The following is a 57,671-nucleotide window of genomic DNA, read 5'->3' as shown; positions in this document are numbered from 1 at the left end:
TATACGTTAATGAACGGCCGGACGGGCGAATACACCTACTATACGGGCACGAAGGGCATGTCGGACGGCAAGGCCGCGATCGAGGCGGTCAACAATACGTTCTTGAAGGACGCATGGACCGGCACGAACTCCATTCTGTATAACATTTACGGCGAGGAAGCGTGGTACATTCCGGTCATCGATACGAAGGGCGTCCTGCGCAAAATCGCGATCGTCAATGCCCGCAATACGCAGATCGTCGCGTATGGCGACTCGAAGCTCAATGCGTTCAACAGCTACAAAGTGCGGATGGCCGCAAGCAAGAGCAATACGAACGATGCGCCTACGAATGCAGCCGATTCGAAGCAAATCACCGGCAAAGTGCTCCGGCTCGGCGAGATGACCGTAGAGAATATTACGCTCATCCAGATTCTGCTCGAAGGCAGCGATAAGATCTTCATGGCGAACCCGCAGGCTATTGTCTACGCACCGTTCATGAAAGAAGGCGATACCGTGCGGATCACGTACACCGATACGGAAGAACAGATCGTGTCGGTCGATCAGTTGTATAACGTAACGATCGGCAAGTAGCGGTAATATAGGTTTGAAGGCCCTGTCCAGCGGACAGGGCTTTTTTTCGGCGCGGATATTGCCTTGGCGGTAGACGTCCTCCTATACGTTCCTTGGCTGCGTTACATAAGATGAAGCAGTAGGTTCATAGGAGGGCGAGGAATGATAGCTGTCGTTACTGGCGGAGCAGGGTTCATCGGCTCACGGCTAGTGGAAGCTTTAGTGAAGCAAGATGCCGTGGTTCATGTCTTGGATAACGGTTCTACCGGGCGTATCGATGCGGTTCATCCGCTGGCGATCGTGCACCAGGTCGATATTCGCGATCCGGAGGCCAAGGCAATCGTGAACGCGATCAAACCGGATATGTTGTTCCATCTCGCGGCGCAAGCCGATGTGCAGCGGTCCATTCAGGATCCGGGCTTCGATGCGAGCGTCAATATCGCCGGCACGCTCAATATGCTGGATGCCTGCCGGGAAGCGGGAGTCCGCAAGTTTGTGTTTGCTTCGACGTCCGCCGTCTACGGGAGTCTGCAGAAGCGGAAGCTGTCCGTCACGGACCGTACGGAACCGATCTCCTATTATGGCTTATCCAAGCTGGTTGCCGAGCACTATATTCGACTCTATCATGCATTCTTCGGACTTCATTACACGATACTCCGCTATGGCAACGTCTACGGCCCGGGTCAGACCTCCAAGGGAGAGGGAGGCGTTATCGCGATCTTCATGGAGAAATTACAAGCGGATTTGCCGCTGCCGGTCAATGGCGACGGCGAACAGACGCGGGACTTCATCTATGTGGATGACGTAGCGCAGGCGAATATTGCGGCCATCGCGAACGGCGATCAAGGAACGTTCCATGTCAGCACGGGACGCCGCACTTCGGTCAACAAAGTGGTGCAGGTGCTGCAGCGTATCCGCAAGGATGAGATTATCGTTCAGTACCGGGAAGCAAGAGCAGGCGATATTCGCGATAGTTGTCTCGATAATCGACAATCGCAAGCTTCGCTCTCCTGGAAGCCGGTTACCAGTTTATCGGAAGGTTTGCGACTTACGCATCAATCCTGGCAGCAACGTTCAACTTAACTCCGGTACGAGAACAGCCTTGTTCGCAAAGACGGGAAGCCGTCTTAAGGAACAAGGCTGTTTTTATTGGGTATCTACGGTTACTTGCAGCGAGTAGGTACCCGAAATCAAGGCGCGTTCTTCCATCGAACGCACGGTCAGATAGAAGATTTTGCTTCCGCCTGCGGCGGTCAAAGTGACGGTCTCGATGAACCGCGCTTTGATCATACAGCTTTCCTGCGTCCAGTAGAGAACCGGTCCATCGACCGTATCCTCGCGCAGCAGGACTTCAAGTTCCGCCAGATCAAGATAAGCCGGCTTGGACCAGCCGATCTCAAGCTTCAGTTGGATCCGGTCGCCTGGAGCGCTATCCGGCACATGAATCCCGGTGAGCACAATCTCTTGCGGTCCGACCTGGAACGGCGTATAAGTTCCGGCCAAGGCTTCATTCTTGACTCTATATTTCATTGTCGACGGTCTCTCCTCTCATAGCGCATACAGCATCTGGATGAAACGGCTCGTATAGAGCGACGTGTGAAATTCTGTCTTGACATGATGTTGGGCCGTATTCCGCATTTGCTCGCGTCTCTGCGTGTTGACCATCAACTCCATCGCTTCGGCGACGGCCTGCGCAATATTGCCGAGCGGATAGAACTGGCCGGTTACGTTCGGAATGATCGAGCTGGTCACCCCATCGGAATTCGTGGCCAGTACCGGGCATCTGCAGCTCATGGCTTCGAGGATGCAGTAGGGGGCGCCTTCTACCTTGGACGTCGATATCAGCATACCGCCGGAATCTCCGATGATCGAGAACATCTCTTGCATCTTCGCGTTCGGCACGTTGGCATGAAGTTTCAAGCGGCCTGCCAGCGGCGGTTGTCCGATCATCTGTTCGAATTCCACTCGCTCATACGGATCCGCAAGGGACGGATCCTCGAACATCCACAGCTCGATATTCGGCACCAAAGCAGCCATATGGGAGCCGATCGCAATGAATTCGCGCCAGTTCTTGTTATCTTCGATGCGGCCGATCCAAGCGAGGATGGGATTGGGATTGTGCGGCAGGCTGTGGTAAGTGAAGTTATCGGAGTCGAAACAATTGTTGAAGTTGAATTGCGGAATATGCGGATAGATCGTCTGAAAAATCGTGCCGATATGCGGCGTGTTCGGCTGCAGCAACGCAGAGGCATGGCGGTTGATTACCGGAGCCGCATCGCTGAGCGCTTTCCAGGCGACATGCTGCGGTCCGTAGCCTTGAATTTCGAGGATGAATTTTCCCGTATAGCCGAGCATGCGGAATTTGGCGAACGTCTGATGGTCGGTCGTTACGACGATAACATCATATTGGCCGTGATCCAGTATCTGTTTGATCTCGATGTCGTTGTTCGTGATGAACACGGGCGTATCGTCCGCATTCTGAATTCCGGCCCCCCATTGATAATACAGAATATGCGCATTGAATCCGGCTTCCCGCAGCGCGCGGGCACGCTGGCGATTAAGTGTCTCCACGCCGCCGCTAGGGATATAGTAGACGAATAGTATATTCACCTCAGGACTCCTTTCAGCATGCTACTTCATCCGTTCGCATTCTTCTTGCGTGTAGACGGAAACGAGCTCTCCGGCTTTCTTGGCGATGACGATTAAGTTTGTCGTATGGATGGTATCCCGATTGGTAACGATCAGCAGCTGGAATGGTCCTGCTCCTGTCGGGAAGTCCTCTTGCGCCCACGTGGTGCCGGGGAGAATCTGAAACAAGCTGATGAACACAAGGGTGTCCGCAAGCTTCAACTCTACCAGCACGTCGAAAACTCTATCGCCGATATTCATGATCTTGAGATCGAATGCATCGATGGCATTGCTGTCGATGGTCACTTCCTGCGTTGTACTTAACTTGAACACGGACATCTCGTCTTTCCCTCCTAGAAGATGCATGAAGAGCAGCTACTGCTAGTTTATGTCCGTGCTAGTTAAACGTACGGGCATATTGCTTCGACTACATACCCAATATGCATCGCTATATGCGGAAGACCAAGCAGAAGGGAAGTTTCTAGCATTTGATAGTAGTAGATACGATCCGTTGATGGGAGAAAGGATGTGCGCGCAGTGAAACTGTCTGATTTGAGCGGCACGTATAATGCGGTCTACAGTCTCGGGCATCTCTGCCTGGCTGCGATTCAAATGGAGAAGAACGATTTAAGGCATTTTGCCGGACCGCTGGACTGGATGGCGTCGTATAGTTTGCCGCAGGTAACGCGTCTGCTCGCGAACCGTTTCTCCGGCTTTCTCGCTTATGACAATTTGCAGGTGAAGGGCATGGCGGGGGAGAAAATCTATTTGGTCCACGAGACGGAATACGATATTCTGTCGAACCACGATTTCTATATCCACAACAACTTCCCGCCTCATCTGGCGGCTTACCCCGAAATCAAAGCCAAATATGACCGGCGTATCGCGCGTTTTCTCGAGAAAGCGGCAACGAGCGGGAGAATCCTATTCATCCGAACGGAGGCTACCTATGAAGAGACGGTCCAGCTGCAAGCGGTGCTGTCCGGCCTCGTCGCCCACGACTACCGGCTGTTAGTCATCAACCATAAGAACGTGCAGGGCATTGTGGAGCAGGAATGGGGAATCGATAACGTCATTTCGCTAGAATTCCCGGACGAAGAAATTTGGGAAGGCAATGACGCGTTGTGGACGGCGATCTTCTCCGGCATCACCTTGGACGATCAGTAATTGTAATCGGACACGAAAAATGCTGTTTGCCGATCGGTTCGGCACAACAGCATTTTTGCTTCCGTTCATAACGAGCCTGGCAAACGAAATAGACTGATGGTTGACCCATCAGTCTATTCGTCAGCTTTTTTGCAGCAGAATGAGGACTTCCTCGTGATAACAGACGCGCGGATAGCTGGTAATCGCGATCGGGTTAAATGACGTTAGCGTCGTCATCACTTCATTCCAGTCGAAGAAATGGTTCATGTACCCGTCAAGCACTTCCTTCTGGTTGAACGTCGTCTTGCCCAGCCCATAGAAGAAGTTGACGAGCACGAAACGCTGGCTGACCCGGTACAGCTCCGAGAATCCGGCTGCCCAGTCGTCCAGATGGTTGAGCACATCCTTGCAATAGACGAATTCGAACGAGTTGTCGGCGAAGGGAATATGGTTGATATCGCCTTGCAGGAATCGGCCTTGCGGATAGTTCCGCATGCAGTGCTCGACCATCTGCTGCGTAATATCCATCCCGGTGTAATCGATGTTCGGATTCGTGTTGACCGCCCCAACGTGATCGACGCCCGGGCCGCAGCCGACCTCCAGCATCCGCTGCACGTTCAGCATCGACAACAAGCTGCGGTACAGCTGACGGATCGGTTTGTCGTAGCCTTCGCCGCCGGTCTGCAAGAATTCGTTCGGATTGACTCGGCTCCAATAGGAAGTTATGTCTCTTTCGATGATCGTTCACTCCTTAACTGAAATTATGTTTGCCAGTGCCGCCATGTCCGGAAGCTGATAGTCGGCGGGCAGTTCGGTAGTCAGCTTGTTCCATACCTCGTAATCGACCAGAAGCTCCGTATCGATCTTGTTGACCGCGAATATCCGATTGTACAAAATGCCTCGCACCTTCAAATCTGCATCCATATCCAGGAATCCTCCTCACCTAACTGTCGGTTGTACGGACGTGTAGACGTCCAACAGCCGGCTCATCATCAGCTCCATGGACCAATGCTGGCTGGCCCAAGCTTGCGCATTGGCACCGAGCTGCTTGCGGTTATGGTCGTTCTCGAGCAGAATCTTCAGCTGCTGATACAGCATGATTGCGTCGCCGACCGGCGAGATCAGGCCTGTCACGCCATGCTCCACCATTTCCGGCAAACCGCCGGCAGCGGAGACGATTACGGGCAGTCCCGCGAGCTGAGCCTCCATGACCGAGAAAGGCTGATTGTCCTGGTAACAGGAATGGACGAAGATGTCGGATTGCAGCAGCAGGGCAGGGACGTCATCACGCTGTCCCAGGAAGCGAACATCGTGCTGCAGCGAAGCGGCGAGCACCTGGTGTTCGAGCGCTCCTCTCAATTCGCCATCGCCGACGATCCAGCAGACCCAGTCCCGGCGAGCGGACTTCAGCAGAGCCAAGGCGTCGATGAGCACATTGATGCCTTTGACATAAGTGAGCCGGGCCGGGAAGATGATTACCTTCTTGCCGAATGGAGGGCGAATCGTAGTACCGGCGTGAGCCTTCTGCCAGAACGCGACGGCATCCAGCCCATATTGGAATACGGCCACCTGTTGCTGTGGTACGCCGAACTGCTCGGTCAGAATGTTCTTCTGCCATTGATTCGCGGTAATCGTCAGATCGGCGGAGGCGGCCCCGTAATGCTCCATCAGCGTAAAATATTGCCATTCTGGCGATTGTTCGCTTATGCCCATCTGTGGACTATTGCGGAAACTCGTATGGAGCTCTGTCGCTACAGAGCCGTGCACATGGGCGACCAACGGAACATGTTTCGGCTTCACGCGGCTTAAAGCACGGGCAGCGAAGATGTCCTGCGTATGAATAAGGTCATACTGATGGAGGCCGAAGTAGGCAGCAGATAGCTCCATGCAGTAACGGTCGAGCTCATACGAGCGGATCACATGTTGCGGATCATGCGCAAAGTAGGGGGATTCGGAGTCGAATAGCTGCCGGTCCAGCAGCGGCAGCAGCTTCTCTTTCTCGAGGGCGAGTCCGCGGTTGACGATGTGGAATTTGGTATAATCGGGACTGTTCCCTAAGAGATCGACCTCGTGGCCGAGTTCTTCGAGCTGTGCCTTAAGCTGATGCATGAATTGCCATACACCGCCGACGTGAGGGATTAGCCAATAGGTTGCCAGTAGTATTTTCATGTACGCTCGGTTGCCGATGTCCCTCCTTTCGCTTTATAGTCATACTATGAAGAAAGCAATAGATTGACAGGTCAAACGCATAGGAAAGCGAAAAATGAGAAAAAGGGATAAAAATGTACATGTCTATTGCTTTCGCCGTGAAGTTTATCTACAATGAAATCATGCTGTAATTGGTCAATCAATACGATCTTGCAATGATGAAAGAAGATGAGAAGAGATGGCAAGAAGCACGGGAACTTCGGCCAACCGCCGAATCGATATCGTAGCCGCCGCGATCGAAGTATTCGCCGAGATCGGCTATTATCGCGCCACTACGGCACAGGTTGCAGAGCGGGCAGCCATATCGCAGCCTTATGTGTACCGGTTCTTCACCAAAGAATCGCTGCTCGTCGAGGCGCTAGGCGTATCGTGGCAGCGGATTATCCAAGCTTTCCAGCACGTTATTGCGTCCTCGAAGCCTAAGCGGCTGGAGAGAGAACTGATCTCGGCCTATGAAGAGATCATGCATGCCCACCGGAGCGAAATTTTGTTGCAGCTGCAGGCGCAGACGATAACCGAACAGCCGATTCGAGAAGCGATGCAGCAAGGGATGGGCCAGGTGCAGAAGCTCGTTCAGGAAGCATTCGAGAAGGCGGGGATGGAGGACGCCGCGGCACGGACATCCGATTTTCTGGCAAGAGGGATGTTGTGCAACGTGGCGATGGCGATGGAGATGCCGAACTTGATGCACAAGAAATAGTTTTCAATTGCGCCGCCAGGTACGATTGCGGCGCTGAAGTTGCGCAAGTCGATCCGATTCGACATTCCTTGCCCAAACCAGTTGCTCGGCTTGCGGCCTGACGCTTATAATGGGTTGAGGAAAAAAGTCTAAAAGAAAAGGTGTCATGCATGAGCATATTAAATGTTGTCAAACTTAGCCACGGCTTTGGAGACCGCGCGATCTTCAATGACGTTTCCTTCCGCTTGCTGAAGGGAGAGCACATCGGACTGATCGGCGCGAACGGCGAAGGCAAGTCGACCTTCATGAACATTATTACGGGCAAGCTTCAGCCGGACGACGGCAAAGTCGAATGGTCCAAGCGGATGCGTGTCGGTTATCTCGACCAGCATGCCGTGCTGACGAAAGGGATGTCGATCCGCGACGTTCTGAAGAGCGCGTTCAAATATTTGTTCGATATGGAACAAGAGATGAATGATATGTACGGCCGGATGGGCGACGTGACGCCTGAGGAGCTCGAACAGCTGCTGGAGGATGTCGGTACCATTCAAGATACATTGACCAACCAAGATTTCTACATGATCGACGCCAAGGTCGATGAGACGGCGCGCGGTCTTGGCTTGACGGATATCGGCCTCGACAAAGACGTTCACGATCTGAGCGGCGGCCAACGTACCAAAGTATTGCTGGCGAAGCTGCTGCTCGAGAAGCCGGACGTTCTTCTCCTTGACGAGCCGACGAACTATCTCGACGAACAGCACATCGAGTGGTTGAAGCGTTACCTTCAGGAATACGAGAATGCCTTCATTCTCATCTCCCATGACATTCCGTTCCTGAACAGCGTCATCAACCTGATCTACCATATGGAGAATCAGGAGCTGAACCGTTATGTCGGCGACTATGATCACTTCCAGCAAGTGCACGAGATGAAGAAACAGCAGCTGGAATCCGCCTACAAGCGCCAGCAGCAAGAGATCGCCGATCTGAAGGACTTCGTGGCCCGCAACAAGGCAAGCGTGGCGACGCGCAACATGGCGATGTCCAGACAGAAGAAGCTCGACAAGATGGACGTCATCGAGCTGGCGAAGGAAAAGCCGAAGCCGCAGTTTAACTTCAAGGATGGCCGCACGAGCGGCAAGTTGATTTTCGAGACGAACGATCTGGTCATCGGTTACGACAGCCCATTGTCGCGTCCGCTTAACCTGCGGATGGAACGCGGCCAGAAGATCGCGCTCGTCGGCGCGAACGGAATCGGCAAGACGACGCTGCTGCGCAGTATCCTGGGCTTGATCCCGGCGATATCCGGCACGGTTAATCGCGGGGAGCACCAGCAGCTGGGTTACTTCGAGCAAGAGATCAAGGAAGCGAACAATAAAACTTGTATCGATGAGATCTGGAGCGAGTTCCCTTCATTATCGCAATTCGAAGTGCGCGCGGCGCTGGCCAGATGCGGCCTGACCACGAAGCATATCGAGAGCAAGATTCAAGTGCTCAGCGGCGGCGAGAAGGCGAAAGTCCGCCTCTGCAAACTGATCAACCACGAAACGAACCTGCTCGTGCTCGACGAGCCGACGAACCACTTGGACGTCGACGCGAAGGATGAGCTGAAGCGGGCGCTTAAGGCGTACAAAGGCAGCATTCTGCTGATCTCCCACGAACCGGAATTCTACCGTGAAGTCGTGAACCAGACTTGGAATTGCGAAGATTGGACAACGAAAGTATTCTAATTCATCGTTGCCCTAGCGCCTCAGAAACCTGTTAGACCCTTGGGTCTGACAGGTTTTTTTGTACTCCATTATCCTCTATTTCTCCGGAATGAAACTTATTACGCCGCCAGAGGACGGCGAAAGCCGTTTCACCTTGGTTCGCAACAAGCCGGACATCCCGGTTGACAGGTTGTCCGACCCCTGAGCGGGCAGGGGATCATTTTGTATGGCAGGGCTCTAATTGTCGCAGGATATGCACCCAAATGCTACGATATTCTCCCTGAATCTGGAGATATTTACCCCTCGATGGCAGATGGGAATGGTCTAAAATGGGTTCATACAGCAGGAGCAAGCAGAGCTCAATCGTCCAAATCCAGTGTCTTAAGGGGGATTATGCAACGTGATCAAAAGTTCAAAGGTACTTATCGCTTTATCGCTCGTAATGCTCATGATCTTGTCCGCTTGTGGCGGCAACAACAATGGCGGCAATAACGGCAACAATGGCAACACGGGCACGACCGAGACGACAACGGAACCGACAGAAACAACGACGGAGCCGGAACCGGAGCCCGTGAAGGAAGCAGAACCGGTGAAGCTTCGCGTCTTCTCCACATTCGGCGGCACGGACCCTGCGCGCGAAGCGTTCCAGAAGGTGCTTGACGAGTTCACGGCCGCGCATCCGAACGTAACGATCGACAATGAAGTGATGTCGGCGAACGATGACGGCTTCCGTACGAAAGTCAGCACGGACCTGAACAGCGGCAACGAGCCGGATATCCTGTTCTACTTCACCGGCGCTGACGCCGACGACATGATTAAAGCGGGCAAAGTCGTGCCGATGGATGACCTGCTCGCAGCTGACGCCGAGTGGAAAGGCGGCTTGATCCCTTCCGCGCTGGAAGCCGTTCGCCACACGGACGGCAAAATCTACGGCATCCCGCTCACAGGCTACTATGAAGGCCTCTTCGTCAACAAGGCGCTGTTCGAGAAATACAGCCTTGAGCTGCCGACGGACTGGGAGAAATTCAAAACCGCGGTCAAAACATTCGCGGACAACGGCGTCATCCCGCTGTCCGGTCCATTCGACCAATCGCATTACATTATCGAGCACTTTGTACTCGGCGCCGCAGGTTCCGCAGGTCAAGCCAAAGGGCTGATCGACGGCGTAGATCCGAACTGGGAAAAAGGCTATGCCGCGATGAAAGAAATCTACGATCTCGGCGGCTTCCCCAAAGACGCAGGCACGATTGACCTGACGATGGCCGGCAACTACTACTCGCAAGGTCTTGCAGCAATGGTCCTCGAAGGATCATGGGCGCTTGGCGGTTGGGATCAAAAGGTGAAAGACACGACAACCGTTTTTCCATTCCCGGCTATTCCAGGCGGCGCAGGCACGGGCAAAGACGTAGTAGGCGGCTTCGGTTCAGGCTTTTACCTCTCCAAAAAAGCGTTCGACGATGCAGCTAAGAAAGATACGGCGCTTGCGCTGCTGAAACATCTGACAACGCCAGCATCGATTCAAGCGATCGCGCAGGTGAATGGCGGCAGCCCGGCTGCTGACGTTGAGATTACAGGCCTTCCGCAAGCGGCGCTGGACGGCTTCAAGATGGTGGCTGAATCCACGTCCATCAACTCGCCGATCGACAGCAAGGTGCACAAAGAAACGTTCACGACGCTTCGCGCGAATGTAGCGAAAGTCGTCAAGGGCGACATTACGCCGGCAGAAGCGCTTGCAGAAGCCCAGAAAGTTGAAGTTACGAACAAGCAATAAGCGAAGCGTACGCCGCCCCTTTAAGTATCCCGGGCGGCGTACCCATTTCAGCAGGAAGGCTTGGAGCCTTGCTGGTCGATCAAATCCTATACGCCAAAGGTGATGGAATGAAGGGCGATAAGAAGTATATCGTATTGTTTTTGCTGCCGGCTGCACTCCTCATGTCAACATTCGTCTATTATCCCTTCTTGCGCAGCGTTTACTTAAGTCTATTCCGGACTTCGGGCTTCTTCTCCAAAACGTATGTAGGCTTCGATAACTATACGCGGATGTTCTCAGATGACATGATCCGGGCGGCTACGCTGCATACGCTGGAAATCATGCTGTACGTTATTGTGTTTCAAGTCGGTTTTGCCCTCATTCTCGCGGTCCTGGTGGATAACATCCGCTGGGGCAAAGGGTTCTACCGGACCGTCTTCTTCTTCCCGATCGTCATCTCGGGAGCGGCGATCTCGCTGCTGTTCGTCTTGATCTACAATTATCAATTCGGCATGCTCAACGGGGCATTGGCGAAATTCGGCTTCGAGAAAATACTATGGCTGAGCGAGACCGGTTCGCTGAAGGCGATCGCCGTGCCGACGGTATGGCATTACATCGGATTCTACTTCGTCCTGTTCCTGACGGCCATGTCCAAGATTCCTTCGGACTTCTACGAGGCGGCGAAGCTGGAAGGGATTACGGGATTCAAGAAGACGATCTATCTGACGATACCGCTTATCATAAGCGATATTAAGGTCGTTCTCATCCTGGCGATCACCGGTACGCTGAAGGTGTTCGACTTCGTCTGGATCTTGGCAAGGGGCCAGAACGGCACCGAGGTGCTCGGCACGTACATGTACAAGAAGGCGATCGTCGATCTCAACTTTGGTTACGGCTCCGCGATTGCCGTCTATATCGTCGTATTCGGCGTTCTGTTGTCGGTGATTACGAACCGTCTGCTGAAGAAGGAAGAAGTCACATACTAAGCCGTTATAGGGGTGTAGGGTTATGCAGCAAAGTCAAGCCGAGGCGCCGCTCAGCTATTCAGCGCCAAGGAGAAGAAGACGCGTCGAGACGGGTCAAGTGATCAGTTATGCCGTGCTTACGTTGTGGGCGCTTACGACCATCTATCCGCTCTTCTGGATCGTAAATAACTCGTTCAAGCTTTCCACGGATGTCATGAACAATTCCTTCAGTCTTGCTGCTTCCTTCGACATGACGAATTATATCAATGCATTCGACCGGATCAATATTCTGAAGAGCTACGGCAACAGCTTGATCATGTCCTTCGGGACGGTAGCGCTTGTCCTCATCTTCGGGGGGCTTGCCGCTTACATCATCGCCCGCTTTCACTTTCGCGGCAAATCGATCATCAACTCCATACTCGTCGCAACTTTGCTGATTCCGGCTTTCGCGACAGTCGTGCCGGTGTATGATCTCCTGATCCGTTGGAAGTTGGTCAATACGTATTGGGGTTTGATTCTGCCTCATACCGCGGGCAACCTGACTTTCGCGATTCTCGTAATTGCGGCCTACATGTCGACGATTCCGAAAGAAATGGAAGAGGCGGCTTTCATCGACGGCTGTAATCGATTCAATATGTTTACGCGCGTGTTCTTGCCGATGTCCAGACCCGTCTTCGCTTCCGCGAGCATCTTCGTCTTCTTGTGGTCCTACAACGATTTGTTCTCGGCGCTTATCTTCGTCAACAAAGACAGCGTTCGTCCGATCGTATCGCTCCTGAACGAGATCAGCTCGCAGTACGGAACAGATTTCGGGTTAATGGCGAGCGCCGTATCGCTGACCGTTATTCCGGTCCTGATCGTATACTTATTCATTCAGCGGTTCATCGAGAAGGGGATGACCGAAGGTGCGATTAAAGGTTAATCGATGCCTATACACTAGATTCAAGAAGCCGAAGGTATACACTTGCGGCTTCTTATTATTTTTAAAAGGTTGCAATGAATAAAAATACTTATATACTCATAATTATACATAATTTGCTGAGGGGGAACTGACGTTGAACGATCTTCAATGGACGACGCAAGAGCTGCTGGAGGAAGCCGGCAAGACGATTTTATTCACGGCGCATAGACCGGATGTGGTGATGGAACGCGGCGAAGGCATGTATTTATGGGATACCGAGGGCAAGAGCTACCTCGATTTTGTCGGGGGATGGGCTGTCACTTGTTTAGGACATTCGCCGGTCGTTCTGCAGGAAGCGTTGGCAGCGCAAGCCGCTCAGCTGGTCAATGCGAGCCCGTCCTTTCTCAATCGGCCGATGGTTGAGCTGGCCAGCCTGCTTGTTCAGGTCTCGTGCTTCGAGCGCGTGTTCTTCACGAGTACAGGTGCCGAGGCCAACGAAAGCGCCATTAAGCTGGCCAGAAAATATGGAAAGATCCGTCGTGACGGCGCTCATGAGATCATTACGATGACGAATGCTTTTCACGGCCGTACGCTTGCCGCCATGGCCGCAACGGGTAAACCGCAATGGGAAACGCTGTTCACGCCAAGAATGCCGGGGTTCAAGCATGTGCCATACAACGATTATGAGGCTTGTGCGGCGGCCGTCGATGAGAACACTTGCGCGATTATGCTGGAGCTGATCCAGGGCGAAGGCGGGGTTGTGGAAGCGGAGCTCGAGTATGTCCGCAAGCTGCGCAGTCTATGTGACGATAAGGGCATCCTGCTTATCGTGGATGAGATTCAGACCGGGCTTGGCCGCACCGGCAAGCTGTTCGCGTATGAGCATTACGGCATTGAGCCGGATATTATGACGTTGGCCAAAGGCATTGGCGGAGGTTTTCCGTTGTCGGCGATGCTGACGAAGGAAGCGTACAATATTTTTGAACCCGGGGATCAAGGCGGGACGTATACGGGGCAGCCTCTGGGGATGGCGGCTGGGCTAGCCGTTGTCCAGACCATCGTTTCCGGGGAGTTGTCCGCTCAAGCACAGCGTCTTGGTGACTACCTAATGGGCGAGTTAAGGTTGATCGCAGGCCGTTATGGACTTACGAAACTTCGCGGAAAGGGACTGTTGGTCGCCTTCGATCTGCCAGGCGAGTACGGGCCGGCGCTAGTCGATCACTGCCGCTCGATCGGGCTGCTGGTTAACGCGCCTAAGCCTGCTACGATACGGCTTATGCCTGCGCTCATCGTGGAAGAAGCGGATATCGATCGCATGGTGGAACTGCTGTGTTCCGCTTTGGATGAGCTGAAAACAGAGACGATACAGGATGACGGAAGGGCTGCTATAGCCAGGTAAAATTTGAGCTGGATGTTTGCGGGATATTGTACGCGAAACCAATAATTGGTATTGTAAAGGTAATTGAAACGCATAGGTGACTGGCGTACGCGGAGAACCGCGAGGGAGCCTGTGCTGCAGTTAGTGCCGTTCGCCTGGGCAAAGGTAAGGGATTAGACTCCCTTGCCTTTTTGCGTTTTTACGACCTATTAGGGAGGAAACGACGATGAAGGTGGCATTGGTGCTTTTTGACGGCGTAACGTTTTTGGATTTTGCGGGATTTTATGATGTCATTACGCGGCTGAAATATTTTGAACCGACCAAGGATACGACATGGGATATTTGCGGTCTGCAGGAGGAAATTACGGATGAGCTCGGCCTTAAAGTGAAGGTCAATAAGGTTGGACCGGATCTGGCTGAATATGACCTTGTATTCGTTCCAGGCGGCATGGGCACGAGGGCACTGCGATTCGACGAAGCATTCGTCCGTTGGTTGGAGGGGGCGCGGCAAGCGCGATATCTGGTGTCGGTATGCACGGGAGCTCTGCTGCTAGGGGCTGCCGGGATGCTGAAGGAGAAACGAGCGACAACCCATCCTTATGCGTACGATCTGCTTGAGCCCTATTGCCAGCAGGTGCTTCATTCGAGAATCGTACATGACGGACATGTGGTTACGGCAGGCGGCGTGTCGACCTCCATCGATCTAGGGTTATACGTAATCGGACTGTTCTTGGACGATAAGACCGTTCAGTCGATTCGGCGGCAGATGGACTACCCGTATGTGGTCCAAGGATTGGAGATTGTGTAAAGTAGAAAAAAATGGATAAAAATCATTCCCATTTCGAACGTGGTATGCTACTATGAGATAAGAACATTTGTTCTTAGTCGGTATACATATCATTGTCGCAATGGGAGGATGGCTGGGATGTTAACGAACCGCTATGAAGAGATAGACGAGGTGATCGCCTATATTCATCGACATCTCGACGAACCGCTCCCATTACAGCAATTGGCGAATCATGTTGCATACAGCCCGTTTCATTTTACGCGGATATTTAAGGAACGAATGGGGTTAACGCCGCACTATTATATTTCTTCCTTGCGCTTACAGAGGGCGAAGGAGCTGCTTATTCAGACGGATATGAGCGTACGTGATATCGGACTGGAGATCGGGCAGCAAAGTATGGGTACCTTCTCGACGCGGTTTACCGAACGGGTCGGAATGACCCCTACAGAGTTTCGCAATGCGGAGCAGCATACGGCGGACCAATTCAAGACCTTGCATCAACTGGTTGCCGGTGAGGCTTCGCCTTTGCCGACCGCAGCCCTTGGAACGCTCCGCGGCACGATTCGGTCAGAGATCCCTTTTCAAGGCGTCATCTGGTTAGGTTTGTTCGCCAAGCCGATTCCGGAAGGACTGCCCGTTTATGGTACGCTTTTATTCTCGCTCGGCGAGTTCAGTCTGTCGAACCTCAAGCCCGGAACTTATTATTTGATGGCGACTTCCGCTTCCTGGGGGACGGAGGCCGTCGATATTTTGCTGCCGCACACAAGCTTGCGCGCGCGTTCCGCGGCACCGGTCGTAGTGAGGGCGAATACGCCTATTGCTTTTCAGGACGTCGTCTTGAGCGCGCCAAGGACCGATGATCCGCCTATCTTAATTTCGCTGCCGCTTCTTATGAATCAATTTTTGACTCGGTTCCTTCAACGACAAAATTAAATTTTATTCGACAAAATACGATCTTTTCCATTAAAATCCTACTATAACCTGAACGATTATAGAGGAGACCTCATGTACAGCCAGTTAGTCAAGACACTGCAGGAGATCATAGCCAATTTTGCCATTGTAACAGCCTATTTGTTTCTAGCTAATCAAGTCATATTCCGCCAAGTGAACCTTGGTGAACAGGGGAAGACCTCCATGAAATTGCAACTGGGGGTTATTCATGGGATTGTTGGCACGATCTTAATGCTGTTCACCGTCCATATGAACGAAACCATACTGGACTTCAGGCAGATCGCCGTTATTCTGTCCGCCTTGTACGGCGGACTGCTATCCTCGGTGATCACCGGCGTCATCATCTGTTTGGTGCGTTGGTTGGTATTCGGCACGGATAATTACGCGACCATTATAGCGGCGGTTAACACAATTGCCGTAGCAATTGCTGTAGGGATTGCTTGCTCCAGAAGATGGAGCTATTGGAGCAAATGGAGCGTCAGCGTCCTTATTTGCATTCTTTTTACAGGTGCGATATTCGTCTTTAATTTGCGGACAGACGCACTGGTTCCCGTGGTGTCCTACGCTTGCATGATGGCCGTAGGCGGTTTATTGACGGCGCATTTGACCGCATTCTTTATCCGAACGAAGGCGCATTCTTTACGAATGGAGAAGGAAGCCACCGTCGACTTTCTGACGGGACTCAATAACCATCGCACATTCGATAACCGCTACAATGCGCTGCTCGACAGCGCGAGCTTGAAATCCGAATGCTTGTCGGTCGCGCTCTTGGACATCGACCACTTCAAGAAAGTTAACGATACTTATGGTCATGCTAACGGTGATGCGGTGCTTAAGCAGTTAAGCCTATTGCTGCAGTCGTCAGCCAGGCCGTTCGATATCGTATCACGTAATGGCGGAGAGGAATTCTCGGTTCTGTTCTACGATACGCCTCATGAGCATGCGCTGCTGATCGCGGAGCGTATCCGGTCTGCCGTGAGCCAGCATATCTTCGAGCTGAATGAGGGTCAGCGTATCCGGCTGACGATCTCGATCGGCGTAGCCACTTATCCGGACACGAAGCCGGAGGCGCTTCGCGAACAGGCCGATCAAGCGTTATATCAAGCGAAGGCGAATGGCCGGAATCGCGTCTGTTCGAATATGAACCTTAGCCTTGGCGTTCATTCTATGGTGACCGGCTGATTGTGGTATAGTAGAAGGGACGAAGGCAAGGTACGGATATCGTTACTACAGGTTCGTCCGTTATTTGACCAGATGAAAGAGGTTCGGTATGCAGAAGAACAATCGCAATAATAAAGCGCGAACTAGTCCAAGAAGAGAAGGTTCGGCTCATGCTGGACACGCTGCCCGATTGCAACCGGGAGCGAAGGGACGGCCAGAAGCTAGAACAAGCGCGAACGGCAGAGGCGGCAATGCCAACACGGCCGCGAGCAAGCAATCGAATCGCCCCCAAGCGAACCAGTACACCGTTCAAGAGTCGATGGAGCTGCTGCCATTCCTGCTCCTGCGGTTGAACCAAGGACGCAATTCGGTGAAGTCGATGCTGGCCCGTGGACAAATCTCCGTGAATGGACGGATCGTCAAGGAATATAACCGGCAGCTTGCTCCCGGCGATCAAGTTCTGGTCAGCAAAGAGAAGATTATCGAGAAGCTGCCATTCGCGGGACTGACGATTCTACATGAAGATGACGACATTATTGTCATCTTGAAGGATGCCGGCCTGCTGTCGATTGCCTCGTCGAAGGAGAAGGACGACGAATTGACCGCATATCGTCAACTAATGGCCCATGTTCGTCTTAGTGATCCGAAGAATCGAATCTTCGTCGTGCATCGTCTGGACCGTGATACTTCGGGCGTCATGATGTTCGCGAAGAACGAGAACGCGCAACAGACGTTGCAGAACGCCTGGCAGGACGCGGTACAGGAGCGTACGTATGTTGCTCTGGTGGAAGGGACGATCAAGAAACCAAGCGGGACGATCCGCTCTTGGCTGAAAGAAAGCAGTACGCTCAAGATGTACTCCAGTCCCTATCCGAACGACGGTCAGCTTGCGATTACGCATTATAAGACGCTTCAATCGAACCGTCAATTCTCGCTGCTCGAAGTCCAACTCGAGACAGGACGCAAGAATCAGATTCGCGTCCATATGGAAGAGATCGGCCATCCGATTGTCGGCGACAAGAAATACGGCTCCAAATCCAAAATCATTAACCGGCTTGGGCTGCATGCCCGGCTGCTCGCTTTCGTTCACCCGACTACTGGGGAGCAGCTCCGGTTCGAGACGCCGATTCCGAAGTCGTTCTTGTCTCCGTTCAAGCCAGCGCCAACTCAATAACGAAGAGCGTGAGAAGCCGTGGCAGCACGGCTTCTTTTGCGTTTGGGCGAAGGGGGAAAGGGCAGAATTCTCAGGCAACTTGGTATACTTGACGACAAGTAGAGATGGGACTATACTAACGAAGCAAAACGAATAAGGTCAAAAGAAAGAGGCAATCACATCATGAGAAAGACAACAGGAACAAGTTTACTGCTGGTCGTCGTAATCTTGCTGCTTGCCGCTTGCTCGAGCAACGCAACAAGCGGAGCGGACGCGGCAAAAGAGAAACAAATCGCCTACACAGCGGCGAAGCAGGCGGAGGATAAAGTATACATGCTTTTCTCCAAAACCGTGCTTGAAGACGGGACTACGGTGTTGGATGCCACTACCGGAATGCCGGAGAAAGCGAAGGCACTACTGGCGAACTACTTCGACGAATCCATGACGGCCAAAGTTATGGATCACTATATCACCGATCAGAAGAACGGCGATCAGGTTGTGACGAATGCGGCGCCATTCTTCTCGGCTTCGATCCTTGCCACGAAGTCGTCGGATGAAGTTGCGATTGAGCAAGACGACGATACGTTCACGATCACGACGCCGGACGGTGGAGTCTTCACCTTAAGATGGAACAAGGATCTGGACCGTTACTTGGTTACCGATTACGTGCAGAAGTAAGGCAGTTGGGAAAGGAGCTCGCGGATGCGAGCTCTTTGGCGTAGGGCATGTTCGATTGTAGACAAAGTGTGACAGGACATGTCCTTTGCCCATCAAATCGGTTATAATGATGGTAAAGTTAAAAAAGAAAGTAGGTACATCATGGGTCGCAAGTGGAATAATATTAAAGAAAAGAAAGCTTCGAAAGACGCCAATACAAGCCGGGTTTATGCCAAATTCGGCCTCGAAATTTATGTAGCCGCTAAGAAGGGCGAGCCGGATCCGGAATCGAACCGTGCGCTGAAAGTCGTACTGGAACGCGCGAAGACGTATAACGTTCCGAAAGCGATTATCGACCGTGCAATCGAGAAGGCCAAAGGCAGCTCCGATGAAATCTATGAGGAGCTTCGTTATGAAGGCTTCGGTCCAAACGGATCGATGGTTATCGTCGATGCTCTGACGAACAATGTTAACCGTACCGCGTCTGCCGTTCGCGCTTGTTTCACGAAGAATGGCGGCAACATGGGCGTCAGCGGTTCCGTGGCCTACATGTTCGACCACACGGCGCTGATCGGCATCGAGGGCAAGTCACTCGACGAAGTGATGGAGCTGATGCTCGAATCCGATGTTGACGTGCGCGATATCGTAGAAGAAGGCGACACGATCCTCGTCTACGCAGAGCCGGATCAATTCCATGCCGTACAGGAAGCGTTCAAAGGTATCGGCATTACCGATTTCACCGTTGCCGAACTGACGATGCTGGCACAGAACGATGTGGAGCTCCCAGCTGACGGCCTGGTCAAATTCGAGAAAATGATCGACGCCCTCGAAGACCTGGAAGACGTGCAGCAAGTTTACCATAACGTTGATTTTGGGGACGAATAAGCAAGTACATAGATTTTATGAAGTAACGGAAACTCACTCTTTGCATGTTGGTGCAAGAGTGAGTTTTTTTGGTTGCAAGAATTAGTGTAGATCATCGTGATCAGACGGGGGATTTATGAAGAAATATTTAGCGGCTATCGCTCTGATAGTAATCCTGATTGTAGTGTATTTATTTGGCCCGGAATTGAATAAATCTGTCAAACAAGATGTAAACGGCGTGAGTGATGTCGAGACAGAAGAGACGATTGATGGACCTACAACTCCTGAGCTGGGCCAACCCAACGCCGAGGAGACTATAAAAATCGGAGATAAAATAGGCGATGGCACAGTAACTTCATTTCACATCGAATACATCCCCGAATCGAATGAAGTCTTTAGTTTACAGGTTGACCTCGAAGGAACTTTACGGGTGAAAGGGAAATATCACTATTATCCTAGTGATGATGAAGGTTATGGGGATCAAATACTGGTCAACTATGAACGCGATCCCAGCTTCCCTGGGAACTATATTTCAGACTTGTTCCAGACCGGTCACCTAGACAGAAAGTTCATTTTAAACGTTGAATACGAATGGGATAAAGCGCTGTTTGGGAAACCCGGGACAGAAGGTGAAATCGAAATGAAGATAAGCAGTTACTCGTTCAAATATTATCAATCCGATGAGATCGATTCTGCAGATTTTGTTGAAATTATTTCAATCAATAATGGGGAAAAAACAATCGAAGACATCGATCAAAGCAAAATTCACTGGGTCGAGTTCAAGAAGGGAACAAACGATGCCACAGGAAAAATGATCGAGGGATATTACATAGACAACTTAAGAGAAGTAGAAGGCGCTGACGCCACATTAGATTATTCTGTTGCAGAAGAAGATTTAAATGGAGATAGTCAGCCTGAAATAATAGCAGCTTTGCATAATCAATACTTTCTAGGAGCTCGATGCGATAGTTATATCCAAGTTTATCCCTATGCATCGGGTAAGTTAGGCGAACCGATTAGTATAACGTGTGTTGCTTTAATGGATGGAGACAATCCAACTGCATTTGGAGTAGTGAAAAGTCAAGAGCATTCTTGGAAAGACCTTGTTGTCAATGGCCAGCATATATGGACGTGGAACGGAAAGGAATATGAAAGCTGATTTTCCGATTCGCATAGCTCAATTCGTTTTGTTACCAGACCGCCAACCGCGGTCTTTTTTCATTTTCCCGAAAGTCAAAATAATGCACGTATCAGTCAGAATTGTAAACCGTTCGTGAAGCCTCGAGCAGGTATAGTGAAGCTACTAGATTAGAGAGAGGTGGATCAGATGAAAGCAGATCACGTGCTGCAGCCGGCGGCGATGACGGCCGGGAAGAAAGTGAAGCATGCGAATGCGCGCAAGGAGGCGTTGGTCGGCTGGCTGTTTTTGGCCCCGGAGTTGATCGGGATTGTGGTGCTGTATGTATTCCCGGTGGTGTTCTCCCTGTACTTGAGCTTAAGCGATTGGAATTTGGTTGGGGGATTGCAGTCGATCAAGTTTGTCGGGCTCGACAATTACGTCGAGATGTTCCATGACGAGAAGGTTATCCACGCGCTGAAAAATAACTTCGTCTACACATTGCTTACCGTACCGGTCGGCATGGCGTTGTCGCTCATTCTGGCGGTGCTGATCCATACGAAGGTGTATGGCCAGGATTACTTCAAGGTCGCGTTCTTCGTGCCGTATATCTCGTCGATTATCGCGATCGGCGCGGTCTGGAGCGCTCTATATCACCCGTCGCTCGGGCCGATTAATCAGTTCCTGACTTCCATCGGCGTAAGCGATCCGCCGAAGTGGCTGGCTGATCCGGACTTCGCCTTGCTGTCCATTGCGATTATCGCGATCTGGGCGGGCATCGGCTATCAGATCGTCATCTACATGGCGGGACTGACCAGTATCCCGGACGACTATTATGAAGCGGCTTCGATTGACGGAGCTACGGCGCTTCAGAAGTTTCGGATGATCACTTTGCCGTTGCTCGGACCGACGAATTCATTCCTGTTCATTACGCTATTGATGGGCTCGTTCAAAGTATTCGACCTGATCGCCTTCTTAACGAGCGGCGGACCGAATAATGCATCGACGGTCATCGTGTACCGCATCTATGAAGAGGGCTTTGTCAACTTCCGCATGGGCTATGCGTCCGCTATCTCGTGGCTGCTGTTCGCGATCGTCGGGGTCGTTACCTTCATTAGTTGGCAAATCCAGAAAAACAAGGTCACCTACTAGGAGGGAGAAGACTATGACTCGTTATGGCAAAATCGATCCGGGGAAGCTCGTCGTGACGGTGCTGATGGGCGCAATCTCGCTATTCTTCCTCATCCCGCTCTTCTGGATGGCTTCGGCCGCCTTCAAATATGAGAAGGATGTCATGGTATTCCCCATCCAGTGGATTCCGAAAGCGTGGAATGCGGTAGGCAACTTCAAAGCCGTGTGGATGGCGGATATTCCTTTTTACACGTTCTATTGGAACTCCATCAAGATTGCGGTCATCGTGACGCTGGCCACCGTAGTGTTCTCGTCGATGGCGGCATTCTCGTTCACCAAGCTGAATTTCCGGGGCCGCGACTTGATGTTCGGCGTACTGCTCACCTTCATGATCATTCCGGAACAGGCGACGCTCATTCCGCGGTTCATGTTCATCCGCTGGCTCGGCTTGTACAACACGCATGAAGCGCTGATCGTAACGATGATGTTCTCGATCTACTTCACCTTCCTGATGCGCCAGTTCATGCTGGGCATTCATACCGACTTTCTCGAGGCGGCAAAAATCGACGGCGCGGGCTATCTGCGTATCTATTGGCAGATCATTTTGCCGCTCTGCAAGCCAATCTTAGCAACCGTCGGCATCATCAAGTTCATCTGGACCTGGAACGACTATCAGCATCCGCTCGTGTTCCTGCTCGACAAAGACCTGTATCCGATCACGCTGGGCATCCAGCTGTTCAAGGACGATTATGCCGATAATTACGCGGTGCTCATGATGGCGTCCTTGTCCGCGATTATCCCGCTGGTCATTCTGTTCATCGTGCTGCAGAAGCAGGTCATCAAGGGAATATCGCTTGGCGGCGTGAAAGGTTAATGTTAAGCTCAAGTAAAAATAGTTCACGAAAAGAGTCAAATTCCTGCACGATCCAAGCATAAAAGTGGCGCTATAATTCGAAATGTAAGCGATTCGAACTGAACTTGAGGGGGATATAAGAATGAAGAAGTTCAAGGCATCGATGCTTGTGACGGCTATGCTCGTCAGCGTATTAAGCGGTTGCGGCTCCAACACGGGCAGCAATAGCAATTCGGAGGAGCCGGCTACACAGGGGAATGCGACCAACGGCGCGGCAACGACGAAAGAAGAGACGAAAGCCGAGCAAGTCACGATCAAGTACTACAATTGGGACAATGAATTGCAAGCGGAGTCGACGAAAAAATATATTGCCGGCTTCGAGGCGAAGTATCCGAACGTGAAAGTCGAGTCCGTGTCGCTTGTGCCGGGCAATTCGCTCGAATCGCTCAAGAAGCTTGACGTGCTGGCCGCGTCGGGCGAGTCGATCGACGTCGCCGTGCTGCCGAACTTGAGCGAGCTGAACAAGCGGGCTGCGCAAGGCGTGCTTGCCCCGTTGGACGACTTTTTTGCCCAAGAGGGCATCAATCCGGCCGATGAATATTACACGAATGCGAAGTTTGGCGGCAAGAACTATGGGATTCAGAACAACATCACGACGAACTTCATCCTGCTGAACAAGGATGCGCTGGACGAGGTCGGACTCCCGGTACCGAATGCGGACTGGACCTGGGATGATTTCCGCGAATACGCGAAGAAGCTGAACAAAGGCGAAGGGACGACCAAACGTTACGGCACGTACTTCCATAGCTGGTCGATCTACATGAACCCGGCCGCTCAGGTGCATATGCTGCATCCGTTCTTGACGGAAGAAGGAACGACGAACTTCTCGGATCCATCGTTCACCAACTTCTTCAATCTCCGCAGAGCCATGGAAGTAGAGGACAAATCCGCGAAGCCGTATGCCGACGTCATCGGCGCGAAGCTTGCGTATCGCGCGGAATTCTTCAACGAGCAAGCCGCTATGCTGCTGGCGGGCTCCTGGATGATCAATGAGGTTGGCGACGTTGAGAAATTCCCGCATACGTTCAAAACCGCATTTGCTCCGGTACCGGTGGAGAAAGCGGGCGACAGCAAAGATATCTTCATGGGCGGCAACTTCTTGTCCGTCGGATCGAGCTCGAAGCATAAGGAAGAAGCGTATCAGTTCGCCCGCTACTTGTCGATGGATCTCAGCGATGCAAGAACCGAGCTGCCGGGCTGGAAGAAAGGCGATGCGAAGCCGCTCGTCGAACGCCTGATCGGCCAGAACAAGGATCTGTATGATGTCGATTCCCTCATGTACACGCTGTTCGACGCCGGCATCAACGCGCTTCCGCCGTCGAAGAACGACATTGCGTATGGCGCGGATCTGGAGAAAGTGCTCATCGACGGTTTCAGCAAATTCATCCTCGACAACCAATCGGCCGAGGAAGTTCAGAAGTGGATGGTTGACGAAGCGAACAAAATCATTGCGAAGAATACGGCGAAGTAATAGCATTCTCCGGTAAGACCACCATAACGACAATCAGGCAAAGGGCACTCGCAAAGAGAGTGTCTTTTGCCGTACTTGCCTTTTACTAACCCATCTATGAAGCGTCCTTGGCATCAGCTAGAATGGAGAGGCAAGCCAAACATCTACGAGTTTACTCATGAGTGCGGAGGGAGTCTATTGCGGCGTCATTCTTTTTATCGGCGGATTCAACTATCGTTCATTATTTTTATCCTCGTACCGGTCCTAACCGTATCAGTGATTTCGTATGCCATGACGAAGAATACGCTGATGGAGAAGATCCGCACCACGCATCAGTCCGTGCTGGATGTGATGGCCAAGGACATTACGAAGCTTATCGACGATTTGACTTTCGTCTCCCATTATTATGTCAAGGATGAGCAAATTCGCAGCCAATTGAAAGCCTTCCGGGGCAAAACGAAAATCGAATCGTTCGACGATTACAATACGTATCTGGCGATTCAACAATTTTTCGATCAGGTCTCGATCAAGGCATTGGATAAAAATATGCGTGTCTTCCTCGTGAACGATGCCGGGTTTATCGTTCCGTACATGGATAGCTCGGCCGGCATGACGCTGACCGAGATGACTCAAGATTGGGAACGGATCAGCGGCAGCATCGATCTGCGTCAGCCGACCGTCATTCAATGGCCCGGCATGATTCGTCCGGACGACGAGGCTGGCAACTACGTCTACATGTCTCGCGTCATTCAGGACGCTTCTACAGGTGAACTGTTGGCGACGCTCAATATCGGCATCTGGGGCGGCTATTTCAACCCCTGGTTCGGCGGATTGAATACCAGCGGGGGCCGGTTCGCCTTGTTCGATGCCGAGGGGCAGCGAATTGCCGGCACGCAGTCGCCAGAGGGGCAAGAAGTGCTGCGAACGGAAACGAAGATCGCCAATGCCGGCTGGACGCTGGTGTATGAAGTGCCGAATGAATCCATTACCGGTGAGGTGACGCGAACCTTCCAGCTGAGCGCAGTGCTCGTCGTCACGTTCAGCATCCTGTTCCTTTTCTTGTCCGTCGTACTCGCTCGTAGAATCCACCTTCCGATCCGGCGGCTGCAAGGGGTGGCCAAGCAATTCGGCGGCGGCAATCGCAAAGCCCGTTATGAGGTGACCGGCAACGACGAGATTAACGACCTCGGCGGCTCGCTGAACCAAATGTTCGATCAATTGAATCAGCTGATCGCCGATATCGAATCCGAGCAAGAACAGAAGCGCCAGCTGGAGCTGCAAGCGCTGTTCGCCCAGATTCGCCCGCATTTTCTGCTCAACACGCTCAATTCGATCAAATGCAGCCTGCTCCTTGCACGTGACCGGCACCATGGGCAAATGATCGATTCGCTGATGAGCCTGCTGCGTGCTTACATGAAGGTGAATGAGCCTTCCACCTTGCAGAGCGAATGCGTGCTGCTCAAGCATTACGTCGATATTATGCGGATGCGCAACGAGCTGCCGCTTGAATTGGAGTATAACGTGCCGGAGGATCTAACATCGATGATGGTGCCCATGCTGCTGCTGCAGCCGATCGTGGAGAATGCCATCGTGCATGGGTTATCGGAGAACGAAGTGCGGGCCGTTATTCAAGTATCGGCACAGAGGCTAGCCAGCCACATCGAGATCGAAGTGTCGGATAACGGTTCCGGCATGCATCCGGACCAGCTGATGCTGCTGCGAATGCTGCTCCATGGGGATGAAGCACTCCAAAGCGGCTACGAGCGGGTCGGCCTGCTGAATGTGCTGCAGCGTCTGCGCTTGACTTACGGCGTCGCGGCGACGATGGATATCCGGGCGGGCGAGCTCGGTGGAACAACGGTCGTGCTTGCAATTCCATCCTCTTCTATTCACTGCTTGGAAGCATAAAGGAGAATGATAATGGTGAAAGTCATGCTGATTGATGACGATGTGCCGATGCTGAAATATTTGCGGCAGCTAATCGATTGGGAAGCGCTCGGTTACGAGGTGGTCGGTCAGACGTATTCCAGCATTAAGGCTAGAGCGATGTTCCAGGAGCTTCGTCCAGACATCGTCGTGACGGATATTGGACTGCCGCAGGTCGACGGCATTACGCTGGCTGACGAGTTTATCCGCTTACAGCCGGACGTACGGGTTATTTTTCTAACCTGTCATGCCGAATTCCACTATGCCAAGCGCGCCTTGCTGCTCGAAGCGGACGATTACTTGATCAAGGATGAACTGACCGACGAGCAGCTGATCGCCAGTCTGGACAAATCGAAGGCTAAGTTGTTGGAAAAGGCAGGGACGCAGGAACAGTTATCCTATCGCGAAGACGTGAATCGCAATCTGGACGTGCTCAAAGATACGCTCTATCAGCAGCTCGCCAAGGGGGCGGACTGGGAAGCGACGGTCGGATATGCCCGGCGGCTCGGGATCGAGTGGCCGTATCCGGCGTTCATGCTGGCCTTTGGCGATGTGACCTATACCTCCTTCTTCCGGCAATATGGCAGCGCGGACCGGGACTTGATTCGGTTCGGGATCTACAATATCGCGCATGACGTAGCCCAAAAGCACGAAGGCATTACGGTCTTCCGAGCAGGTGAATCCCTCGTTGCGCTGCTCAATTATCGACCTAGTCTAACGTTCAACGAACAGCAATATTTGTACAGTTATGCGAAGGCGGTGCGTCACGAATGCCAGCAGTACTTGAAGGTGGAGGTTAACTTCAAGTTCAGTGCGAATAAGCTGGCGCCTCAAACGATCGCATCCGCTTGCCTACAGATGAATTCGGGCAAATACAAGACCTTTTATGCTCCATTGCCGGAAGATGGTATCTATCGCCATGCTAGTGAAGCTTCTTCCATGATAATACCGGTCGGGAGATTGCTCGATTCCTCTCTGCAATCGCTGCAGCAGGCCGCTAGTGATGGCGACAGAGAAAAGTGGGAAAGCAGTCTTCGTGCGGTCGCCGATACGGCATCGTCTTATAACATCGATCCGGCTGAGCTCATTCCTCTCTGCGCCAGACAGCTTCGGCTAATTGGACTGAAATTGTCGGCGCAGGAGAATGATGAGGCGTTCTATGGCTGCTTCGTGCACGCCTTGTCGCTTGCGGATCTGATCGGCATGATGGCTTGGAAGCTCCAACAATACGAACAGCAAATCCGGCTAGCGAAGGAACCGGAACATACGGAACCGAAATTGACGCAGATCGATAACTATATCTATCGCCATCTGGCGGAGAATATCAGTTCAATCGACGTAGCCGAATTTCTATATATGAATCCGAGTTATTTCTCCCGCTATTTCAAACGGCTGACCGGGGAGAACTTCACCGATTACGTCCATCGGTACAAAATTCGCATCGCGGCCAAAATGCTCGAAACGACCGATGAACCGCTCGAGCTGGTCGCGGCCAAATTCGGCTACTCCGACCGCACCTATTTCTCCAAAGTGTTCAAGAAATATAACGGCCGCTCGCCGCGCGAGTATCGTGTCAAATAAGCGGAAAGCCAGGACCTTGCCGGTTCTGGCTTTTTGCGCGAAATATAAGCATGTAACGGCGAGAGCCGTTTCACCTTGTATCCAGCTGGTGAACGACACGATTGGCGAAGAAGTCAAAATCGTGCACATTCTCGTTAAAATCACGCCTGTCTGCCGGCTATACGCGGTGCTACAATGACCGCAAAGAGGTGAAGACTTATGTGGCAAAACGCCATCGAGGATGCCGTCGCAAAGACGAGGAACAATATCAAGCGATTCGGGGATCTGTTCCCCCATGTCAGCCAACAAGGGATCTACGAGCTTAACCCCAACACGGATTGGACGAACGGGTTCTGGTCCGGTCTGCTGTGGCTCTGCTATGAATACACAGGCGAGCCGCAGTTCAAGGAGGCCGCTGACCGCACGGTTGCCGGCATGCGCCGAAGGATGGATGTCAAGGAGGTGCTCGCTCATCATGACATCGGCTTTTTGTATTCGTTATCTGCCAAGGCGGCGTGGATTCTGACCGGCGACGAAGGTACGCGCGAACTTACGATTCAAGCAGCGGATAAGCTGATGGAGCGGTGGCGCGAGCAGGGACAATATTTGCAAGCATGGGGACCTGTAGGCGATGAGCAAGAAGGCGGGCGCATCATTATCGATTGCCTGATGAATTTGCCGCTCCTCTATTGGGCGGCCGAACTGACAGGAGATGAACGTTATCGGCATGCCGCGATCCAGCAGGCGGACAAAAGCCGGCGCTATCTGGTCCGAGGCGATGACAGCTCTTACCACACGTTCTTCTTTAACCAGGAAACGGGAGAACCGATAGGCGGAGCTACGCATCAAGGCTTCACGAACGGTTCGACGTGGACGCGTGGACAGGCATGGGGAATCTACGGCTTCGCGCTGAGCTACCGATATACGCGAGATCCGCTCTATCTGGATACATCCAAAAGGCTTGCGAGATTTTTCATTGACCATCTGCCAGAGGATCTTGTCGCTTATTGGGATTTCAATGCGCCTCAGCAGCCGGGAACGCCTCGTGACAGCTCGGCTTCTGCGATTGCCGCAGCCGGTCTGCTTGAACTGCTATTGCATTTGCCTGCCGATGATTCGGATCGTCACGAACTGGAACAAGCGGTGATTCGCAGCTTAGCCTCCCTCGTGGAACGCTATTCGACGATGGACGATCCGGATGCGGAAGGTCTGCTGAACCATGGCTCCTATCACGTTAGGGGGAATCTGTCCCTGGATGATTACATGATATGGGGCGATTATTTCTATCTGGAAGCGCTGTTGAGGCTTGAACGCGGGATACCAGGGTATTGGTACGAACGAGCAGCCGGTGATCACGAATGAAGAACGAGCAGGAACGGCGATTAGCGGACGCGATCGATGTAGAGCTTTGGCAAATGAATCGCTCTTCTGCTAGGATGTTTCTCCATATAGAGGAACTGGATGAAGTCGCGTCTTACTACAAGTCCCATTATGCGGACCAAGTGAGGCACATTCTGGAGACGGCAGGCCGTGTGCTGCGGCATGAATTTCAATTCCGCGGGACATGGGATATGGAACGCACGAGCGTACCGGTACAGTTCGGCGAACGCATCGACTGGAACCATATTCCGTCTGATGATATCGAATGGCTGTATATGCTGAACCGTCACGGGTATTGGGTGGAGCTCGGCGAAGCTTATTTGTTTACTGGTGACGAACGTTACGCGCGGGAAGTATGCGAGCAGATGACGGATTGGATCGAACGCAACCCGGTACCGGAAGAGATGACGATTCAAGGTTCGGGAGCATGGCGGACGATTGAAGCGGGATTGCGCTGCGTGAATTGGGTCAAAGCTCGTACCTTTATAGCGCGGAGCCCGCACTGGACGGAGGAAATGGAAGCCCGTATGCTGCTCGCCTTGCACGATCACGCGGAATACCTGTGCCGGTGCGACAACGGTTGGAAGCGGATGAGCAATTGGGGCGTCATCGAGAATACAGGCCTATTGGCTGCCGCGCTCGCGGCACCGTTCAATCGTTCGGCGGAGTGGATGAAGCTGTGCGTAGAGCGGCTGCAAGATACGGCAAGGCTGCAGATCATGCCGGACGGCATACATTGGGAGCAGTCGCCGCTTTATCATAACGAAGTGCTCATCTGTTACCTGGAAGCCTTGATCCTCGGTCGGAATCATGGCATTGCGTTCGATCCGGAGTTCTTGGAACGGGTTAGATCGATGGCTCATGCCAATGTGTACTGGACGAAACCGGATCATCATCAGCTCCTCAAAGGAGACAGCGACGATAACGACGTGCGCGACGTACTGACGGCGGCCGCGATTTATTATCAAGATCCGATCCTGAAATCGCGAGGGTATAGCAATATCGACGCATTCTCACTCTCCTTATACGGGATGGCGGCTATAGATTCGTATGACAGAATTGATGCTGCGCTGCCTGACCTTGCCTCGCATGCCTTCCATAGCGGCGGCCATTATACGATGCGCTCGGACTGGCAGGATGAAGCGCTCTTCCTCTGTATGAGCTGCGGACCGCTCGGCGGCGGACATGGCCATGCCGACCTGCTCCATATCGATGTGCACGCCTACGGTCGCACCTTGCTGACGGATCTGGGCCGGTATAATTATAGCGAGGCAACTCCGCTTCGCAAGGAGCTTAAGCGAAGTACGGCGCACAATACGACGATCGTGGATGATCAGGATTTCACCGTATATGCCGACACATGGAGCTATGAACGGATCGCATCCCCGATGAGCGCCTGCTGGCGCTCGGAAGAAGCATTCGATTATGCGGAGGCTAGCCATGACGGCTACCTCGAACTCGACGATCCCGTCCGGCCGAAGCGTCAAATCCTATTCGTCAAACCTGGCTTCTGGGTGCTTATGGACACATTTGCAGCCAAAGGTGAGCATGCGTACGAGCAGCGATTCCATTTTGCGCCGGGAGAGGTACAGCTGGACCCGGATACGGGAATATGCCGTACGAGAAACGCGGATGAAGGGAATTTGTTGATTATGCCGTTAGGGGCGGAGGACGGTGAGTCCCTATTAGAGAGCTGTCATTATTCTACTGAATATAATCGGGTCGAAGAGAGTCAGGCGGTCATCTATCGACGCAACGGCAGTGGCTTCACGTCGATGATTCAGCTGCTGTATCCCCTTAAGCCGGGGGACACCTCGATTCCGACTGCGGCCAACGTCGAGGTCCGGACATACCTCGGGGAGCCGGTTGATCGTCATCATGCGGAGGCGGTGCAGGTTACGGAGCCGGTCACCGGGGATACCTATGTGCTGCTAGTCAGCCACCGCGTACCTGCGCTAAGCAGCATGTCGTATGTGGTCGACGGCATTCAGGTATTCGGCCAAGTCGTATTAATCCGTAAACGTGGCGGGAAGAAACAGGTCATGGTGGTCAAATAGCGCGTTTGTGATTGGAGAGAAGACAGCGGCTTGCTGGTGCGGCGGCTGTCTTCTTTTTCGTCGTTACACACCGTATGCCTACCTTGCGTGGTGCGAATTTTGGGATGGAAATTACATTTTAAGGTAATCTTCAGGTTCGGCTAAGGTTTGTTTCAGGTTGGGCGTATACACTCTAGTTAATTCAGCTCGACTCCTTGCACTACGCAATGTAGTGTTGAGAGTGGAGATAAGATACAGGCTCACCATAAAGAGCCGGGCGAGCGTCGTTTCACCTGAGTTTGTTCGTCGGAGTGAAACGCGCTCCGCTACTAGAGAGGACGGCGAGCGCCGGTTCATCATGGCAATTAAAACTACATCATGTAGTGTAAAGCCAAAACTATAGGATCTGGAGGAATGGATGATGAAAAAGAAATGGTTAACGATTGCTGCGATTGTTGTTGTGGTGGCTGCAGGCGGAGGGATTGCCGCGTACCAGTCTCTGACAGGCAACCATGTCGAGATTCAGGAAGTTATCGCTGAGGGAGCAACAGAAGCCGCATCCGGGGCAGTCGTTACATCGGACCAATTGAACGGAGAATGGAATATTTCGGACGGTTCTGAGGTTTACCTGTCCATGACGACATCCAAGGAGACCGTCAACATGACCGTTGGCGCGGTCCAAGGCAAATGGCTGATCGATACGGCCAATGCCGCGCAGATAACGGCAGAAGGTACGGTTGACGTGAACGGTCTGGATTCCGGCAATTCGATGCGTGACGGCCATATTAAAGGCGCAGATTACCTTAATGCCGAAGCGTTCCCGCAAGCTACATTCACTGCGACATCCGTGGAGGGACTTCCTGAATCCTGGAGCGAAGGCGTTGCCGTACCGATCAAATTAAACGGCACGCTTACTGTAAGAGGCGTCGCCAAGGATGTTGTCTTCGACAGCCAAGCGGTCTATGAGCAAGGACAAGTGAAGCTTGCCGGTAACACGATCGTCACTTTCGCCGATTTCGGCATGGCGAATCCGCACCAGGTCGTCGTGGAGACGGAGAACAACGTTAAAGTTGAGCTTCAGCTTATTTTGGACAAACAGGCGGTATAATCATAATCGTATACCCGCTTCTCATAAGGGATGATTTCTGTCTATCGGGCAGAGGTCATCCCTTTGTTATTGCCTAATCCTGTTCCTTCCATATAAGATAAACAGGTACTGGACAATACTGGCGCGAAGGAGCGTGTGGTATGGGATACATAGAAGAAGCAACGAAGGACTTATATAATTATTTGCCTCCTCTGACCCGCAAGGACGATTTCGACGCATTCTGGACGATGACGATTGAAGAAGCCAAGGCTGTGCCTCTCCAGCCCGAGCGGACGAAGCTCGATTATCCGAGCAGGCATGTGCACGTCTACGATATCGCTTATAACGGAATGGACGAGACGCGGATTCGCGGTTGGCTGCTCATTCCGGCTTTTCTGGAGAAGACGTCCTATCCTTGCCTCATTCATTATCATGGATTCACGGGCAGCAGGGGCGAACCTTCCGAGCTGATGCACTGGGTTATGATGGGGATGGCCGTGCTGGCGGTCGATTGCCGCGATCAAGGCGGAGCGACAGGGAACGGCGCGTCGTATACGCATGGCTTTTTGGGCAATGTGGCTAGCAAGGGCGTACATAATAAGCAGGAATATTATTACCGGTATGCATACATGGATGCGTTGAAGGCAATCGATTTTGCGGCGGGGCAGGCCGAGATTGACGCGGACAAAATCATTATCGAAGGCGGCAGCCAAGGCGGCGCGCTCGGCATGGCCGTAGCGGCGCTCGATGATCGTCCGAGGCTCGCCATGGTCGATGTGCCGAGCAACAGCAACCTGGTGTGCCGCATTGAAGGCAACCATGGCGCTTTCGGCGCAGTGGCTGAATATCTGAAGCGGCACCCGGAGCAGACCGACCTCGTTATGGATAACCTCAGCTATGTCGATACGATGAATATGGCGGACCGAATCACGTGTCCGGTGCTTGCCTCCGTGGCATTGAAGGATGAGACGTGCCCGGCGCAGATGTATTTTGCCACCTATAATCGGATTACGAGCGAGAAGGAGATCGTCATCTACCCGTTCAACGGGCATGAAGGCGGCGGGGCGCGACAGACGGAAGTGAAGCTTGCTTATTTGCACAAGCATTATTCGGCATGGTTCGAAGAATAATGAAGCGATGGTTCATCAAGTCCCTGCGATCTAACGATTGCAGGGACTTTGTTGCGTTGCGTATCGTTTCGTCAGCATAGGCGGTAGGGAGATCCATATGCCAACTATTGGCGTTAGTCAGGCGGAGCAATCGGAACTTGAACGGCAACTCTACACGGCCGTCACCCGTAAAAGCGATAACCAGGAAACTATTTCCTGGTTATTTGTTGTGTGAATAACGGGAATATGTTCCTGTTTGCTAGTGGTCGTCCAAATACTGCCGCAGCATATGAAGTTCCCGATAGATCTGCAGCAGCTCCGACTCTTTCATTTGAATGAGCAAGGTGAGCTCATGTATGCGATTCTCTACTTCGGTCGTGTCCGCCTTGCGTGTCTCTTGCAGCGTACAACCGAAATTCTGGCTGGCCCAAACCTCGGCAGTAGGCCGTCCGTCTGTATGATAGATGACCGAGAAGACATCGAAGATGGCATTAATGATTTGGCGGCGCTCATAATTCAGAATGCCCAGGCCGCTCTTGGCATGGGCAATGGCCTGCAAGAGTTGGAACTCATTTAATTTGCCACGCGTCCGCTCCCCGCGCTCAATCTCATGAATGAGGTCGGGGTAGACAGATTGAAACAGCGCTGCCTCGTTCAGCATGTCTTCCATCGTGATAGTCGGTGGTTGTTCCAATGTACATCGATCCTTTCCACAGGCGCTCTTAAGCGTATAGCATTCGGTATACTAACACGCTATAAGACGGCCTTGTTTTGATTATGATAAGTTTTTAATCTTGCAGGATCTGAGACTTCCTTGCATATCTTCATATAAGAGAAGTTACATGTTCGGACCGATTCCATCCAGGGGACCAAATAAAAACGAAAGACCCGCCCATAGGGCGGATCTCCGATTACTGAATCTTTAAATCTTGAACTGCGTCATAATCTTCTGCAACTCGTCAGCCAGTCCGGCCAGCGCTTGAGAGGAAGAAGAAATCTCCTGCATCGAAGCCAGCTGCTCTTCGGTAGCGGCCGAAATATTTTGCGTAATCGAAGCGGATTCTTGAGCCACTTCGCGGACATCGGAGATCGAGGCATTCACGTTGGACGTTCCTGCCGCCAATTGGTTCAGCGCCTTGGCAATATCCTCGATCTGCGCGACGACGCGGCTTACTGCCTGGTCGATCTTCTGGAACGAGCTGCCCGCATTGTTCACGACATGGATGCCGGAATTAACCTCTTGCGATGCTTTCTCCATCGTTTGCAGCGTCATCTGCGTGTCTTGCTGGATGAGATGAATGAGCTGCGAGATCTGTTCCGTCGATTTGTTCGATTGCTCCGCCAGCTTTCTGACTTCGCCGGCTACTACCGCGAAGCCTTTGCCGTGCTCACCGGCTCTGGCCGCTTCAATGGCGGCGTTAAGCGCGAGGAGGTTGGTCTGGGCCGTAATGCCTGAGATGACATTGGTGATCTGTTCGATCTGATTGGAGCGCTCATTCAAGCTGCTGACCGCTTCGAAGAGGCTGTTCACGTTCGCATGGATCGAATTCATCTGCACATTCACTTCGGAAATCGCTTCATTGCCTGCCGCTGACATCTGTGACGCATGCAGCACGTCGTTCTTCATCCGTTCCGTATTGTCCGCAATCGTTTTCGTATATCCTGCCATATCATTAATCGCGGCAGAACTGTCCGCGACTTTGTCGACCTGCGTTTCTGTCCCCGTAGCAAGCTCCTGGATTGTCATCGCAATATGCTCGCTCGCTTGATTATTTTGTTCGGCACTTGCGCTAAGTTCCTCGGCGGTCGAAGCGACAAAATGCGATGAGGCTTGTACCGTGCCGAATATGGATTGCAGTTTATTGGTCATATTATTGAAAGAAGCCGTAAGCGCGCCGATCTCGTCTTTGGATTTGTAGCTGCCTTTCACCGTGAAATCGCCTTGCTCGGCTTCGGACAACAATTGCTTCACTTCATTCACGGGCTTCACGATCATCCGCGCAATCAGCAGGCTGAGTAAAGCGAGCAGGAGAAGGGACACAATACTGACGATGATAAGAATGATGGAGATCCGATAGACGCTATCCTGATTCTGCGAATTGATGGTACCGGCATCTTCAACTTTCATGCTTTGTAGCTGCTTCAGGGCATCGTTGACCAACTTGCGGTTAGTCTCCACCAACTCCGTATAGACATTGTACGCCTCGGCGTTTTTGTTGTGCATGGCAAGCTCGATGACTTGGTTACGCGCGTCTTGGAGCGCTTGCGCATGCTGCTTGTAAGTTTCCAATAGCGCAACCTGTTCTTCCCGCAGGTGCGTAGACTCAATCTCTTCGATCATGCCGTCGATCTCTTCCCATGCGGAAGTGATCTCTTCTTGTAACTCCTCATTTCGCGCATTATCGGTAGTCAGCAATAATTCCAACGTATAGGCGTCGCTCGCTCTAGCATTGACGCGAATTTGCATGACTTTGTTGAGCGGAATCAAATTCTCGCCATACATAACTTCGGAATTGTTGGCCATACTTCTTGTATATGTGAATCCTAATACCCCAACCGAACCGAGCGCGATGGCGCTTACGGTGGTCGTCATCATCAGTTTTTTCGCAATGCTGAGGTTCTTTAGCAGCTTCAACGTAATATCCCCTTCGAATAGTGGAATCTCTTCTTTACATTCATTATCGGAATCAGGAATCAAATTCTGTGGGGTTAGCGGGCTGTAAATTATGCTTGAATAACCAACTTTTGCCGCTTTTTTGGCAATACTGATAGCAGACCGTGAATAAGCGGTCTGCTTTTTCGTTTTCCTTTACATGGACAGGAGCATTTCCGGGCGTTTGTGAATAAAAGGAAGAGTAAGGGGAGTAGTTAATTTTACAAAATCACTAACCAAACCGTGCCGAGCAGCCGAAAAAATAGAAGAGAATGATTCGTTTTAGCACGTCGCATAGGCAGAGAGATAAAATTCTTCTTTCAGTCCAATAAAACGAAAATATCGTCAAGGACGTAGACAACTATTTTAATTCTATAAAAAATAGTGATACACTAGACTAGAATGTTAACGTTAATGAATTTCGACAGGTTGTCCAAGTTGTTTGATTAGTTCGCGCCCTTGCTTCTCAGTACCTATAGCAAGCAGAGCGCGTACGACATTTCTGCAATTCTTAGGTCTGCAATTCTAAGGGTATAAGGACGGTAATTATGAGCAACAGACAAACTCAAACAGATGTTATTCTAATTGGTGCAGGGATTATGAGCGCGACGTTGGGCGCATTGTTGAAAGAACTGGTGCCCGACTGGAAAATAACCGTAATCGAGCGGCGCGCCGTCGCTGGAGAGGAAAGTTCGAACGAGTGGAATAATGCGGGAACAGGCCATTCTTCTCTATGCGAACTCAACTATACGTCTGAGAAGTCAGACGGTTCGATAGATATCAGCAAGGCGATCAAAGTCAATGAAGAGTATCAGGTATCGAGACAGTTCTGGTCGTATCTGGTCGACAGCAAGATGATCCGCAACCCGCGCGATTTTATTACGGCCGTGCCTCACATGAGTTTCGTTCAAGGCGATAAGGATGTTAATTTCTTGCGCAAACGGTTCGAAGCGCTGTCGAACAATCCGTTGTTCGAAGGCATGGAATATTCGGAAGATCCAGCCAAATTGGCGGATTGGATTCCGCTTATGATGAAGGACCGGAAGGTGAACGGACCGATCGCGGCGACGAAGATCGATTCGGGAACGGACGTCAACTTCGGTTCTTTGACACGTATGCTGTTCGACCATTTGAAGAGCAAGAACGTAGAGATCAAATACAACCAGAACGTAGACGACATTAAACGTGCGGGTAATGGCGCTTGGGAGCTTAAAGTCCGGAACGTGAAGAGCGGCCAAGTCGAACGCCATTCGGCCAAATTCGTCTTTATCGGCGGGGGCGGCGGCAGCTTGCATCTGCTCCAGAAATCCGGCATCGAAGAAGGCAAAGGCATCGGCGGATTCCCGGTAAGCGGCTTGTTCATGGTCTGCAAGAATCCTGAGGTTGTTGCGAAGCATCACGCCAAAGTATACGGCCAAGCGCCGGTCGGCGCACCGCCGATGTCCGTACCGCATCTGGATTCCCGTTTCATCGAGAACAAGGAATCCCTGTTGTTCGGACCGTTCGCCGGCTTTACGCCGAAATTCCTGAAATTCGGCTCGATGCTGGATCTCATTAAATCCGTTAAGCCGCATAATCTCGTGACGATGCTGGCATGCGGCGTGAAGAACGTTCCATTGACAACTTACCTGATCAAGGAAGTCGTCGCGTCCAAAGAAAAACGGATGGAGTCGTTGCGCCAGTTCATTCCGAATGCGAAGAGTGAGGATTGGGATTTGGTCGTTGCAGGTCAGCGAGTACAGATCATTAAGGACACGGTAGCCGGCGGCAAAGGCACGCTTCAGTTCGGTACAGAGGTCATTAATGCAGCCGATGGCTCGATCGCGGCTCTGCTGGGCGCTTCCCCAGGCGCTTCCACTGCGGTTTCCGTCATGCTCGACGTGATGCAGAAGTGCTTCCCGCAGCATATGAAAGCATGGGAACCGAAGATCAAGGAAATGATTCCTTCGTATGGCGTATCGCTGCTTAAGAACCCGGATCTTGCGCGTGAGCTTCATGCTTCGACATCCCGTAGTCTTGGCTTGAACGGCGATCATCCGATTCAGATCGAACGCCGTACCGTTTCCTAATCGCAAGATAATAAGCAACAGGCTCCTCCTTATATGGGGGAGCCTGTTTTGTATGGGTTCGAGTATTTCGTCCAACTATCGGATAATGTGGCTCGTTCCGCTTCGCTCCTCGTAAAACAGCTTGCGCTCCCGATTGAATAAGCAACGCAGCGCATGTACGGCTAGTATGGTGTCCAGCAAGAACAGGAACATGGCGGTTAAAAGGAGAAGAGGCGCTGGATAGGAGTTCGCCGCCATCAACAGCAGGAATTCGTGCAGGCCTCCCACAAGTCCGTAGAAGAGTCCGTAGCGAAGCACTAACTCCCGTAACGTAATATGCGTGTCTTTGCCGGTGAGCCGAATACGCACGAGCCATTTGCCGAACGTCCGCCCGTTCGTTACGAGAGGCAAGAGGACAAAATAGAGCGTGATCGCAATCCAATAGGAATACGGTACGTGAAGCACATGAAGAACGAGCACTAACGGAAGGGTAACGGTCCAGTCGCATATGAATGCCACAGCCCGCCTTGTGTAGGATACTTTTTTGGCCGCGAGATCCACCTGGTCGTTCAATCTGTCGAATCGGGGCATTGCCTTACTCAGCCATAAGGCCAGCCAATGTCCGATCATACCGCCAGCCGAGTTCATGATCAGATCGTCGACATCGAATAGACGGTACGGATAATCGTACAAGCCGTAGATGCCTGTGACTTGCGTAATCTCGAACAGCAGCGAAAGACCGAGCGCGATGCCAAGGACAATCTGCCAACGGAGCCGAAAATAGATGCGCAAGAAGAAGCCAAGCGGCATGGTCAAGGCGATATTGAAGATGACTTGCAGGAACGCCTGCTCCCGCAGCAGACGCAGATAGCTCGCAAGATCGTCCGCCTGCACCGTCGTGTCCCGCGCAATATCCATAATGAAGTGGAACGGAATCCACTGCGCATAGGAATCGGCATCCGGCGGATTGTTGTGGAATGACGAAGGCAACGGCAGCAGAATGAGATAAAAGGCATTCATCAGATAGAGCAAGAGCAGGTACAAGGTGAGCGCCCTATATTTGTGAATATAACCGTGCCTGCGATACTGCGTGAGCAGGAAGGGCAGCGTGAAGAGAAGGGCAGCAACCGGAAACGTTAAAAAAGCCTTCGATATCGAATACAAGTAGACTTCCATGTAACAATCACCTAACCTTTAATTCCCGTTACATTATTCTATATCAGCCAGTGCGTTAATAAACCTGGCCTCAGGTCGGAGGACTTCTTCTCTTCTGACCGTCGCGCTCTTCGATTCCATCGACTCGGATCGTGCAAAAAAGTGGTAGGTTGGATAATGTTTAGGTCACAACCGCGCAAAAATGTGCTATGATGGTCAACAGCAATTGCAAAACTTTCGCATTGCATAACATATTGTCCTCCCATACAGTAGGGATGTCGACTAGACCACTAGAGACGCGGGCAACAGCTTAAGTGCTGTGTTCAGTGTCTTTTTTTGTTGCCTGAAGACATTCCTATTATAAAGACGGGAGCGATGTAGAGGAAACCGAGCTAAACCATGCACTAAATCCGACTATTACGATGTGTTTACGTAAATCCAATCAAAATTACCCGAGGTGGACCATGAAAAATATCAGATCCAATTTTATTCATACTACAGGCTATTCTGCACTGGCCGCATTACTGGCCATCACCATAGTATTGGCGGGTTGCAGCTCTACGAGCGGAGGCAATGCGCAAGAGGGCAATCAAGCGGCTGCGGGCGAAGCGGTCAACAATTCGAAGAATGCTAGCGAAGGCGCTGCGAACGAGGCTAAGCCTGAAGAACCGCTCGAACTGAGCATCATGACCGTTACGCCGAGCACGCCGCCGGCCGCGGACGATAACGTGATCAAGCGGGCGATCGAGCAGGCGACCAACTCGAAGATGACGATTCAATGGGTATCGAACAACATTTATGACGACAAGCTCAATATTACGCTGGCTTCGGGGGAGATTCCCGATCTGATCATGATTAACGATCCGTTCGGCAGCACATTCCGGACGATGGCGTCCCAAGGCGCGTTCTGGGACATTACGGATTACGTAAAAGATTACCCGAATCTAACCGGCGGAATCCCGGATAAAGCTTGGGAATCATCGAAGATGGCCGACGGCCGCAATTATGGCATTCCGCGTCCGCGTTCGGTGAAGGAAGATTCGTTCTTCATTATAAGGAAAGATTGGCTCGATAAGCTAGGACTCCAGCAGCCGACGACTACCGAGGAGCTGTACCAAGTGATGAAGGCGTTCGTGGAACAAGACCCTGACGGCAATGGGCAAAAGGATACGACGGCACTGGCCTCCTATGTCAGTCCATCGGATGCCAGCAACTCGATCGGCGGACTCGGACCTGCGCTCGGCGCAATCGAAGCTTCCTTCACGGGCGTGAACGGCAATTGGAAGTGGGATGAACAGCAACAGAAATTAGTCTATACGGCGCTGTTGCCAGAAGTTCGCCATTCGCTCGAATATCTGACGAACGCCTATAAGGAAGGACTGCTGCCTGAAGATTTGCTGTCGCTGAAGCTGTCGCAAGCGCGCGACCTGTTCAAAGGGAACAAGGCGGGCATCATCGTAGACAAAACGGGCACGATGAAGTTGATCTACGCGTCGGATCTGAAAAAGGTCGTGCCGACTTTCAAATTCACGGATTTCTACCCGCTGACGAAGATCAACGGATACAGCCCAAAGGGCATCGGCTTCAACGGATTGCTGGCGATACCCAAATCGGTGCCCGAGGAGAAGTTGAAACGGATTCTCGGCCTTGTCGATACGTGGATGAACAAAGAGGTGAACGACCTGCAGCTTTACGGGTTGGAAGGCGTGCATTACAAGGTGGAGAACGGCAAAAAAGTCGTCGACTCCGACAAGCTGAAGCAAGACAACGGCAGCGATTTCAACCAAATCGTCAACGTGCTGCGCGACGATACGCTGCTCGACAAGGCGGAATCGCAGGAGGAGATCGACGCGATTCTGTACGCCAAGAAAGTCGAAGACGAACGTGACGCTACCAGCATTCCGAATATTAGCGCTGGCCTGTATTCGCCGTCGGCCGATTTGGCGGGACCTGATCTGGACAAACGCATTCAGGATTTGAAGGCCAAAATCATTCTCGGCCGCGAGCCGCTAAGCGCCTGGGACGATTTCGTCGCCAAGCTTGGATCTGACGCTAACTTGGCCAAGATCTCGCAGGAACTGACCGAAGCCTATCTGACGCGCGAAGGCGCGGCAACGCAATGAACGCGGCGCCAGACAGCCGGCCGGCTTCGGCCGTGAAGCGGCAATATGGGGAAGGAGGCTTGCGGAAGGGAAAAGGAAGGTCTTTCGCAAGCCGCCTCGTGTCCAGCTTCAAGAGAGAGAAATCGCTCTACTTGCTCGCTTTGCCGGGCATTGCGTTCTTCATCGTCTTCAAGTACGTGCCGATGTGGGGGATCGTGATCGCGTTCCAGGATTATTCCCCATTCCTTGGCATCAAGGAGAGCCCGTGGGTTGGCTGGCAGCACTTCGAGCGCTTCTTCGCGAATCCGGATTTCCTCCTGCTATTCCGCAACACGCTGGCGATCAACCTGCTGAACTTGGCGCTCTTCTTCCCGCTGCCGATTCTGATCGCGCTGCTGCTTAACGAGCTGAAGGAAGGGCTGTACAAACGGTTCATTCAATCGATCCTCTATGTGCCGCATTTTCTGTCCTGGGTCATTATTGCGGGGTTAACCTTCCTGCTTTTTGCCAAAGGCGAGGGAGTGATCAACGATATGCTCGAGTCGGCGGGTGCGCAGCGAATGGACGTCTTGACCGATCCGGATTCCTTCTGGCTGATGCTGACTCTGCAATCGATCTGGAAGGAAGCGGGGTGGGGAACGATAGTCTTCCTGGCCGCGATTGCGGGCGTCGATCCGGAGCGCTACGAAGCGGCGCGCATGGACGGTGCAGGCCGTCTGGGTATGATGTGGCATGTGACGCTGCCCGCCATCCGCGGCGTAATCGTCATTCTGCTCATCCTGCGGCTCGGCGATCTGATGGACGTCGGTTTCGAGCAGATCTTCCTGATGTACAACGGGGCCGTCTCCCAAGTCGCCGAGGTGTTCGATACGTATGTCTATCGCGTAGGCATTCAGCGGGGGCAATTCAGCTACAGTACCGCGATCGGCCTGTTCAAATCCGTCATTGGCCTGGCGCTCGTCCTGCTGACGAATAAGCTGGCCAAGAAATTCGGAGAGGAAGGCGTATTCTAATCCAACCTGCATAAGGAGGAGTCGCAACATGAGAGAAAGCGCGGGCAGCCGCTTGTTTCAGTTCGCCAACGTTATCGGGCTCGGCCTGCTGGCGGTGGTCATGTTCTTCCCGCTTTATTATGTCTTTATCGTTTCCTTTACCGATCCGGCGCAGTTCCTGACGGACAAAACGGTGCTCTACCCGAAGAAGTGGTCGCTTGAGGCTTACCGGTATTTGTTCTCGACCGATGCTTTCCTGCGTTCCATCGGCAACAGCGCATTCCTCGCCGTCATCGGCACGGCCTGCTCGCTGGCAGTCTCTTCGTCGTTTGCCTACGCGCTCTCCCAGCGCAGGATGTTCGGACGGCGAACGTTATTGCTTATGGTGCTGCTGACCCTGCTGTTCAGCCCGGGAATTATACCGCACTATATGCTTGTTCGCGAGCTGGGGCTGATGGGCAGCTTGTGGGCGCTCATCCTGCCGGCGCTTGCCAATGGCTGGAACGTGCTGCTCATGAAGGGCTTCTTCGACAGCATTCCTGCCGAGCTTAGCGAGTCGGCGGCGATCGATGGCTGCAGCGCGCTTCGGACCTGGCTGTCCATCATTGTTCCGATCTCGCTGCCGGCGATGGCGGCCTTCGGCCTGTTCTACGCGGTCGGCTATTGGAATCAGTTCTTTAATGCTTTGCTTTATCTGCAAAGCGCCGAGCAGTGGCCCATTCAGGTATTGCTGCAAAATATGCTGCTTAGCGCGACGAACACCGATATCGCCGCTTCGGCAGCGGATTATACGGCACCGCCGACCGAAATGCTCAAGATGGCCGCGGTCGTGACGGCAACGGCGCCGATTTTGGCGGTTTATCCGTTTTTGCAAAAGCATTTTGCGAAAGGGTCGATGATCGGCTCGGTCAAAGGATAGACGTTTATTCAACCAACGATTGCCATGCGTTCGTCTCGCAGCTGACGGCGAACGCATGCTGTCAGACTATATTACCAGTTAGGCAGGTGCATGCTCGATATGTTGACCCCTCTCCTAAACAGAAGCGTTCCGTCCAAAGCCGAGACAGGCGCGAAGCCTTACGGCTTCCGTTACAAGCTCATGCTTATCCTGCTCGTTGCCTGCCTGCCGGGGCTTGCGATCGGTTTCGGCATTTACGGTACGGTCACCGGCAAAATGGAACGTGAGCTTCAGTCTGTCCATCAGAACCAAATGGAGCAGCGGGTCCATAATATCGACGAGGAGCTGTCCGATCTGGAGCTGAGCTTCGCTCATTGGGCGTTCGATCCGGCGTTCGACAAACAGCTGAAGACGCTTGATTTCGTGCATGGCTATGAGCAGGTGCAGGAATTATACCGGAAACTGATCGTGGCGGACAGCTTCCATAAGCTGATCGGCCATGTCGAGCTGTACTTGAAGTCGCCGAGGCCGTTGCTTATGAATGCCGACCGCTACACGTTCCTGACAGACGCGGACAGCGCGCGCGCTTACGAATCTTGGATCGATGGGCATCCCTCCATGTTCTGGACCAGCCGGACTCCGGACGGAACGGGCGTGCAAGGGACGCTTGTGCTCATCAACCGGCTGCCTGCGCTAAGTTCGAATCCGGCCGGTTACATGATGGTTACGCTGGACAAGGGGAAACTGCTTGGTTTGCTGCGTACGCTGTCTCCTTATGACAGCGGGGCAGCGCTGCTGTTGGCCGAGGATGGAAGCCGGGTGCTCCCAGGGGGAACGAATGATCTGGAGGATGCTCTCTACTCGGAAGTAGCGTCGCGCGAAGGGGAGAAGGCCGCATTCGTCTTCGAGCAACAAGGCGTCACTTATTCGGTCAACAAAGGCGAGATCACGCGGCTTGGCAGCACGTGGACGTTCGTGTCGGCAGTACCGCTAAGCGCCATAACCGCACCGGTCATTACGCTGTCGCAATGGATCGTCGGCATTAGCGCCGTTGGCCTTGCGCTGGCGCTCGTGCTGGCCATGTTCGCCTCGTGGCGGCTCTATGTGCCTTGGCGCCAACTCGCCCAAGAGAGCGGCACGCTGCGGGAACGATTGGACCGGCAACTGCCGATGATCCGCGAGAGCTTCCTGCTTCAATTCGCGCAAGGCCGGCTGCTGCATTGGACTAATGAGCAAATTCGCGCCCGCTTCGAGCAGCTGGGCTGGCCGTTTATCGGGGAGCGCTGCGCCGTTATCGTGCTGCACCTTGGGCAACCGGGCGGCTTAACGGGCGGCGAAGAACAGCAGCGGGAAGCGGGGCTGCTGACGGACGCCGCGCTCGATCTTGCGAAGGAATTGGCAGCGGGCTGGCAGTTGATCCGTGCGGAGGCGTTCCATGATCAGGAGCGTTCCATCGGGCTCTTGATCCACCTCCCGGATTCGCTGAGCGCGGAGGAATCACGCGAACAGTTGCTTCGCCTTGCCGAACAGCTCGCCGCATGGCTCGATGAAGCGATGCCGGCCGACATGCCGTTCACGCTTGCGATCAGCCGCAACGCCGCGACGCTGGATCAAGTACCTTTGCGCTTCGAGGAAGCAAGGCAAGCGCATCGCACGCGCAGACCGAGAGAAGAGCGGCGTTGCCAATTGATAGACCTTCATGCTCCTCAGCCTGCCGCAGGGACGCTTGAACTCCAATATCCTTTTGCGCTGGAGAAGGAAGTCATCTATGCGATTCGGGGCGGGCTTCAAGAAGAAGCGGCATCGGCGGTGCGCAAGTTCGTACAGGAGCTGTCCGGAAGCGCCGCGACGGAGCATATGGTGCAGCAAGGGATGCTCCAGCTGCTGGGGGGCATTCAGCACGCGATGCTTCAACTGGGCCTCAATCCGGTTCGATTGTTCGAAGGGGCAAATCTGTTCGAGGGACTGAGCAAGCTTCGGCATGCCGGCGAGATGGCGGATTGGTTCGAGGAGCATGTCATTGCGGCCTTCATCGACGCCATGGGCGTCAAGCAGCAAAGCCAGCAGAAAGAGACAATCGAGAAGCTTGCGCTGCACATCCGTCAGCACTATAACACGAACTTGTCGCTCGACGAGTTGGCCGAGAAGGCAGGCATGAATACCTATGCGCTCAGCCGTGCATTCAAAGACGTGCTCGGCGTCAATTATATCGATTATTTGACGGGCCTGCGAATGGAGCGGGCGAAGGAGCTGCTCGCTGGTAGCGACATGAAGATGAACGCGATCGCCGAGCATATCGGTTATCAGCCAAGCTACTTCAATCGCCTCTTCAAGAAGTCCGAAGGGATCACGCCGCGTCAATACCGGGAGCTGCGGCAGCAGCCCGAAGGTCATTTGCCGGCAGCCAGCCGCGAATAAAGAATGGAGATGAAGGCAGGGATGCACAAGCAGCCCAATATTATATTTCTGATGACCGATCAGCAGCGGTGGGATTGCATCGGTCAATTCAACCGCCATATCCATACCCCGACGCTCGATAAGCTGGCGGAGTCCGGAATCGTCTACAATCAGGCCGTTTGCCAAGCCCCGATGTGCGTGCCGAGCCGCAATTCCATGATGTTCGGTTACTATCCGTCGCAGATCGGCGTTCGGACGAATTACGGCGGTCTTGCCGACGAGAGCAAGCTGCCGTCCGAACCGCTCCCGGAGCTGCTCAGGCGGGCAGGCTACCAGACGGCGGGATTCGGCAAGACGCATTGGAATCACGCCGGGACGCAGGAAGTGCCATCTTCGCGGGGATTCGAGATCCGCGCGGTAGGCCTTGCCCGCGACAGCGGCCATTACGAGGACGGCGCGGTCATGATGGGCGACTCGCATCCCGAGCGGCTGCTCGCTTACCACGAAGAGACGAAGGACTACGGAGGCGGCGAGGAGAATGCGAACGGGTATATCGGCGCCACGAGCCGGATTCCGATGAATCATCACCGGGACGGATGGGTCGCCGAACAATGCTTGGACTTTATCGAACATGGACTTGATCCGTCGCGCCCGTTGTTTCTGTATCTGTCCTTCTTGAAGCCGCACGCCGGATTTAATGTGCCGGACGAATTCGAACGGTTGTATCGGCTGGAAGATATTCCGGACACCCCTCAGCCGCCGTGGTCCGAAGAAGAGAATACGCATCTGGCGGCATCGGATGCCGTCAACGCGTCTAGCCGCGAAGCCTATCTGGCGAAGAAACGCGTCTGGCAAGCGATGTCTCCCTTGGAACGCCGGCGAACGACGCTGCGTTATTGGGCCAACTGCTCGTGGCTCGACCATTACTTCGGACTCGTGCTTACGAAGCTGGAGCAGCAAGGGGCGCTCGCCAATTCACTCATCGTCTTCGTGTCCGACCATGGCGAGATGCTTGGCGAACGGCAATTCCGCTTCACCAAATACTGCCTTTACGAGAGCAGCGTGCGGGTTCCGATGATCTTGTCCGGCACTTATGTGCCTGCGGATCGATGGGGTACGATCGACGAGCGTCCCGCGGAACTGGTCGATCTGATTCCGACGCTTGCGAAGGCTGCCGGGCTGCCCGCCAATCCGATGCTTCCGGGATTGGATTTGTTCGGCGAAGAGCAGCGAGGCGGGAGTTTCTGCGAATTTCACGGCAAGGGCGTCACTGCGCCTCACTCCTCGCCTGCTTACATGTGGCGGACCAAAGCGTGGAAGCTCATTCTGTACGTAGAAGGAGCCGTCGGTTCAGCGTTAACCCGGGTACGGGATACGAAAGGCGAGATGTATTCGTTGACCGATGATCCGAACGAATGGATTAATCTGTATGATGAGGAAGCCTACGCGCAGGTTCGAGAGCAAATGAAGACGGAGCTGTTGATGCATTTGGCCATCGTCTGGGCGAAGGGGCCGAACTTCTATGACAAGCAAGGGACGAACGCGCTTAGGCCGGGCGGGGACTGATTCTTGCTTCATTCGAAAAAATGCTTGATTTCCGGCAGCCCGCTTTGTATTATGTAGTAATATTTGGAAGACGGGCACGTAGTCAGCATGAGATCGGATTAAAGGTGAGCGGGTGAACCGCTTGCCTTTTCATTTTTGTCATGGGGAAGGGGATTGCTGATGAAACGGAATGAATCCGCGCTCTTCGAGAAGCCTTATCCGGGGAGAACGTTGATTGTAGGGATGACGCCGGATGCGAGCCATTATGTACAAGTGTATTGGATCATGGGCAGAAGCTCGAATAGCCGCAATCGCGTGTTCGAACAGGTCGGCCAAGATGTCCGGAATCGAGCCTTCGATCCAAGTTTGCTGGAAGATCCATCGCTCATTATCTATGACCCGATCCGCCAATGGGAGCATATCCATATCGTTGCTAACGGCGATCAGACGAATACGATCGTGGAAGGTCTTAAGAACGGGCTTTCGTTCGAGCAGGCGTTACAGAGCCGGACGTTCGAGCCGGACGCGCCTCATTACACGCCGCGCATATCTGCCGTCATCGATACGGAGCACAAGACATACTCGCTATCCATTTTGAAGACGCGAGATAACGAACCGTCCATCGGTCAGCGGCAGTTGTTCCATTACGAGGCGTTCATGGCAGGTAGGGGACACTGCATCCATACGTACGACGCGGAACAAGACGGTCTCTTGAAGCCTTTTGCCGGAGAGCCGTTGGAAGTTTCGCTGCATAATTCGTTGGATGAGACCGCTGATTACTACTGGCAGCACATTAACGAGGAGAACAAGATTGCTTTGCTGGTGAAATTCATCGACGTGCAGAGCGGTGACGTTCAGTTCTCCTTCCGCCACAAATTAGCCGTTGAAGCCAGGGTAGTGTAGGATGATCAGAATTGGACTAATCGGTGATTACGATGTGAATGTGGTGGCGCATCGGGCGATACCGATTGCTCTCGCGCTAGCTGCCGATGATCTAGGCGTGCAGGTAGAGACGGACTGGATTCCGACGGAAAGTCTGGACGGTGCGGATGCGCATGATCGGCTAGCCGGTTATTCAGCAATCTGGTGCGTGCCGGCTAGTCCCTACCGCAGTATGCAAGGGGCTCTGAACGGGATTCGTTACGCGCGCGAACAGCGTATTCCGTTCCTTGGGACATGCGGGGGCTTCCAGCATATGATGATCGAATTCGCCCGCAACGTTGCGCACTTGCACGGCGCTGATCATGCCGAGATCAATAGCGGAGCGGATGTGTTGCTCGTCACGCCGCTGAGCTGCTCCGTCAGCGAACGGACGCATACGTTCACGTTAAAGCCGGGTTCGCGGGTACTGGCCATCTATGAGGCCGGTACGATTACCGAGCAATACGGGATATGCAACTATGGGCTGAATGCGGAATATGCCTCTATATTGGAAGCGAACGGTCTCCATACAACCGGATACGATGCGAATGGCGTTGCGCGGATGATGGAGCTGGAGGGGCATCCGTTTTATGTAGGCGCCTTGTTTCAACCCGAACGTTCAGCGCTGAAGAACGTCGTTCATCCGTTGATTCGGGCCTATGTTCAGGCTGCTTGGCAGTGACGCATCCACATGAATAAGGCAATTCATCTTAACCTTTGGCGAGGTTTGGAACCGAAGTATTGAATCTTAAGATATAGGTTGCCATTATATGTAATAACTGAGACGCTGGTAGCATCGTCAAACTAGGTTTATTTTCCCATTTACGGAAGCTTGATAAATTGTTAACCTTTCCCTTGGCAAATGTTACGTAACCCATATTTATCCATTATTTTGCTGGAGGGAAAAAAGTTGACACGATTACATTCAGGTAAAAAGCAGAGCGCGCTGCTTGCGGCTATCCTTGCGGCAGTTGTTGGCTTCACACCAACGGCGGAAGCCGCCTCGACTACGGCACAGGTAGCCGCCCAAATCAAAGCGGATTACGAGCAGACCAACGCGAAGGTGAAGAGCGACTACGAGCAGTTCGAGGCGAAGGCCAAAAGCGACTACACGCAATTCGAAGCGCTGTTGGAGGCGGATTACCGGGAGCTCAAAGCAACGATCGAGACGGATTACCGCGCTCTGCAGGATCAATACGGCAGCAATGAGACGGATGCTTATTATGGCGAGCTTTATCGCTCAGGTCTCGCTATGGATTTGTACTACGGCGAGGTGTACAGAAGCGGACACGAGCTGGATCAATATTATGGCGAGGTCTACCGCAGCGGGTTCCCGCTCGATCAATATTACGGGCAAGTGTATCGAAGCGGCCTTGCGATGGATAACTATTACGGCGAAGTGTACCGGAACGGCAGAACGTTGGACCAATATCAGGACAACGGCGGCAGCGCAACTGCCGTGAAGAGTAAATTCACGACCATTAAAGCAACTGCGCTGACCCAAATTAAAAGCGCGCGTACGAAAGCAGAAGCTTCGCTGCTGAACAAACGGACCTTGGCGCTCAAGGTGGCATGCGCGCAAAAGAAAGCAACGATTAAATCGATTTCGGCTACCCGAGCGGAACTGACCGGCGAAGGACTTGCCTTACCATCATTCGGCATTGACTCGGTCTGCGCAGCTTATCAGCCGATCGCGCTTATCGTTGACGGCCATGAGGTTGCCCTTACCCAGGCGCCGGTCGTGATCGACAATACCGTTTACGCGCCGATTAAAGGCGTCTTCACTTCCATTGGCGGGGACGTCGTATGGGACAGCGAAACGAAAACGGCCGTCGCGACACTCGGCGCGCAAAAGGCGACGCTTAAGCTCGGCTCAACGAACGCCGAATTAGACGGGAAGACGGTTGCGCTCACCGCGCCGCCTCGCGCGCTGAACGGATCGACAATGGTACCGGTCCGCGTGCTGAAGGAAGTCTTCGCGCTCTCGATCGTCTGGGATGCGAAGCAGCGTGCGGTGCTCGTAACGACGGGGGATCAGGCGTAAGCGTCCTAGCGAAAAGGGTTTCACTAAAACAAAAAGCTTCTCGAGCGAAATGGCTGAAGGCCATTCGACGAGAAGCTTTTTTTGTAGAAATGCGTGACTGCTCATGCGGCAGGGGTTCGCTATTGCATCAGTTCAATGAACTTGGCGGCGCTGCTGGAGAGCGGAACGTTGCGCATGGTCATGATACCGACGAACGCTGGCGGGAGTTGAACGTCCAGCTTGATCTCGAAGAGCGAACCTTCCTCCAGCTCTTTGGTCACGAATTCTCTCGTCACGTACGAGATTCCGAGCCCTTTCCGAGCGAACTCGATGAGCAGATCGACGCTGCCTACTTCGATCTCGGGCTTAATCTGGTAACCGTAGCTGTGGAACAGCTCCGAGATCGCCATCCGTGCCCGGCTATTACGCGAGAAGAGGATAGTCGGATACTGCAGCAACATCTCGAGCGTAAGCGTGACATCCTTCAGCTCAGCGAACCTTGCACCGGCTACGAAGCAGTCTTGCAGTTGAATGCTCTCGCGTACCTCCAGCTGGGAGTCGACGATCGGCATCCGGACGACGCCCATATCGATGCGGCCTTCCTTAAGGAAGGAAATGACTTCCGGCGTGGTGCCGTGGTTAAGATGGAGCTTGATATTCGGGTAGCGGTAATGATACTCCTCCAGATAAGGCAACACATAGTGCTTGAACAGGGAATCGCTGCCGCCGATCCGAAGCTCGCCGCTGTCCAGATTCTTAAGCGAGGCCATCTTCTCCTCGGCGAGCTGGATCAGCGTCTGCGATTGCTCGATGTAGGAGTAGAGCACGGCGCCGTCTTTGGTCAAGGAGACTCCTTTGGCATTGCGATAGAACAACGTAAGTCCGAAGCTTTCCTCCAACTGTTTGATCGCATGGCTGACGCTAGGTTGCGTGAGATACAGCGCTTTGGCCGCTTGGGTTAGGCTCCCTGTTTTGGCGGCCCAATAGAAGACTTTGTATAGTTCGTAATTGTTGGTCATAGACGTGGTCTATAGCTCCTGTAAAATATATTAATTACTTGTATAGATGATATTCGTATTATAGTGGATTCAAGATGAAACGGCCAGCACCGAGACGGATGGCGGTTCAAGTTTCATTCCGAATGATCCGAATTGATTGATAAATGCAAAACTTGTTCATTCAAGTATGACTAGAAAAAGAAACCAATTGTCATATCTATTGGAAGGAGATGGATAGGTGGTGGAACCGACTACTTTTGTATTGTTCGGCGCTACAGGGGATCTGGCCAAGAGAAAAATATATCCGGCCTTGTACAATTTGTTCCTCGAAGAAAAACTGCCTGCGGCGTTTTCCTTGGTCGGCCTTGGAAGACGCGAATTATCGGATGAGGTGTTCCGTGCGAACGTGGAGGCATCGCTTCGGCAGTTCTCCAGACGTCAGCCGGCAGATGCGGCGAAGTTGAACGAATTCCTTCGCGCGTTCCGGTACAGCGTTCTGGACATCGGATGCAAGGAGGACTACGAGAAGCTGCTCCGCATGATCGAACAGCGGGAGCAGGCGCTCGATTTGACGCCGAACCGCATGTTCTACTTGTCGGTCGGTCCGGAGTACTTCGAGACGATCGCGGACAACATCCAGGCAAGCGGGCTCGGGTCGGCGAACGGCTGGAAGCGCCTTGTGATCGAGAAGCCGTTCGGGCACGATCTGCAATCGGCGCGTGAACTGAACGAGAAACTCAGCCGTGCTTTCGAGGAACATGAGATTTACCGTATCGACCATTATCTGGGCAAGCCGATGGTGCAGAAGTTAGAGGTATTGTACCAGTCCAACCCGGTGCTGCAGGCGCTGTGGAGCAATCGCCATATCGCCAATGTGCAGATCACCGCAAGCGAGACGGTCGGCGTGGAAGCGAGAGCCGGCTACTACGATCATGTGGGCGCTGTAAGAGACATGTTCCAGAACCATATGCTGCAGCTCTTGATGATGCTGGCGAGCAACCTGCCTTACGGCAGCAATTCCGACACCGTCCGCTACAAGAAGAAAAAGGTGATGGAAGCGCTCGAACCGCTGTCCAAGCAAGACGTTCATGCCCATGTCGTCCGCGGCCAATATACGGCGGGGACGCTTCAGGGCAAGCCGGTTGCCGGCTATACTTCGGAGCCGGGCATCGGGCCGGATTCGATGAACGATACGTTCATCGCGGCAAGGTTGAAAATCGACGACTTCTTCTGGCGCGGCGTACCGTTCTACATTCGCACCGGCAAGAGAATGAGCGAGAAAGCGACGCGCATCGTCATCGAATTCAAAGAACCGGCGATGCAATCGTCCGCCGTGTCCCATACCGGCAAGACGCCTAATCTGCTGATCTTCGAGATTAATCCGGTCGAAGGCATCATCCTGCAGTTGAATACCCGGGATCCGCAGCAGCAAGGCGAGTTCAAGCCGATTCGTGTTGACTTCTACGAAGGCAACGACAATGCTCCTGAAGCCTATGAGAGCTTGATTCGCGACGCGATGCACGGCGACCCGACGTTCTTCGCCCATTGGGATGAGGTCGAGTTGGCGTGGCAGTGGGTACAGCCGATTCTCGAAGCGTTCCAAGAGAATCTCGTTCCGCTCCATCGTTATGAAGCCGGTACGCAAGGTCCTGCTGCAGCGCATGCCATGTTAGCGGAAGACGGCTTCCGTTGGTGGTTCGACGAATTGTCCGAGAAGGAAGAAGAAACCATAGAAGGAGAACAATATGCCTATCACACAAACCATTGACCAACTAGCCATCGATACGATCCGTACGTTGTCGATCGATGCGATCAACGCCGCGAATTCCGGGCACCCGGGCCTTCCGATGGGGGCTGCGCCTATGGCGTACGCCCTCTGGGCCAACCAGCTCAGCCACAATCCCGCCCATGCCAAATGGTTCAACCGCGACCGCTTCGTGCTGTCCGCGGGCCACGGCTCGGCACTGCTCTACAGCTTGCTGCACCTGTTCGGATACCAAGTCTCGATCGACGATCTGAAACAGTTCCGCAAGCTGAACAGCTTGACTCCAGGCCATCCTGAATTCGGCCACACGGACGGCGTTGACGCTACGACCGGCCCGCTCGGCCAAGGGGTTGCAATGGCTGTCGGCATGGCGATGGCCGAGGCTCATCTAGCGGCGAAGTTCAATCAAGACGGCTTCCCGGTCGTCGACCACTATACGTATGCGCTTGTCGGCGATGGCTGCTTGATGGAAGGGATTTCCTACGAAGCGATGTCGATGGCTGGCCATATGAAACTCGGCAAGCTGGTCGTGCTATATGATTCGAACGATATCTCCTTGGATGGCGATCTGAACCTCTCGTTCGGCGAGAACATCCAGAAGCGTGCGGAATCCGCGAACTGGCACTATCTGCGCGTCGAGGACGGCAACGATATCGCCGCGATCACGCAAGCGATCGAAGCGGCCAAGCAGCATGATTCGCAGCCGACGCTGATCGAGATTCGCACCATCATCGGTTACGGCAGTAAGGTAGCCGGCACGAACAAAGCGCACGGAGCCCCGCTCGGCAAGGAAGAAGCGAAGGCGACCAAAGCTGTTTATGGCTGGAACTACGAAGACGAGTTTACCGTTCCGGCAGAGGTTCGGGCGCATTTTGCACAATTGAAGGAGCAGGGCGCGGTTAAGGAAGAAGCTTGGAAGAACCTCGTAGCTTCCTACGAAGCGGCGCATCCGGCGCTCGGCCAAGAGTTCGCGCAGATTATCGACGGCAGCGTTTCGATCGCGGCTGAAGACGTGCTGACCTTCGACTCGGCGAAGACATTATCGACCCGCGTCGCTAGCGGCCAGGCGATCAATCATTTCGTGAAGCTTGTCCCATCCATCTTCGGCGGAAGCGCGGACCTGTCGCATTCCACGATGACGGACATTAGCGGCGAGCAGACGTTCGCAATCGATTCGTACGCAGGACGCAACATCTATTTCGGCGTTCGTGAGCATGCGATGGGCGCTGCGGGCAACGGACTTGCGCTGCATGGCGGCGTGAAGCCTTTCGTCAGCACGTTCTTCGTCTTCAGCGACTACCTGCGTCCGTCGATTCGTCTGGCGGCGCTGCAAAAGCTGCCGGTTACTTACGTATTCACGCACGATTCGATCGCAGTAGGCGAAGACGGCCCTACGCATGAGCCAGTCGAGCATCTGGCGGCGCTGCGTACGATTCCAGGCCTGACGGTCATCCGTCCGACCGATGCGAACGAGACGGCAAGCGCATGGGCTTATGCGCTGCAACAGAACGATGGTCCGGTCGCGCTCATTCTGAGCAGACAGAACCTGCCGATCTACGAGTCGACCAAAGCGAACGTCGCCGATATCGCTAAAGGCGCCTATGTACTGACGGAGACGAACGGCACGCCTGATGTTATCCTTATCGGAACCGGCTCCGAAGTATCGCTTGCCGTAAGCGCGAAGGAAGAGCTCGAGAAGGACAATCTATCCGTGCGCGTCGTCGCGATGCCGAGCCGTGAATTGTTCAATCGTCAATCCGCAGAATATCAAGAGAGCATCCTGCCATCGTCTGTAACGAAACGCGTGACTATCGAAGCGGGCATCTCGCTTGGCTGGGAGCGTTACGCAGGTCCTCAGGGCAAAGTGCTGTCGATCGACACGTTCGGCGCATCCGGCCCTGGCGGCGAAGTCATGGAATATTTTGGCTTCACGGAGAAAAATGTGGTAGGCTTGGTTAAGGAACTACTTAAGTAGTTTATATAAACATCAAAATTTGGAGGTAATTGAATCATGAAATTCTTCATCGACACAGCGAACCTGGAAGACATCAAAAAAGCTTACAAAATCGGCGTTCTGTCCGGCGTAACGACAAACCCGTCCCTCGTTGCCAAAGAGGGCGTTAAATTCGAAGACCGCATCGAAGAAATTTTGAAAGCCGTACCTGAAGTGGAATCCGTATCGGCTGAAGTAACGCCGGACGCGCTGACTGCGGAAGAAATGATCGCGCAAGCGAACGAATTGATCAAAATCAACAATAACGACAAGAACATCACGATCAAACTGCCAATGACGCTGGCAGGTCTGGAAGCTTGCCGCTACCTGACGAAAAAAGGCGTCAAAACAAACGTAACGCTCATCTTCACCGTGAACCAAGCGCTGCTGGCTGCGCGTGCAGGCGCAACGTACGTTTCGCCATTCCTCGGCCGTTTGGACGATATCTCCGAAGACGGCGTGCTGCTCGTCTCGAAAGTCGCTGAACTGTTCCGCATTCACAATCTGGATTCCCAAATCATCGCGGCATCCGTACGCCACCCGGACCATGTTACTCGCGTAGCTATGGCTGGCGCGCACATCGCGACGGTACCATTCTCCGTTATCGACCAGATCTCCAAGCACCCGCTGACAGATCAAGGCATGGAGAAGTTCGCTGCCGACTGGAAAAAAACGACGCAACTCGTTTAATCGACCGAGTCAACGATAAGGCTTTAATGAAAAGACCGAATCAGCATCCGCTGGTTCGGTCTTTTCTATATCGGCCACTTTTAGCAAGATTGAAGAAATGAGACTTGAACGATTGTGGTAAGCTGAACGAAGATACCAACTGGAAAATAAAAGGAGGCAACATGCTGCATAGTCGGAGTATCATTGAGCAGTACAAAGCGGATCTTGGGCGTTATACGCCAGATCAATTGCGTTATATCGACGAGAAAGGCGTCTGGTCGCTTGGCCAGCTGTATGATCATCTCATTCTGACGGCGCTGGATTATTTGGAACAAGCGCAGCGATGCGCCTCTGCCAGCGCCGAACAGCCGGAAGGCAAGACAGCAGCCGGTGAACAGTTATTCAAGAACGGCGCTTTCCCGCCGATTAGAATCAAGTTGCCGGACGGTCCGTCGAACCATCCCAGCAATGAACGAACCATCGACGAGCTCGTGCAAGAATTGGATCGATTGAATGGAGAAATGTCCGAATGGGAAGTGAAAATGAGTACGATCAATCCGAATTGCAAAGTGAAGCATGATGGATTCGGGTGGCTTAATGCGCAGGAATGGTTTGCGATGATCGAGATGCATTCCCGCCACCACCTGCGCCAGAAGGCCGAATTGGAGCAAAGATTAAGCTGTCGGGATCGATCGGATACAAGGTCATGAGCAAAGTCCTATAGGGGCTGCGGTTTCAAAATATAGGTGCTTAAATGTCCGTAATCGCCGCCAAGACGGTATTGTTGAAATAGTCGGTGTACATGTTCTTGAACGGCTTCCGCAGGTCCTTCTCGACCGTAAAATGGACCGCTACGACCTCATAGACCGGATCTACTGCGATGAACACGCCTGCAGCTCCCCAGTGCGAGACGGCTGCCGGAGAGAAGAGATCGCCGCCATCTCGTTTGTTGCCGTTAACGCCCCAACCAAGTCCCCACGAAGCTTCAGGGAACACTTCATCGCGATAGAATGCGCTTACACCCGGAATATGGTTACGCATCATCTCGCGGATGGAGACCGGGCTCAGCAACTGGCGGCCATCCCAACGTCCGTTATCGAGGAATAGTTGGCCGAATTTGGCCAGGTCCATGGCGGTTCCGATAAGTCCACCGGATGCGGAGTACGATTGGAGGAAATCTTCGGTCTCTATCCAATCCGCACAAGGGTCTTCCGGTGCCCGGCGCACGATACGTTCGCGCTCGGATTCGGGAACGATGAAGTACGTATCCCGCATGCCGAGCGGCTCGAGAAGATGCTGTCTTACGTATTCCGGATACGCGATCCCGCTTACCCTGCGAATGATCTCGCCCAGCAGCTCGTACCCGTATCCGAGGTAAGCCATCGCTTCGCCGGGTTTGCGGCCCGGCTTAACGCCATAGCCGAGATACAGCCAGCGGTGCGTGTCCGGATCTTGATTGGCCGCGTGCGGCGGCAGCTGGATGGTGTCTTGAATAAGATCGACGTGCGCCGAAAGGTCTTCGGGCGATATTCCTGACGTATGCGTGAGCAAGTGGTGAACGCGAATCTCGCGGGCGCCTTCGCCGCTTAATTCCGGTATGTAGTCGACGACCGGACGGTTAAGGCCGACCTCGCCTTGCTCGACCAACATCATGAGACAGGCAGCCGTAATGACTTTGGTAATCGAGCAGAGCGGGAACAGTGCTTCCGTGGTCAGCGGCGGGGCTTCCGGCTCCGGTCCGAACCTGCCGCTTGCCTTGTGCGCTACGATGATTCCTCGGCGAGCGGCAACATACACTTGCGCAGACGTAACATTCGCTTCAACCATTTTCTCCGCCTGCTGATGCAGCGTTGCGATTCTTGTCTCAGACATTCCTGCATCGGCTGGCGTACCCGTACGAAATGACATGATTTCCCCTCCATATATAGAATAAATTGCCATCTCCAATTATAATAGGTTTATCATTAACAGACTAGTTACAAACTTAGCATAATCCTAAATTATTACTCGCTGATAAAGGAGGTGGATTAGAATGTCGATCATAACGGACGCCAAAGGGAATGTGTTCGAGTCGTTCCATGTCGTGGCAGAATCTGCATTAGAGACGATGACGCTCGAGTCGCCGCTCACGCATGCCTTGACCGTTGTCCGGCAAGGAGATAAGGTGTTGCTGTTGTTTAACAAGTGGAGGCGGAATTGGGAGCTTCCTGGCGGTTTGATCGAGCAGGGGGAGACGGCACGTGACTGCATCATGCGCGAGCTTCAGGAAGAGACGAATCAATCGGCAGCTAACGTCGTGTTCAAAGGGCTAATGAAATTC

The 57,671-nt window shown here is 53.0% G+C and carries 50 protein-coding genes and 1 riboswitch (2 of these 51 running past the window's edge); of the genes, 39 read left to right on the top strand and 11 right to left on the bottom strand.

The window, feature by feature from the left end; all coding sequences use genetic code 11:
* Together FHS18_RS11255 and FHS18_RS11250 are read left to right on the top strand one after the other, a co-directional pair.
* Nucleotides 1–570, top strand: the 3' portion of a protein-coding gene (locus FHS18_RS11255) for a hypothetical protein (RefSeq protein ID WP_183600065.1). 1,152 nt of this gene lie to the left of the window's left edge; the window shows 570 of its 1,722 coding nt (coding positions 1,153–1,722); its start codon lies off the left edge, out of view; it ends in the stop codon at nt 568–570.
* Between the two features lie 141 nt (nt 571–711).
* Nucleotides 712–1,632, top strand: a complete 921-nt coding sequence (locus FHS18_RS11250) for an NAD-dependent epimerase/dehydratase family protein (protein ID WP_183600064.1) — start codon at nt 712–714, stop codon at nt 1,630–1,632.
* A 63-nt stretch (nt 1,633–1,695) separates the two neighbouring features.
* Here FHS18_RS11250 and FHS18_RS11245 read toward each other — a convergent pair whose 3' ends face one another.
* Genes FHS18_RS11245 through FHS18_RS11235 form a run of 3 tightly spaced genes read right to left on the bottom strand, consistent with a single transcriptional unit; the run spans nt 1,696 to nt 3,516 of the window.
* The gene (locus FHS18_RS11245) at nt 1,696–2,079 is read right to left on the bottom strand and encodes a hypothetical protein (RefSeq protein WP_183600062.1); all 384 of its coding nucleotides are present in this window, start codon (nt 2,077–2,079) and stop codon (nt 1,696–1,698) included.
* 18 nt (nt 2,080–2,097) lie between these two features.
* On the bottom strand, nt 2,098–3,159 hold the full coding sequence (locus FHS18_RS11240; protein ID WP_183600060.1) for a glycosyltransferase: 1,062 nt from the start codon (nt 3,157–3,159) through the stop codon (nt 2,098–2,100).
* Between the two features lie 21 nt (nt 3,160–3,180).
* Nucleotides 3,181–3,516: a hypothetical protein gene (locus tag FHS18_RS11235; RefSeq protein ID WP_183600058.1), complete on the bottom strand. Its 336-nt coding sequence runs from the start codon at nt 3,514–3,516 to the stop codon at nt 3,181–3,183.
* 198 nt (nt 3,517–3,714) lie between these two features.
* On the opposite strand from FHS18_RS11235, the gene FHS18_RS11230 reads away from it, so the two are divergent.
* Entirely contained in the window at nt 3,715–4,344 is a 630-nt protein-coding gene (locus FHS18_RS11230; RefSeq protein ID WP_183600385.1) for a DUF1796 family putative cysteine peptidase, read from the top strand.
* 120 nt (nt 4,345–4,464) lie between these two features.
* On the opposite strand, the gene FHS18_RS11225 is transcribed toward FHS18_RS11230, so the two are convergent.
* From FHS18_RS11225 to FHS18_RS11215, 3 genes are read right to left on the bottom strand one after another with little or no spacing between them, the layout of a single operon-like run.
* Nucleotides 4,465–5,010, bottom strand: coding sequence for a class I SAM-dependent methyltransferase (locus FHS18_RS11225; RefSeq protein WP_183600056.1), 546 nt, complete (start codon nt 5,008–5,010; stop codon nt 4,465–4,467).
* Nucleotides 5,011–5,067: 57 nt separating this feature from the next.
* Nucleotides 5,068–5,247, bottom strand: a complete 180-nt coding sequence (locus tag FHS18_RS11220) for a hypothetical protein (protein WP_183600054.1) — start codon at nt 5,245–5,247, stop codon at nt 5,068–5,070.
* A 15-nt stretch (nt 5,248–5,262) separates the two neighbouring features.
* Nucleotides 5,263–6,432, bottom strand: coding sequence for a glycosyltransferase family 4 protein (locus FHS18_RS11215; RefSeq protein ID WP_409348546.1), 1,170 nt, complete (start codon nt 6,430–6,432; stop codon nt 5,263–5,265).
* A 277-nt stretch (nt 6,433–6,709) separates the two neighbouring features.
* On the opposite strand from FHS18_RS11215, the gene FHS18_RS11210 reads away from it, so the two are divergent.
* The 22 genes from FHS18_RS11210 to FHS18_RS11105 all read left to right on the top strand — a co-directional run bounded on the left by FHS18_RS11210 (nt 6,710) and on the right by FHS18_RS11105 (nt 33,213).
* Nucleotides 6,710–7,231, top strand: coding sequence for a TetR/AcrR family transcriptional regulator (locus tag FHS18_RS11210; protein ID WP_183600050.1), 522 nt, complete (start codon nt 6,710–6,712; stop codon nt 7,229–7,231).
* A gap of 149 nt (nt 7,232–7,380) precedes the next feature.
* On the top strand, nt 7,381–8,937 hold the full coding sequence (locus tag FHS18_RS11205; protein ID WP_183600048.1) for an ABC-F family ATP-binding cassette domain-containing protein: 1,557 nt from the start codon (nt 7,381–7,383) through the stop codon (nt 8,935–8,937).
* A gap of 379 nt (nt 8,938–9,316) precedes the next feature.
* On the top strand, nt 9,317–10,687 hold the full coding sequence (locus tag FHS18_RS11200) for an extracellular solute-binding protein (RefSeq protein WP_183600046.1): 1,371 nt from the start codon (nt 9,317–9,319) through the stop codon (nt 10,685–10,687).
* A gap of 68 nt (nt 10,688–10,755) precedes the next feature.
* Nucleotides 10,756–11,652, top strand: a complete 897-nt coding sequence (locus FHS18_RS11195) for a carbohydrate ABC transporter permease (RefSeq protein ID WP_246427590.1) — start codon at nt 10,756–10,758, stop codon at nt 11,650–11,652.
* A gap of 22 nt (nt 11,653–11,674) precedes the next feature.
* A complete protein-coding gene (locus FHS18_RS11190; RefSeq protein ID WP_183600044.1) occupies nt 11,675–12,553 on the top strand; it encodes a carbohydrate ABC transporter permease in 879 nt (292 codons plus the stop codon).
* A 133-nt stretch (nt 12,554–12,686) separates the two neighbouring features.
* Nucleotides 12,687–13,931 (top strand): aspartate aminotransferase family protein, encoded by a 1,245-nt coding sequence (locus FHS18_RS11185; RefSeq protein ID WP_246427589.1) that lies wholly within the window; start codon nt 12,687–12,689, stop codon nt 13,929–13,931.
* A gap of 66 nt (nt 13,932–13,997) precedes the next feature.
* Nucleotides 13,998–14,078, top strand: a riboswitch (ZMP/ZTP riboswitch).
* Nucleotides 14,079–14,136: 58 nt separating this feature from the next.
* Complete coding sequence (locus tag FHS18_RS11180) at nt 14,137–14,718, top strand: DJ-1/PfpI family protein (protein ID WP_183600042.1); 582 nt, start codon at nt 14,137–14,139, stop codon at nt 14,716–14,718.
* A 117-nt stretch (nt 14,719–14,835) separates the two neighbouring features.
* The gene (locus FHS18_RS11175; RefSeq protein WP_183600040.1) at nt 14,836–15,630 is read left to right on the top strand and encodes a helix-turn-helix domain-containing protein; all 795 of its coding nucleotides are present in this window, start codon (nt 14,836–14,838) and stop codon (nt 15,628–15,630) included.
* Nucleotides 15,631–15,702: 72 nt separating this feature from the next.
* A complete protein-coding gene (locus FHS18_RS11170; protein ID WP_183600038.1) occupies nt 15,703–16,830 on the top strand; it encodes a diguanylate cyclase in 1,128 nt (375 codons plus the stop codon).
* Between the two features lie 88 nt (nt 16,831–16,918).
* Nucleotides 16,919–17,983, top strand: coding sequence for an RluA family pseudouridine synthase (locus FHS18_RS11165; protein ID WP_183600036.1), 1,065 nt, complete (start codon nt 16,919–16,921; stop codon nt 17,981–17,983).
* A 162-nt stretch (nt 17,984–18,145) separates the two neighbouring features.
* The gene (locus tag FHS18_RS11160) at nt 18,146–18,640 is read left to right on the top strand and encodes a hypothetical protein (protein WP_183600034.1); all 495 of its coding nucleotides are present in this window, start codon (nt 18,146–18,148) and stop codon (nt 18,638–18,640) included.
* 141 nt (nt 18,641–18,781) lie between these two features.
* The gene (locus FHS18_RS11155; protein ID WP_183600032.1) at nt 18,782–19,504 is read left to right on the top strand and encodes a YebC/PmpR family DNA-binding transcriptional regulator; all 723 of its coding nucleotides are present in this window, start codon (nt 18,782–18,784) and stop codon (nt 19,502–19,504) included.
* A 115-nt stretch (nt 19,505–19,619) separates the two neighbouring features.
* Nucleotides 19,620–20,642 (top strand): hypothetical protein, encoded by a 1,023-nt coding sequence (locus tag FHS18_RS11150; protein ID WP_183600030.1) that lies wholly within the window; start codon nt 19,620–19,622, stop codon nt 20,640–20,642.
* Between the two features lie 201 nt (nt 20,643–20,843).
* Nucleotides 20,844–21,752 (top strand): carbohydrate ABC transporter permease, encoded by a 909-nt coding sequence (locus FHS18_RS11145; RefSeq protein WP_246427609.1) that lies wholly within the window; start codon nt 20,844–20,846, stop codon nt 21,750–21,752.
* Nucleotides 21,753–21,765: 13 nt separating this feature from the next.
* On the top strand, nt 21,766–22,605 hold the full coding sequence (locus FHS18_RS11140; protein WP_183600026.1) for a carbohydrate ABC transporter permease: 840 nt from the start codon (nt 21,766–21,768) through the stop codon (nt 22,603–22,605).
* 121 nt (nt 22,606–22,726) lie between these two features.
* On the top strand, nt 22,727–24,115 hold the full coding sequence (locus FHS18_RS11135) for an ABC transporter substrate-binding protein (protein WP_183600024.1): 1,389 nt from the start codon (nt 22,727–22,729) through the stop codon (nt 24,113–24,115).
* A 177-nt stretch (nt 24,116–24,292) separates the two neighbouring features.
* Nucleotides 24,293–26,002 carry a sensor histidine kinase gene (locus tag FHS18_RS11130; protein WP_183600022.1) on the top strand — a complete coding sequence of 570 codons (1,710 nt, stop codon included), beginning with the start codon at nt 24,293–24,295 and terminating at the stop codon, nt 26,000–26,002.
* A 12-nt stretch (nt 26,003–26,014) separates the two neighbouring features.
* A complete protein-coding gene (locus FHS18_RS11125) occupies nt 26,015–27,601 on the top strand; it encodes a response regulator transcription factor (protein ID WP_183600020.1) in 1,587 nt (528 codons plus the stop codon).
* 198 nt (nt 27,602–27,799) lie between these two features.
* Nucleotides 27,800–28,942: a glycoside hydrolase family 88 protein gene (locus tag FHS18_RS11120; protein ID WP_183600018.1), complete on the top strand. Its 1,143-nt coding sequence runs from the start codon at nt 27,800–27,802 to the stop codon at nt 28,940–28,942.
* Complete coding sequence (locus FHS18_RS11115) at nt 28,939–31,017, top strand: alginate lyase family protein (protein WP_183600016.1); 2,079 nt, start codon at nt 28,939–28,941, stop codon at nt 31,015–31,017. The genes FHS18_RS11120 and FHS18_RS11115 overlap by 4 nt, the downstream gene beginning before the upstream one ends.
* Before the next feature lie 397 nt (nt 31,018–31,414).
* Nucleotides 31,415–32,104, top strand: coding sequence for a YceI family protein (locus FHS18_RS11110; protein ID WP_246427587.1), 690 nt, complete (start codon nt 31,415–31,417; stop codon nt 32,102–32,104).
* 140 nt (nt 32,105–32,244) lie between these two features.
* Entirely contained in the window at nt 32,245–33,213 is a 969-nt protein-coding gene (locus FHS18_RS11105; RefSeq protein ID WP_183600014.1) for an acetylxylan esterase, read from the top strand.
* A 238-nt stretch (nt 33,214–33,451) separates the two neighbouring features.
* Here the strand turns inward: FHS18_RS11105 and FHS18_RS11100 are convergent, their stop codons facing one another.
* Nucleotides 33,452–33,886 (bottom strand): hypothetical protein, encoded by a 435-nt coding sequence (locus tag FHS18_RS11100; RefSeq protein WP_183600013.1) that lies wholly within the window; start codon nt 33,884–33,886, stop codon nt 33,452–33,454.
* A gap of 228 nt (nt 33,887–34,114) precedes the next feature.
* Nucleotides 34,115–35,827 (bottom strand): methyl-accepting chemotaxis protein, encoded by a 1,713-nt coding sequence (locus FHS18_RS11095; protein ID WP_183600010.1) that lies wholly within the window; start codon nt 35,825–35,827, stop codon nt 34,115–34,117.
* A 566-nt stretch (nt 35,828–36,393) separates the two neighbouring features.
* Between FHS18_RS11095 and FHS18_RS11090 the strand changes: the two genes are divergently transcribed.
* Complete coding sequence (locus tag FHS18_RS11090) at nt 36,394–37,914, top strand: malate:quinone oxidoreductase (RefSeq protein WP_183600008.1); 1,521 nt, start codon at nt 36,394–36,396, stop codon at nt 37,912–37,914.
* 75 nt (nt 37,915–37,989) lie between these two features.
* On the opposite strand, the gene FHS18_RS11085 is transcribed toward FHS18_RS11090, so the two are convergent.
* Complete coding sequence (locus tag FHS18_RS11085; protein ID WP_183600006.1) at nt 37,990–39,069, bottom strand: VanZ family protein; 1,080 nt, start codon at nt 39,067–39,069, stop codon at nt 37,990–37,992.
* 443 nt (nt 39,070–39,512) lie between these two features.
* Between FHS18_RS11085 and FHS18_RS11080 the strand changes: the two genes are divergently transcribed.
* The 8 genes from FHS18_RS11080 (at nt 39,513) to FHS18_RS11045 (ending at nt 49,947) form a co-directional block, all read left to right on the top strand.
* Entirely contained in the window at nt 39,513–41,171 is a 1,659-nt protein-coding gene (locus FHS18_RS11080; protein WP_183600004.1) for a type 2 periplasmic-binding domain-containing protein, read from the top strand.
* Nucleotides 41,168–42,163, top strand: coding sequence for an ABC transporter permease (locus FHS18_RS11075; RefSeq protein WP_183600002.1), 996 nt, complete (start codon nt 41,168–41,170; stop codon nt 42,161–42,163). Before FHS18_RS11080 ends, FHS18_RS11075 begins: the two co-directional genes overlap by 4 nt.
* Nucleotides 42,164–42,191: 28 nt before the next feature.
* On the top strand, nt 42,192–43,061 hold the full coding sequence (locus FHS18_RS11070; protein WP_183600000.1) for a carbohydrate ABC transporter permease: 870 nt from the start codon (nt 42,192–42,194) through the stop codon (nt 43,059–43,061).
* Nucleotides 43,062–43,160: 99 nt separating this feature from the next.
* Nucleotides 43,161–45,458 carry a helix-turn-helix domain-containing protein gene (locus tag FHS18_RS11065; RefSeq protein ID WP_183599998.1) on the top strand — a complete coding sequence of 766 codons (2,298 nt, stop codon included), beginning with the start codon at nt 43,161–43,163 and terminating at the stop codon, nt 45,456–45,458.
* Nucleotides 45,459–45,479: 21 nt separating this feature from the next.
* Entirely contained in the window at nt 45,480–47,003 is a 1,524-nt protein-coding gene (locus FHS18_RS11060) for a sulfatase family protein (RefSeq protein ID WP_183599996.1), read from the top strand.
* Nucleotides 47,004–47,162: 159 nt separating this feature from the next.
* On the top strand, nt 47,163–47,885 hold the full coding sequence (locus FHS18_RS11055) for an IMP cyclohydrolase (RefSeq protein ID WP_183599994.1): 723 nt from the start codon (nt 47,163–47,165) through the stop codon (nt 47,883–47,885).
* A 1-nt stretch (nt 47,886) separates the two neighbouring features.
* Nucleotides 47,887–48,585, top strand: coding sequence for a CTP synthase C-terminal region-related (seleno)protein (locus FHS18_RS11050; protein ID WP_183599992.1), 699 nt, complete (start codon nt 47,887–47,889; stop codon nt 48,583–48,585).
* Between the two features lie 228 nt (nt 48,586–48,813).
* Nucleotides 48,814–49,947 (top strand): copper amine oxidase N-terminal domain-containing protein, encoded by a 1,134-nt coding sequence (locus tag FHS18_RS11045; protein WP_183599990.1) that lies wholly within the window; start codon nt 48,814–48,816, stop codon nt 49,945–49,947.
* Between the two features lie 119 nt (nt 49,948–50,066).
* Here the strand turns inward: FHS18_RS11045 and FHS18_RS11040 are convergent, their stop codons facing one another.
* Entirely contained in the window at nt 50,067–50,945 is an 879-nt protein-coding gene (locus FHS18_RS11040) for a LysR family transcriptional regulator (RefSeq protein ID WP_183599988.1), read from the bottom strand.
* A 220-nt stretch (nt 50,946–51,165) separates the two neighbouring features.
* Between FHS18_RS11040 and zwf the strand changes: the two genes are divergently transcribed.
* The 4 genes from zwf (at nt 51,166) to FHS18_RS11020 (ending at nt 56,061) form a co-directional block, all read left to right on the top strand.
* Nucleotides 51,166–52,692, top strand: coding sequence for a glucose-6-phosphate dehydrogenase (gene zwf, locus FHS18_RS11035; RefSeq protein ID WP_183600381.1), 1,527 nt, complete (start codon nt 51,166–51,168; stop codon nt 52,690–52,692).
* Complete coding sequence (gene tkt, locus FHS18_RS11030) at nt 52,676–54,664, top strand: transketolase (RefSeq protein WP_183600380.1); 1,989 nt, start codon at nt 52,676–52,678, stop codon at nt 54,662–54,664. The genes zwf and tkt overlap by 17 nt, the downstream gene beginning before the upstream one ends.
* Before the next feature lie 36 nt (nt 54,665–54,700).
* The gene (fsa, locus tag FHS18_RS11025; protein WP_183599986.1) at nt 54,701–55,372 is read left to right on the top strand and encodes a fructose-6-phosphate aldolase; all 672 of its coding nucleotides are present in this window, start codon (nt 54,701–54,703) and stop codon (nt 55,370–55,372) included.
* Between the two features lie 161 nt (nt 55,373–55,533).
* Nucleotides 55,534–56,061, top strand: a complete 528-nt coding sequence (locus FHS18_RS11020; protein ID WP_183599984.1) for a DinB family protein — start codon at nt 55,534–55,536, stop codon at nt 56,059–56,061.
* Nucleotides 56,062–56,101: 40 nt separating this feature from the next.
* On the opposite strand, the gene FHS18_RS11015 is transcribed toward FHS18_RS11020, so the two are convergent.
* Nucleotides 56,102–57,259: a serine hydrolase domain-containing protein gene (locus FHS18_RS11015; RefSeq protein ID WP_183599982.1), complete on the bottom strand. Its 1,158-nt coding sequence runs from the start codon at nt 57,257–57,259 to the stop codon at nt 56,102–56,104.
* Between the two features lie 124 nt (nt 57,260–57,383).
* Between FHS18_RS11015 and FHS18_RS11010 the strand changes: the two genes are divergently transcribed.
* On the top strand, nt 57,384–57,671 hold the 5' portion of the coding sequence (locus FHS18_RS11010; protein ID WP_183599980.1) for an NUDIX domain-containing protein. 183 nt of this gene lie beyond the right edge of the window; only the first 288 of its 471 coding nucleotides appear in the window; its start codon is at nt 57,384–57,386; its stop codon lies beyond the right edge, outside the window.

This window comes from Paenibacillus phyllosphaerae (assembly GCF_014192105.1).
Lineage (GTDB): Bacteria > Bacillota > Bacilli > Paenibacillales > Paenibacillaceae > Paenibacillus_Z > Paenibacillus_Z phyllosphaerae.
The sequence above is the reverse complement of the archived record's forward strand: the minus strand, read 5'-3'. Positions and strand labels throughout refer to the sequence as shown.

What these genes read in the sequence shown, in the direction of transcription:
- FHS18_RS11090 (WP_183600008.1), top strand. Translation starts at nt 36,394, where the DNA reads ATGAGCAACAGACAAACTCAAACAGATGTTATTCTAATTGGTGCAGGG.
- FHS18_RS11040 (WP_183599988.1), bottom strand. Translation starts at nt 50,945, where the DNA reads ATGACCAACAATTACGAACTATACAAAGTCTTCTATTGGGCCGCCAAA.
- FHS18_RS11160 (WP_183600034.1), top strand. Translation starts at nt 18,146, where the DNA reads ATGAGAAAGACAACAGGAACAAGTTTACTGCTGGTCGTCGTAATCTTG.
- FHS18_RS11115 (WP_183600016.1), top strand. Translation starts at nt 28,939, where the DNA reads ATGAAGAACGAGCAGGAACGGCGATTAGCGGACGCGATCGATGTAGAG.
- FHS18_RS11245 (WP_183600062.1), bottom strand. Translation starts at nt 2,079, where the DNA reads ATGAAATATAGAGTCAAGAATGAAGCCTTGGCCGGAACTTATACGCCG.
- FHS18_RS11015 (WP_183599982.1), bottom strand. Translation starts at nt 57,259, where the DNA reads ATGTCATTTCGTACGGGTACGCCAGCCGATGCAGGAATGTCTGAGACA.
- FHS18_RS11175 (WP_183600040.1), top strand. Translation starts at nt 14,836, where the DNA reads ATGTTAACGAACCGCTATGAAGAGATAGACGAGGTGATCGCCTATATT.
- FHS18_RS11140 (WP_183600026.1), top strand. Translation starts at nt 21,766, where the DNA reads ATGACTCGTTATGGCAAAATCGATCCGGGGAAGCTCGTCGTGACGGTG.
- FHS18_RS11250 (WP_183600064.1), top strand. Translation starts at nt 712, where the DNA reads ATGATAGCTGTCGTTACTGGCGGAGCAGGGTTCATCGGCTCACGGCTA.
- FHS18_RS11080 (WP_183600004.1), top strand. Translation starts at nt 39,513, where the DNA reads ATGAAAAATATCAGATCCAATTTTATTCATACTACAGGCTATTCTGCA.
- FHS18_RS11235 (WP_183600058.1), bottom strand. Translation starts at nt 3,516, where the DNA reads ATGTCCGTGTTCAAGTTAAGTACAACGCAGGAAGTGACCATCGACAGC.
- FHS18_RS11065 (WP_183599998.1), top strand. Translation starts at nt 43,161, where the DNA reads ATGTTGACCCCTCTCCTAAACAGAAGCGTTCCGTCCAAAGCCGAGACA.
- FHS18_RS11060 (WP_183599996.1), top strand. Translation starts at nt 45,480, where the DNA reads ATGCACAAGCAGCCCAATATTATATTTCTGATGACCGATCAGCAGCGG.
- FHS18_RS11220 (WP_183600054.1), bottom strand. Translation starts at nt 5,247, where the DNA reads ATGGATGCAGATTTGAAGGTGCGAGGCATTTTGTACAATCGGATATTC.
- FHS18_RS11050 (WP_183599992.1), top strand. Translation starts at nt 47,887, where the DNA reads ATGATCAGAATTGGACTAATCGGTGATTACGATGTGAATGTGGTGGCG.
- FHS18_RS11070 (WP_183600000.1), top strand. Translation starts at nt 42,192, where the DNA reads ATGAGAGAAAGCGCGGGCAGCCGCTTGTTTCAGTTCGCCAACGTTATC.
- FHS18_RS11135 (WP_183600024.1), top strand. Translation starts at nt 22,727, where the DNA reads ATGAAGAAGTTCAAGGCATCGATGCTTGTGACGGCTATGCTCGTCAGC.
- FHS18_RS11145 (WP_246427609.1), top strand. Translation starts at nt 20,844, where the DNA reads ATGACGGCCGGGAAGAAAGTGAAGCATGCGAATGCGCGCAAGGAGGCG.
- FHS18_RS11170 (WP_183600038.1), top strand. Translation starts at nt 15,703, where the DNA reads ATGTACAGCCAGTTAGTCAAGACACTGCAGGAGATCATAGCCAATTTT.
- FHS18_RS11205 (WP_183600048.1), top strand. Translation starts at nt 7,381, where the DNA reads ATGAGCATATTAAATGTTGTCAAACTTAGCCACGGCTTTGGAGACCGC.
- FHS18_RS11120 (WP_183600018.1), top strand. Translation starts at nt 27,800, where the DNA reads ATGTGGCAAAACGCCATCGAGGATGCCGTCGCAAAGACGAGGAACAAT.
- FHS18_RS11055 (WP_183599994.1), top strand. Translation starts at nt 47,163, where the DNA reads ATGAAACGGAATGAATCCGCGCTCTTCGAGAAGCCTTATCCGGGGAGA.
- FHS18_RS11165 (WP_183600036.1), top strand. Translation starts at nt 16,919, where the DNA reads ATGCAGAAGAACAATCGCAATAATAAAGCGCGAACTAGTCCAAGAAGA.
- FHS18_RS11085 (WP_183600006.1), bottom strand. Translation starts at nt 39,069, where the DNA reads ATGGAAGTCTACTTGTATTCGATATCGAAGGCTTTTTTAACGTTTCCG.
- FHS18_RS11150 (WP_183600030.1), top strand. Translation starts at nt 19,620, where the DNA reads ATGAAGAAATATTTAGCGGCTATCGCTCTGATAGTAATCCTGATTGTA.
- fsa (WP_183599986.1), top strand. Translation starts at nt 54,701, where the DNA reads ATGAAATTCTTCATCGACACAGCGAACCTGGAAGACATCAAAAAAGCT.
- FHS18_RS11075 (WP_183600002.1), top strand. Translation starts at nt 41,168, where the DNA reads ATGAACGCGGCGCCAGACAGCCGGCCGGCTTCGGCCGTGAAGCGGCAA.
- FHS18_RS11215 (WP_409348546.1), bottom strand. Translation starts at nt 6,432, where the DNA reads ATGCATCAGCTTAAGGCACAGCTCGAAGAACTCGGCCACGAGGTCGAT.
- FHS18_RS11125 (WP_183600020.1), top strand. Translation starts at nt 26,015, where the DNA reads ATGGTGAAAGTCATGCTGATTGATGACGATGTGCCGATGCTGAAATAT.
- FHS18_RS11110 (WP_246427587.1), top strand. Translation starts at nt 31,415, where the DNA reads ATGATGAAAAAGAAATGGTTAACGATTGCTGCGATTGTTGTTGTGGTG.
- FHS18_RS11155 (WP_183600032.1), top strand. Translation starts at nt 18,782, where the DNA reads ATGGGTCGCAAGTGGAATAATATTAAAGAAAAGAAAGCTTCGAAAGAC.
- FHS18_RS11210 (WP_183600050.1), top strand. Translation starts at nt 6,710, where the DNA reads ATGGCAAGAAGCACGGGAACTTCGGCCAACCGCCGAATCGATATCGTA.
- FHS18_RS11180 (WP_183600042.1), top strand. Translation starts at nt 14,137, where the DNA reads ATGAAGGTGGCATTGGTGCTTTTTGACGGCGTAACGTTTTTGGATTTT.
- FHS18_RS11105 (WP_183600014.1), top strand. Translation starts at nt 32,245, where the DNA reads ATGGGATACATAGAAGAAGCAACGAAGGACTTATATAATTATTTGCCT.
- FHS18_RS11190 (WP_183600044.1), top strand. Translation starts at nt 11,675, where the DNA reads ATGCAGCAAAGTCAAGCCGAGGCGCCGCTCAGCTATTCAGCGCCAAGG.
- FHS18_RS11020 (WP_183599984.1), top strand. Translation starts at nt 55,534, where the DNA reads ATGCTGCATAGTCGGAGTATCATTGAGCAGTACAAAGCGGATCTTGGG.